The organism is Mycobacterium sp. FW102-FHT13B02 (genome assembly GCF_058790275.1).
The window spans coordinates 1-55,450 of the sequence record NZ_JBYTCM010000006.1 but is presented as its reverse complement, the minus strand read 5'-3'; the positions used below and the strand labels follow the sequence as shown (position 1 = coordinate 55,450).

The window sequence follows — 55,450 nt, the reverse complement described above, 5'->3', positions numbered from 1 at the left end:
CGTTCGACGACGTCATCGTCGGTTGCGTCGACGCCATCGGTGGACAGGCCGGCAACATCGGCCGGCTGACCTGGCTGGCCGCCGGATACGACGAGGCCGTTCCCGGCACCACCGTCGACCGGCAGTGTGGTTCCTCGCAGCAGGCCATTTCCTTTGGCGCGCAGGCCATTATGTCCGGTACCGCGGACCTGATCCTGGCTGCCGGTATCCAGAACATGAGCCAGATTCCGATCAGCTCGGCCATGATCGTCGGCGAGCAGTTCGGCTTCACCTCGCCGACCAACGAGTCGAAGCGCTGGGTGGAGCGCTATGGCGACCAGGAGATTTCGCAGTTCCGCGGCGCCGAGATGATCGCCGAACAGTGGGACATCTCCCGCGAGGAGATGGAAGAGTTCGCTTTCAATAGCCACCAGCGCGCGTTCACCGCGATCCGCGAGGGCCGCTTCGACAACGAGATCATCCCCGTTGGTGACTTCAAGGTCGACGAGGGTCCGCGCGAGAGCACCATGGAGAAGCTGGCCTCGCTGAAGCCGCTGGTCGAGGGTGGCCGGCTGACCGCCGCGCTGGCGAGCCAGATCTCGGACGCGGCGTCGGCGACCCTGCTGGCCTCCGAGGCTGCCGTCAAGACCCACGGCCTCAAGCCGCGTGCCCGCATCCACCACATCAGCTGCCGCGGCGATGACCCGGTGAAGATGCTGACCGGCCCCATCCCGGCGACCAAGTACGCGCTGGAGAAGACCGGGCTGAGCATCGACGACATCGACGTCATCGAGATCAACGAGGCGTTCGCGCCGGTTGTCCTGGCCTGGGCCAAGGACCTGAAGGCCGACCTGGCCAAGGTGAACCCGAACGGTGGCGGCATCGCGCTGGGCCACCCGCTCGGCGCTACCGGTGCCAAGCTGTTCGCCACCATGCTCAACGAGTTGGAGCGTACGGGCGGTCGCTACGGCCTGCAGACGATGTGCGAGGGCGGCGGCACCGCCAACGTCACCATTATCGAGCGCCTCTGACAGCGCGCGGACAAAAGCTGCCCCTTTCCCGTTGGGAGAGGGGCAGTTTTGTGCCGGGGTCCAGGTTTATGGGTTCGAACCACCGGGCATTCGGCAATCATGTTGAAGTCCGTTGTCGTCATGGCCGTGGCCGCAGCTGCCCTCGGTGCCAGTGCTTGTTCGAATGAATCGCCGCCACCGCCGACGTCCACCTCCAGCTCCACCTCGACGACGGTGACCTCGACGGAGATCATCCCTGGAGTTCCGGTAGGTCCGTCGACGCCGCCGACGACGCCTTCGACGCGTGCCAGCACCAGCACCGTCACGGTGACGGTGCCGCCGTCCTCCGTGACGATCCCCAATCCGGTGCCGATCGTCCCTGCCCCTCCGGGTGGGGGCGGCATGGGACCTGGTCGGTAGCGGACCACCCAGGTCGGTGACCCGGGAGTCGCAGTCCGCCGCACCACGCCGCGGACCGGACCGCATGGCGTAGCCCGGCGACGGGTACTGACGGGCCCTAGTGTTGAGGGGATGAGTGGTCCGGGCGACGAGAGCTTCCTGACCGTCGTCGTCGCGCTCAGTGCCAACGCCCTGATCGCGGTGGCCAAGACCATGGCCGCAGTGGTCACCGGCAGCGCCTCGATGCTCGCCGAATCTGCACATTCCTGGGCAGACACGGGCAATGAGGTGTTCCTGCTGATCGGCACCCGCCAGTCGGACAAGCCTGCGGATGCCCAACATCGACTTGGTTACGGCCGGGCCGGCTACATCTGGTCGATGTTCGCAGCCTTCGGGTTGTTCACCGTCGGTGCCGTGGTGTCGATCTGGCACGGCATCCAATCGCTGAACGGCGAGGCCGAGGCGACGTCCTATGGCTGGGCCTATGCCGTACTCGCGGTGTCCTTCGTCCTGGAAGGGTCGTCGTTCCTGCAGGCGTTGTCGCAGACCAAGTCTGGCGCGCTGGAGCGACGGATCCATCCGCTGCGCTACATCCGCGTCACGTCGAACCCCATGCTGCGCGCGGTCTTCGCCGAGGACCTCTCGGCCCTCATCGGCATCGTGATCGCCACATGCGGCATCCTGGCGCATGAACTCACCGGGAACGCGGTCTGGGATGCCATCGGCTCGATCCTGGTCGGTCTGCTGCTCGGTGCCGTCGCGCTGTTCCTCATCGGACGCAACATGGATTTCCTGACGGGGGAGAGCGTCACCCCGCTCGCACGCAACAACGTCCTGCTGGCGCTGCTCGACCACGAGGACATCGAGCGGGTCAGCTATCTGCACATGGAATGGGTTGGCGCGAACCGGATTTATCTCGTCGCGGCCGTCGACCTCGTCGGCGACGCGGCCGAATCGAACGTCGCCTTGCGGCTCAACACCATCGCCGACGCATTGGCGGCCCGCCCTGAGATCGTGCGGGCGGTGCTGACGCTGACCCGGCCGGGTGACACCACCGATCTGCGGCCCGTCGAGCTCCCCGACTGGTACCGCTAGTCGGGGCTGATCGGCGAGCGGTGCGCGGTCGCAACCAATGCGCGCGCCAGCACCGAGCCAGGTTCGGCAGCACCGGTGACCAGCGCGACCGTCGCCGTCACCTGTGGGTCCTCCAGTGGCACCATCCGCACTCCGTCCTGCGGTCGCAACGTGTGCAGCCACGTCTGCGGGACGATGCTCGCCCAGCGGCCACCGCTGACGTGGGCCAATAGGGACACCACCGAATCGGCTTCGAGCCGCGGTGTCGCGGTCAGTCCGTGCGCGGCCAGTGCGTCGTCGAGCAGCTGCCGCCCCCGCATCCCGGTGTTCAACAGACACAACGGCAGTTCCAGGGCGTCGGCCCAGGTGATCGGATTCGCCTGGCTGGCAAGCAGTTCGGTGCCGACGATGAGGACTTGCCGCTCCTCGTACAGCGGCGTGACCGTCAAGCCCGTGGTATCGACGCCGTCGGGGTAGATGATTCCCGCGTCGAGTTCGAACCGGCGGATCCGCTCGACGATGCCGGCCGAACGCAGACTACTCTCCAATTGCACTCGTACCAAAGGATGTTCGAGACAGAACGGATCGGTCAACAGTGCCACGGTGCCGGACGCGGCCGGGATGACGCCGAGCCGCAGCTCGCCGGTGAGACCCGTCTGCAATGCGGCAACCTCGTGGATGAGCGCGTCGTGATCGGCCAGAATCCGGCGCGCCCACATCACCAGCCGTTCACCTTCGGGCGTCAGACCCTCATAGTTCTGTCCCCTCCGCACCAACGGAACCTTGAGCTCGTTCTCGAGCTTGCGGATCGCCTCGGACAGCGCCGGCTGCGAGACGTAACAGGCCGCGGCCGCGCGCGCGAAGTGCTTCTCGCGAGCGAGTGCCACGAAGTATTCGAGCTGGCGGAAGAGCATGGACTATTCGATCACGGCTGATAGGTGACGCCTATCAGACTGTCGAAAATTGCCCTTGGACTCAGGCGTCGTTCACCGAGCAGACTTGTCCCGTGACCGACCGGAGCACTGAGCAGCGAGTCGGCATCGAGGGCCAAACGTCGATATCGTCGCGACCGCGCGGGACGGCAGCGTCCGCTCGCTGCGGAGGTCCCGGTCTCGCGTCGGCCGCATCCTCAGCGTCGAAAAATTGTCGGACCCTTCTGCTTTGATGGTGTTATGTCCACCACCGCAACACCTTTGGATGTTGAGGAGTCGTCGCCGTGTGAGCGTTTCGATGCGTTGTTGGCCGAAGCGTCGGAGCTGACTGGTCAGCGGAACGTGATCGACGGCCGTCTGGTGGAGATCGTGGCCGAGATCGACCGTGACGGGTTGTGGGGTGCGACGGGGGCGCGGTCGATCACGTCGTTGGTGGCATGGAAAACCGGTGTGTCGCCGCGTAATGCGGAGGTGATGGTGGCGGTCGCGCACCGGATCGAGGAGTTCCCGCGCTGTGCCGAGGCGATGCGTGAGGGGCGGCTGTCGCTCGATCAGGTCGGCGTCGTGGCCGAGCATGCGGCCGAGGGTTCGGATGCGCATTATGCGCAGTTCGCGGAAAGCGCGACGGTCACCCAGCTGCGCACTGCCGTGAGCCTGGAGCCCCGCCCGGACCCCGAGCCGAAGCCCGAAACCCAGCGGTCGATCAGCAAGACCACGCACGACGACGGGTCCACAACCTACAAGATTCGCCTGCCGAAGCTGGAGGCCGCCAAGCTCGACGCCGCCATGGCATCGCATCAGGACGCGCTGGTCGCGGACTGGAAACGCGACCACGATGCCAAAGACAGCGGGGAGCACGTGCCGCCGTTCCCGAACGGTGTGGACGCGTTCATGAGCGTGGTCGAGGCTGGCTGGGACAGCGATGCGCAGCGCCGTCCGCATGGTCAGCACACCACCGTCGTAGTGCATGTGGATCTCGACCATGACAGTGCCGCATTGCATTTAGGTTCGGTGCTCACCGATGAGGAACGCGGACTGTTGTTGTGCGACGCCACCTGCGAGGTGTGGCTGGAGCGGCACGGGCAGGCGATCGGCGCCGGGCGGACGACCCGCACCATCAGCCGTCGGTTGCGCCGCGCGTTGGAGCACCGCGACCGATGCTGCCGCGTACCGGGGTGCGGGGCCACCCGAGGATTGCACGCGCATCACATCATCCATTGGGAGAACGGTGGCGTCACCGAACTGCACAACCTGGTCCTGGTGTGCCCGTATCACCACCGGTTGCACCACATAGGCGGCATCACCATCACCGGTCCCGCCGACCGGTTGGTCGTCGCCGACGCCGCGGGTCGACAGCTCAGCGGTGGATCACTCGCGCGACCACCCACCACACCCCGCCCTGATGTGCCGCCCTGTCCCGGACCGACCGGGGAACGCGCCCAATGGTGGTGGTACCAACCCTTCCAACCACCACCCACACCGTCGACCAACTAGGCGGGGCGCCCAACAGAGCGGGTGTCCCGGTCTCTACTCGTGGCTGCCCGACAACAGCATCGACGCCGCGATCGCCAGCACGTGCTCGCTGGGCTCCGCCGTCAAGGTGGAAATTCCGAGTAGGTGATCGGCAGCGCCTATCAGGCGCTAGACCCCTCGGGAGCTAGGAGGGTTCGCCACTACTCGCGCAGCAGCTAGCAGCAGCTAAACGATGTAGCTGGTAGCAGCCTGTAGGTGCGCGATGGCCTCGTCGGCGATCCGCGGCACCAGCTCGGCGCACGACGGCAGACTGTCGATGATGCCGGCCACCTGACCTGACGCCAGCACACCCGCTTCTGTGTTGCCTTCCACCAGACCGGCTTTCAGCAGCATCGGGGTGTTGGCCGCCATGACGACCTGGGACCAGGTCAGATCTTTGCCGTGGCGCATGGCCAGGCCGTCCTTGACCATGGACCGCCACGTCATGCCCGACATCTTCTTGAACTTCTGGGCGTTTCCGACGGCGGCGACGAAACCGCGTACCGGGGAACCACTTTCGAGCTTCTCCACCAGCCCGGTACGCAGCACTCGGTGCGGCATGCCGTCGACGCGGGTCGACACCACGGTGCCGTCCAACGCGGCTCCCAGATAGCGCTGCTTGACGGCATCGGGCACGGTCGAGTCCGAGGTCAGCAGGAACCGTGTGCCCATCGCGACGCCGGCGGCGCCGTAGGACAGCGCGGCGGCCAGTCCACGTCCGTCAAAGAACCCACCCGCGGCGATCACCGGCATGCCGGTGCCGGCGACCGCATCGAGCACCGACGGCAGCAGCAGCGTGGTGGCGATCGGGCCGGTATGGCCACCGCCCTCGCCGCCCTGCACGATCACCGCGTCGGCGCCCCAGCTCGCCACCTTCTTGGCGTGCTTGGCCAGGCCGACCGACGGGATCACCACGACCCCGGCATCTTTCAGCTTGGCGATCAGCTCGGGCTTGGGAGCTAGGGCGAAGGAGGCGACTTTGACTCCTTCGCGGATCAGGAGGTCGCAGCGGGCGTCCGCGTCGCCGGCGTCGGCACGCATGTTGATGCCGAACGGCTTGTCGGTGGTCGCCTTGACCTTGGTGACGGCGGTCTGCAGCTCTTCCAGCGTCATCGTCGCCGACGCCAGGATGCCGAGCCCGCCGGCGTTGGAGGTGGCCGCGACCAGTCGCGCGCCGGCCACCCAGCCCATGCCGGTCTGCACGACCGGGTATTCGATGCCGACCAGTTCGGTCAGCGGCGTCTTGAGTTTGGACATGCCTAGGCCTTAACCTCTTTGTCCCGCAGCGACTTCGGATCGATGACCCCGCGCAGCAGCTGGAGTTCGTCGGCGGTCGGCAGGCGGGTCTCGCCGGCGGCGTCCAGGCCGTGCAGCTCGAACGAGGTGTTGTCGGCGACCTCTTCGGCCGTCACACCCGGGTGCAGCGACACCGCGCGCATCTGGTGCTCGGGGCCGTTGAAGTCGAACACACCCAGGTTGGAGACGACCTGGTAGACGTTCAGGAAGCGGTATGCCGGGTTGGCGGGATCAACCTTGTCCCAGCCGACTCCGGAGACGATGTCGACCGACTCGGCGAACACCCGCTTGGTGTGGTTGCCCACGAAGTAACTGGTGGCGTGGTTGATGCTGTTGCCGGGCGCGCCGCGGACACCGAACATCTGGCGCGTCGGGTGCTGGATCGGACCGAAGGCCGACAGGTTCTGGTTGCCGTAGCGGTCAATCTGGTTGGCGCCCATGACAACATGGCGACGGCCCCAGGCCAGGGTCTCGAAGACGCGGTTGAACGGCATCCAGCCCTCGACGGCGAACGGAGCGCCGATCGCCGGGGTATCGGCCAGCATGCGGGCCTCACCGTCGGTGATCACGATGTCGGGGGAGAAGGTGAGCCGGGCCAGGCGGGCACCGATCTGCACGACGGTCGTCATGGGGCTGGCCATGATTTCGCCTGCCTCACGGAACAATTCGGCACAGGCGACGGCGCAGACCTCGGCGCGAGTAGCGTCACTCATTTGGCGGCCTCCTTCTGGGCTGCTTGGGCCTCAGCAAACTTGCGGACCGCGGCCTGATAGTCGGCCTCGGTTCCGGACAGGTAGGTCTTGACGAAGTCGGCCCACGTCTCCTCCGAGCCGGCGGCTTCGGCGTAGTGGCGCTGGAACTTCTCGTCCCGCCGGTAGTCCGGCTCGTTGGTGGTGAAGTGGGCGCCGTTCGGAGCCTCGACCACGGTGTCGACCATCATTCGGTTGATGATCTGCTGCTGCGGCACAACAGACTTCACGAGTTCCTCGGTGGAGACGATCTTCTCGACCGACAGGTGCCGGCGCTTGGCCGACATCAGGAACAGGTCGTCGAAGTAGGGGTCGATGCCGGTGTAGGCGGCATTGCCCTTCACATCACCCAGGTTCATGTGCACGAATGCGGCGTCGAGGTTCAGCGCCGGCATGGCGATGAGCTCCTCGTAGCCGTCGCCGGTCGGGTACGGCGACGTGACGGTCTTGAGCTCGTCGCCCCAGAAGGTGCGGACGTCGCTACCGAGGCCGGCGCGGATGGGCAGGAACGGAAGCCGCCCGGCGGCAGCCTGCAGGCCGCAGCGCAGCATGCCCTCGTCCATTTCGCGCGCCTCGATGGCGCCCGAGGTACGGGCCTTGGCGAACCACGGGTCGTAGAACGGCGGCGAGTCCAGCGACACGAAGCCGTAGTAGACGCGCTTGACCTTGCCTGCGGCACACAGCAATCCGAGGTCCGGACCGCCGTAGGTGACGACGGTCAGGTCGGTGACGTCGGTGCGAAGGAGCGCACGGATGAATGCCATCGGCTTGCGCCGGGAGCCCCAGCCGCCGATGCCGATGGTCATGCCGCTTTCAATCTCAGCGACGGCGGCTTCGAGAGTTGTTGTCTTGTCCATTATTTGGCCCCGTCTCGCTTCGCTCGTACCCGCCGAATCATTATTTCGCAGCTCCCTTCTGGGTCCCCGCGAACTCGTCGCGGTGTTCGTCGGACACGCCGGACAGGTTGAGTTCGAAGGTGAAGCCCTGCTCCATTCGATAGCGCGCGTTGACGGGCTGCACGTCGATGAAGTTCAGCGCCTCCTTGGCGGCGCGGATGACGCGGGTGTCCTTGCTGGCGATGTCGCGGGCGACGCGCAGCGCGGCCTCGTCGAGCTCTTCGCGCGGGACGACCTCGTGCACCGAACCGAAGTGCTGAAGTGTGGAGGCGGGCACGGTGGCGGCGGTGAAGAACATCCGGCGCATCATGTGCTGCGGGACCAGGCGGGACAGGTGGGTGGCCGCGCCCAGGGCACCGCGCTCGACCTCGGGCAGGCCGAACTTCGCGTCGTCGGAAGCGACGATGACGTCGGCATTGCCGACCAGGCCGATGCCGCCACCGACGCAGAAGCCGTTGACCGCCGCGATGACGGGGACCTGGCATTCGTACACCGCGCGGAACGCCTCGTAGCAGCCGCGGTTGGCGTCGATCAGCGCGCCGAAGCCCTCGGTGTTCTGCATTTCCTTGATGTCGACGCCGGCGTTGAAGCCCCGTCCCTCGGCACGCAGGATCACCACGTGGGTGCTCTTGTCGCGCCCGGCCGCGGTGATCTGATCGGCCAGCTCGAACCACCCTGCCGACGGGATGGCGTTGACCGGCGGGTAGTTCACGGTGACCGAGACGATGCCCGGTTCGACTGTCTTGGTGGTGATGGTCATCAGTCACTTCCTGGGGGACGGGTACCTAAGCAAGCACTTGCTTGGTACGCTATCACAGTGACTGCTGGAATCAATCTGCAACTGACCGGTCGCGTGGTGCTGGTCACCGGCGGTGTGCGAGGCGTCGGCGCCGGCATCAGCGCGGTGTTCGCTGAGCAGGGTGCCACCGTGATCACCTGCGCACGGCGCGAGGTCGAGGGGTTGCCCTACGAGTTCCACGCCTGCGACGTTCGTGACGACGCCGCGGTCAAGACCATGATCGACGCCATCGTCGCCAAGCACGGCCGGTTGGACGTCGTGGTCAACAACGCCGGTGGCTCGCCGTTCGCGCTGGCTGCTGATGCGTCGGCCAAGTTCAGCACCAAGATCATCGAACTGAACCTCATTGCGCCGCTGCTGGTTTCGACCCACGCCAACGCCGTGATGCAGCGGCAGGACTCCGGCGGGGTGATCGTCAACATTTCCAGCGTCAGCGCGCACCGCCCGACCCCGGGCACCGGCGCCTACGGTGCCGCCAAGGCCGGCGTCGACAGCCTGACCACGACGCTCGCGGTCGAATGGTCGCCCAAGGTCCGGGTCAACTCGATCATCGTCGGCATGGTCGAGACCGAGCAGTCCGAACTGTTCTACGGTGACGCCGAGTCGGTCGCCGCGGTCGCCGCGACGGTGCCGCTCAAGCGGTTGGCCAAGCCGGCCGACATCGGTTGGGCCGCAGCATTCTTGGCCTCCGAGGCCGCGTCGTACGTCAGCGGTGCGTCCCTCGAAGTGCATGGTGGCGGCGAGCCGCCGCAGTATCTCGAAGCGTCAAGCGCCAACAAGTAAAGGGAGATAGCAAATGGGATTGCTCGACGGCCGCGTGGTCATCGTGACGGGTGCCGGTGGCGGAATCGGGCGCGAGCACGCGCTCGCGTTCGCTGCCGAAGGTGCCCGCGTCGTGGTCAACGACATCGGCGTCGGCCTGGACGGTTCGCCCGCCGGCGGCGGTAGCGCCGCGCAGAACGTCGTCGACGAGATCGTCGCGGCCGGTGGCGAGGCCGTGGCCAATGGCTCGAACGTCGCCGACTGGGGCCAGGCCGCGGCCTTGATCCAGCAGGCCATTGATACATATGGCGACCTACACGTTCTCGTGAACAACGCCGGCATCGTGCGCGACCGCATGTTCGCCAACGCCACCGAAGAGGAATTCGACGCTGTCACCGCGGTCCACCTCAAGGGCCACTTCGCCACCATGAAGCACGCGGCCGCGTACTGGCGCGGGAAGGTAAAAGCCGGCGAGGCTTCTGCTGATTCGCTGGACGCGCGCATCATCAACACCAGCTCCGGCGCCGGCCTGCAGGGCAGCGTCGGCCAGGCCACCTACAGCGCTTCCAAGGCCGGCATCGCCGCGCTGACCCTGGTTGCCGCGGCCGAGATGGGCCGCTACGGCGTCACGGCCAATGCCATTGCGCCGTCGGCACGTACCCGCATGACCGAGACGGTCTTCGCGGACATGATGGCCACGCAGGACCAGGCCTTCGATGCCATGGCGCCCGAGAACATCTCGCCGCTGGTGGTGTGGCTGGGCAGCGTCGAGTCGCGCGATGTCACCGGCAAGGTGTTCGAGCTCGAGGGCGGCAAGATCCGCATCGCCGAGGGCTGGGCGCACGGCCCCGAGATCGACAAGGGCGCCAAGTGGGACCCGGCCGAGCTGGGCCCCGTCGTCGCCGATCTGCTCAAGAAGGAGCGTCCGCCTGTGCCGGTCTACGGCTCGTAAACCGACCGATCGCGAAAGCGTCCCCACAACGAATCACGTTGTGGGGACGCTTTTTCGGCTCCGGTCACAATGCCGCGGCAACCTCCCAGATCGGTTCCAGCGCCGCGATGCCCGTGCGTACGAGAGGGCTGAGCACAATGTCCGTCGCACCTGCCGCGAGGTAGCGGCGCAGTTGTGCGGTCACCTGCGCCGCGGTGCCGACCGCCGCGAGGTCGATGATCGAGTCCACGCCTTCGCGTTCGATCACCCGCGCGTACGACGGGATGGTCGCGTAGAACTCGAGAGCCTCGGCGGCGCGGGTCCGGCCCTCGTCGACGTCGTCGGTCACCAGAACGGGTACCGCGGCAATGACCTTCGGTGCGCGCCGGCTGGCCGCGGTGGCTGCTGCGGTGATGGTCGGCACGATGAATTCCTCGATGGCGCGCGGCCCTGCGAGATACGGCAGCGTGCCGTCCGCCAGTTCCCCCGCCACGCGTAATGCCTTGGGCCCCATGGCCGCGACGTAGACCGGCAGGGGAGTGCCGCCGGCGACCGTTACCGGCCATTGCGGGGCGGCGGTGAATTCTTCGCCGTGGAAGTCGACGCTGCCGGTATCCAGGATCGATCGGAGTATCTGCAGGTGTTCGCGCAGCCGGCCGATGGTGTTCGGCCACGCGGTCCCGAAGGCCGCCTGCTCGGGAGCATGCGCTCCCAAGCCCAGGCCGAGGCTGAAGTTCCCACCGGTGGCGGCTTGAGCGGTCAGCGCTTGGGAGGCGAGAGTCAGCGGGTGTCGTGGGTTGATGGGTACGACGAAGGTGCCGACGGCAAGGCCTGGCACCGCGGCACCGATGTACCCGGCCAGTGAGATGGCGTCGTGGTCGAATTGCTGGGCTATCCACAGCTGGCGCACGCCTGCGTTGTAGGCGCGGCGGGCCTGGTCGATCGCGGCAGCGACGTGGTTGGCGGAACTACGGTCGGGGTCAAGCACAACTCCGGTTGGCATACCAACGTCAACGACCTGGGCACGGCTGCTGATTCCGTTCAGCTCCCCCAGAACAAATGTCGTACACCCATGAATCTGCCTCGTCGGGCACAAAAAAGCTCCCCTGGCACGACGCGCGTTCCAGGGGAGCTTTTCGGGCTGTGATCAGGCCGGATCGAGGAAAATGATCGGAATCTTCCGGTCGGTGTACGAGCGGTAGTCGACGAAGTCGGGATACATGGCGTCCAGCTTCGGCCAGTACTCGTCGCGTTCGGCGTCGGTAGCCTCACGGGCGGTCAACTGCAGCGTCTCGCCGCGAACCTGGAACTTCACCTGCGGGTTGGCGACCAGGTTGAGGTACCACATCGGGTGGGTGCTGCGGCCGCCCTGCGAGGCGACGACGACGATGCGGTCGTCTTCGCGCAGGTACAGCAGCGGGCTGTCGCGGGGCTCGCCCGACTTGCGTCCGATGGTCGTCAGGATGCCGACCGGAGGCGGGGTGGCGACCGGCTTGGAGCCGAGCCGCCACTTGGCGCCGAGCCGGCCGTCGGTGGCGCGGAACGCCCAGGTGTTGATCCGTGACATCCACTTGAAGCCGACGAGCATCGCGTTCGAGTTGAGTGCCTTGATCTGCCTGGCGTTCAGCTGCCCTTCGGCCATATTTGCGACCCCGCTCCTAGATCCGCTCGATGATGGTGCCGGTGGACAGCGCGCCGCCGGCGCACATCGTGATCAGCGCGGTCGACTTGCCGGTCCGTTCCAGCTCGTGCAGCGCAGTCGTGATGAGCCGCGAGCCGGTGGAACCGACCGGGTGGCCCAGCGCGATGGCGCCGCCGTTGACGTTGACCTTATCCATGTCGGCCTTGTGCACCTGAGCCCAGGACAGCACAACCGACGCGAACGCCTCGTTGATCTCGACCAGGTCGATGTCGGCCATCGACATACGCGCCTTCTCGAGCACCTTGGCAGTGGACTGCACGGGGCCGTCCAGGTGGTAGTAGGTTTCGGCACCGACGTTGGCCTGCGCGATGATCCGCGCACGGGGCTTGAAGCCGAGGGCCTTGGCCTTGTCCTCGTCCATCCACAGCACCGCGGCGGCACCGTCGGAAATCTGCGACGAGGTGCCGGCGGTGTGGATGCCGCCCTCGATCACCGGCTTCAGCGCGGCCAGGCCTTCCAGGGTGGTGTCGCGCAGGCCCTGGTCACGGCTGACCAGGTTCAGCTCGGCGGTCGGCTGCTTGTTCTCGTCGATGACCGGCGCCTCGATGGGCGAGATTTCACGGACGAAGCGACCCTCGGCCCAGGCCTGCTTGGCCTTGGCCTGCGAGGCGAAGCCCAGAGCGTCGATGTCGGCGCGGGTGATGCCCCGGCGGCCCGCAATGCGCTCGGCTGCGTCGAACTGGTTGGGCAGGTCGATGTCCCACGACGCGGCGCGGGCACCACCGCCGTTGGAGCCCAGGGGCACGCGGCTCATGGCCTCGACGCCGCAGGCGATGCCGATGTCGATGGCGCCCGTGGCGATGAGGCCGGCGATCAGGTGGTTGGCCTGCTGGGCGCTGCCGCACTGGCAGTCGATGGTGGTGGCGCCGACATGCTCGGGCAATCCGGCGACCAACCACGACTGCCGGGTGACGTTGTTGCCCTGCTCGCCGTACTGCGTCACGCAGCCGCCGATGAGCTGCTCGATCTCGCCGGCGTCCAGGCCGGCCTTCTCGACGAGAGCTTTCTGCGTGGCGCCCAGAAGTTCGGTCGCGTGCAGGCCGGACAGCCAGCCACCTCGCTTGCCGATGGGGCTGCGAGTGGCTTCAACGATGACAGGATTACCCATGGGCTCAGGCTAGAACACGTTTCATTACTCTGACAAGCAACGATCGGGACATGCCTTTTATCTGCGGTGAAGGCGTGTTTCAATGGTCGCAACGCTGAACTAGAAGGATTTGTCTCGGAACCTGGTTCTGAGGCGTTGGATTCCCCGAGGAGACACCATGCCCTGCCCGATCCCGTCCGACTTCGACTTGCTGGACGCGAACCTGAACCTCCAAGGCCTGCCCATTGAAGAGTTGGCGGAGCTTCGTCGTTCCGAGCCGGTGCACTGGGTGGACGTGCCAGGTGGCACCGGTGGCTTCGGTGACAAGGGGTACTGGATCGTCACCCGCTACGAGGACGTCAAAGAGGTCTCGAAGCGCAACGACATCTTCGGCAGCGCACCCGACGGTGCCATTCCGGTGTGGCCGCAGGCCATGACCCGCGAGGCCGTCGACGTGCAGCGCGCGGTGCTGCTCAACATGGACGCCCCGCAGCACACTCGGCTGCGCAAGATCATCTCGCGAGGCTTCACCCCGCGTGCCATCGGCCGGCTGCAGGCGGAGCTGAGCGAGCGCGCCCAGAAGATCGCCGAGACCGCGGCCGCTTCCGGTACCGGCGACTTCGTCGAGCAGGTCTCGTGTGAGCTGCCGCTGCAGGCCATCGCCGGTCTGCTGGGTGTGCCGCAGGAAGACCGCGACAAGCTGTTCAACTGGTCCAACGAAATGACGGCCGGTGAAGACCCGGAGTACGCGCACATCGACCCGGCCGCATCGTCGTTCGAGCTCATTGCCTACGCGATGGGCATGGCCGCCGAGCGCTCGAAGAACCCGACCGAAGACATCGTCACCCAGCTGGTGCAGGCAGACATCGATGGCGAGAAGCTGTCCGATGACGAGTTCGGCTTCTTCGTGGTGATGCTCGCGGTGGCCGGTAACGAGACCACCCGTAACTCGATCACGCACGGCATGATCGCCTTCGCGCAGAACCCCGAACAGTGGGAGCTGTACAAGAAGGAACGCCCGGAGAGTGCCGCGGACGAGATCGTCCGTTGGGCCACACCGGTTTCCGCGTTCCAGCGCACTGCGCTCGAGGACGTGGAACTCGGTGGCGTGAAGATCAAGAAGGGCGAGCGGGTCGTCATGTCCTACCGCTCGGCCAACTTCGACGACGAGGTGTTCGAGGACCCGCACTCCTTCAACATCATGCGGACGCCGAACCAGCATGTCGGTTTCGGTGGCACCGGTGCGCACTACTGCATCGGCGCCAACCTGGCGCGCATGACCATCAACCTGATGTTCAATGCGATCGCCGACCACATGCCGGATCTGGCCTCGATCGGCGAGCCCGAGCGCCTGATGTCGGGCTGGCTCAACGGCATCAAGCACTGGCAGGTTGACTACACGGGCAAGTGCCCCGTTCAGCACTGACGGCAACTGAGCGAGTACCCCGGTAACACGAATCAAGGAGGATTCGGGTGGATTTCACACCGAGCCCGGAGCAGCAGGCTGTCGCCGACGTGGTGACGTCCGTGCTGGAGCGGGAAAACACTTGGGACGCACTGGTTTCCGGTGGCGTCGTGACGCTTGCGGTACCGGACCGGCTGGGCGGTGACGGGCTGGGACTGCTGGAGGCGGCCACCGCGCTGACCGAGATCGGCCGGCGTGGGACCACCGGACCGGCGCTGGCCACCATCGGGCTCGGTCTGGTTCCGCTGGTCGACCTGGCCACCGACGCACAGCAGGACCGGTACCTGGCGGGTATCGCGGCGGGCGCGGTGCTCTCCGCCGCCCTCAACGAAACCGGCAACCAGCTGCCCGAGAAGCCGTCGACCAGCTTCGCCGGCGGCAAGCTGAACGGCACCAAAATCGGTGTGCCGTATGCCGAGACGGCGCAGTGGCTGCTGGTCACCACCGACAGCGGTGTGGTCGTCGTATCGCCCAAGGCTGCCGGTGTGACGGTCGAGAAGACCCCGACCGCCAACGGCTCGGACGAATACGTCGTCACCTTCGCCGACGTCGCGGTGGCCGATGACGACGTGCTGGCCGGTGCCACCGTGGCTCGCGTGAACGACTTGGCGCTGGCCATGATCGGTGCCTTCGGTGCCGGTCTGGTGGCCGGCGCGCTGCGACTGACCGCCGACTACACCGCGACCCGCGAGCAGTTCAACCGTCCGCTGTCCACCTTCCAGACCGTGGCAGCGCAGCTGTCCGAGGTCTACATCGCCTCGCGGACAATCGGTCTGGTGTCCACCTCCGTGGTGTGGCGGCTCGCCGAAGGGCTCGACGCATCCGAGGACCTGGCGATCCTGGGCTACTGGCTGACGTCACAGGCGCCGCCGGCCATGCGGCTGTGCCATCACCTGCACGGCGGTATGGGCATGGACATCACCTACCCGATGGACCGCTACTACTCCTCGATCAAGGACCTGACTCGGTTGCTCGGCGGTCCGTCGCATCGTCTCGATCTGGTGGGAGCCTGAGATGTACATCGAACTGACCCCGGAACAGCGGGCGCTGCAATCCGAACTGCGGGAGTACTTTTCGACGCTGATCACGCCCGAAGAGGCGGCGGCGATGGAGACCGACCGGCACAACGAGGCCTACCGTGCCGTCATCAAGCGCATGGGCAGGGACGGCAAGCTCGGTGTGGGCTGGCCCAAGGAGTACGGCGGTCTGGGCTTCGGTCCGATCGAGCAGCAGATTTTCATCAACGAGGCCAACCGCGCCGACATCCCGCTGCCGATGGTGACCCTGCAGACCGTGGGACCCACCCTTCAGCTGCTGGGCACCGAGGAACAGAAGAAGAAGTTCCTGCCCGGAATCCTCGCCGGTGAAGTGCATTTCGCCATCGGCTACTCCGAGCCCGAGGCCGGCACCGACCTGGCGTCACTGCGGACCACCGCGGTGCGTCATGGCGACGAGTACATCGTCAACGGTCAGAAGATGTGGACCACCGGTGCGCATGACGCCGACTATGTGTGGCTGGCCTGCCGCACCGATCCGACCGCCGCGAAACACAAGGGCATCTCGATCCTGATCGTCGACACCAAGGACCCGGGCTACTCCTGGACCCCGATCATCCTGTCCGACGGTGCCCACCACACCAATACGACGTACTACAACGACGTGCGGGTGCCCGCCGACATGCTGGTCGGTGAGGAGAATGGCGGCTGGAAGCTGATCACCACGCAGCTCAACCACGAGCGTGTCGGCCTGGGTCCGGCGGGACGAGTGGCCGGCATCTACGAGCAGGTGCACGCGTGGGCGTCCGAGGCGGGCTCCGATGGTGTTGTCCCGCTGGACAACCCGGAGGCCAAGCGGCTGCTGGGGCAGATCAAGTCGATCTGGCGGCTCAACGAGCTGCTCAACTGGCAGGTCGCCTCGTCGGGCGAGAACATCGCCGTCGCCGACGCGGCAGCGACGAAAGTCTTTTCCACCGAGCGCATTCAGGAAGTCAACCGGCTGGCCGAAGAAGTGGTCGGACGGTTCGGTAACCCGGCCGACGCGCACACCGCCAAGGTGCTGCAGTGGCTGGACACCATTGCCAAGCGCAACTTGGTCATCACCTTCGGTGGCGGGGTCAACGAGGTCATGCGAGAGATGATCGCCGCGTCCGGCCTCAAGGTGCCGCGGGTTTCCCGATGAGCGCGTGCGCGAATCGCAACGACTTGGGCAAGGGAGGCCGCAATGTCTGATCTTCAGGCCGGCATCGACGCGATCGTCGCCGCCGGGCGCAGCAAGCCGACGCTGAGCCGGGATCCGGTGAACCAGCCCATGATTCACCACTGGACCGACGCGATCGGCGACAAGAACCCGATCTACGTCGACGAGGAGGCCGCCAAGGCTGCCGGGCACCCCGGCATCGTGGCGCCGCCGGCCATGATTCAGGTGTGGACCATGATGGGCCTGGGCCGCACCCGGTCCGACGACGATCCACTGGCCCGGATCATGAAGTTGTTCGATGACGCCGGGTATGTCGGCGTCGTCGCCACCAACTGCGACCAGAACTACCACCGCTATCTGCAGCCGGGGGAGCGGGTCAGCATCAGCGCAGAGGTGACCGACGTGGTCGGCCCCAAGCAGACCGCGCTGGGCGAGGGTTACTTCGTCAACCAGAAGATCCGTTGGCACGTCGGTGACGAGGAAGTCGCCGACATGGACTGGCGCATCATGAAGTTCCTGCCCGCGGGCAAGCAGGGCCTAGAGGTAGCTGAGAGCGGCTCGCTCCCAGCTGATCTCGACCCGGACAAGCTGATGCGCCCGTCGTCCTCGCGCGACACCCAGTTCTTCTGGGACGGCGTCAACGCGCATGAACTGCGGATTCAGAAGCGGCCCGACGGCTCGCTGCAGCACCCGCCGGTGCCGGCGATCTGGCAGGACAAAGATGCTCCGATCGACTACGTCGTCTCGTCGGGCAGGGGCACGGTGTTCAGCTACGTCGTGCACCACGCGCCGAAGGTGCCGGGCCGCAGCCTGCCGTTCGTCATCGCGCTCGTCGAACTGGAAGAGGGTGTGCGCATGCTCGGTGAGCTGCGCGGCGTCGAGCACGACGACGTGAAGATCGGAATGCCGGTCAGCGCAACATTCCTGGACTTCCCGGACAGCGACGTCAGTCCGGCGTGGACCCTCTACGCATGGGAGGCCGCAAAGTGACTGCCACTGTGAGCACCGCCGTGGGCACCAAGCTGCCCGAGCTCTCCATTTACGGCGACCCGACGTTCATCGTGTCGACGGCTATCGCCACCCGGGACTACCAGGATGTGCACCACGACCGGGACAAGGCGCAGGCCAAGGGCTCCAAGGACATTTTCGTCAACATCCTGACCGACACCGGCCTGGTGGGGCGTTATGTCACCGACTGGGCGGGCCCCAACGCCATCATCAAGTCGATCAAGCTGCGTCTCGGCGTGCCGTGGTACGCCTACGACACCATCACCTTCCGCGGTGAAGTCACTGCGGTCGAAGGCGACCTGGTGACGTTGAAAGTGGTGGGCAGCAACAGCCTTGGCGACCACGTCATCGCCACCTCGACTCTCACGATGGGAGGAGCCCAGTGAGCATCTCCGGTAAGGCGGCCATCGCCGGTATCGGCGCCACCGACTTCTCTAAGAACTCCGGACGCAGCGAAATCCGGCTGGCGGCCGAGGCCGTCACCGATGCGCTGAACGACGCGGGCCTCTCGCCCACGGACGTCGACGGTCTGGTGACCTTCACCATGGACTCCAATCTGGAGACCGCGGTGGCCCGCTCCACCGGTATCGGTGAGCTGAAGTTCTTCAGCCAGATCGGCTACGGCGGCGGCGCCGCGGCGGCGACAGTCCAGCAGGCCGTGCTGGCGGTGGCGACCGGCATCGCGGAATGCGTTGTGGCCTACCGGGCGTTCAATGAGCGCTCGGAGCACCGCTTCGGCCAGGTGATGACCGGTCTGACCGTCAACGCCGATTCGCGTGGTGTCGAGTACAGCTGGTCCTACCCGCACGGGCTGAGCACCCCGGCGGCCTCGGTCGCCATGGTCGCGCAGCGCTACATGCACGAATACGGCGCCACCAGTGCGGATTTCGGTGTCGTGTCGGTGGCCGACCGCAAGCACGCCGCCACCAACCCGAAGGCGCATTTCTACGGCAAGCCGATCACCATCGAGGATCACCAGAATTCGCGCTTCATCGCCGATCCGCTGCGGCTGCTGGACTGCTGCCAGGAGACCGACGGCGGCGTCGCGATCGTCGTCACCACGCCGGAACGGGCCAAGGACCTCAAGCAGCGTCCGGTGATCGTGGAGGCGGCCGCACAGGGTGCCGGCGAGGACCAGTTCACCATGTACTCGTACTACCGCGACGAGCTCGGCCTGCCCGAGATGGGTCTGGTCGGCCGGCAACTGTGGGGCCAGAGCGGCTTGACGCCCAATGACATTCAGACCGCGATCCTGTACGACCACTTCACGCCGTACACGCTGCTGCAGCTCGAAGAGCTCGGCTTCTGCGGCAAGGGCGAGGCGAAGGACTTCATCGCGAACGGTGCGATCGAGCTGGGCGGCAAGCTGCCGATCAATACCCACGGCGGCCAGCTCGGTGAGGCGTACATCCACGGCATGAACGGCATCGCCGAGGGAGTGCGCCAGCTGCGCGGGACGTCCGTCAACCAGGTGCCCGATGTCGAGCACGTGCTGGTCACCGCCGGCACCGGCGTCCCGACATCGGGTCTGATTCTGGGCTGACTCTCGTCGTGAGGTAGTCGGGTAGTCCTACTCATCCGGACGCGGGTCGTTCGGCGCGATGATGACGGCATGACCGAACCGCAGCGGGCGATGGTGGCCCGGCTCTCACAGGATGTCGCGGCGATATCCCACCACCTGGCCTGGGTGTCGGCCTGCCTCACCGAACTCGATCGGTCCTTGGCGCCACCGCAGCCGATGCCGCAGGCGGCCGCCTACGTTGCGCCGCAGCAATATTGGCAGCAGGCTCAGACTGCCCCGGCCGCGGTGACGCAGGCTCCACCAACGGCAGCGCCGTACCCGCAGCCGCAACAGGCACCGCAGCCGCAACCGCAGCCCGAGCGCTCGGACGGCTGGATCGGCAAGGCGCTGGCCGCGGCCGGTGTCGCGGTGACGCTCATCGGCGTCGTCCTGCTGTTGGTGCTGGCTGCGCAGGCCGGTCTGTTGCGCCCGGAGTTCCGCGTCGGCGCGGGGGCGGTTCTGGCGGCGGTTCTGGTGGCCGGGGCGACCCGACTCAAGACGCGTCCCGGCGGGACGGTCGGAGCGGTTGCCCTGGCGGCCACCGGCATCGCGGCGGCGTACATCGACGTTGTCGCGGCCACCACGATCTATGAATGGCTCTCTGCGCCAGTCGGTTTGGTGCTGGCCGCCGTGATCGGCGGCGGCGCTCTGACGCTGGCCCGGCGCTGGGATTCCCAACAACTCGCGCTCTTGGTGCTGGTGCCGTTGGCTGTGCTGGCCCCGGTGGTGGCCGACGGCGTCTCGCTGTTGCTCATCGGGTTCATGCTGGCCCTGTCCGCGGCGTCGCTGCCGGTGCAACTCGGCAAGGACTGGGTCTGGATGTACGTGGCCCGGACGGTGGTCTGCACATTTCCGTTGCTGGTGGCGCTGGCCGCGGCGTCCTTCGGCACCAACCGGAATCCGGCACTCGCTGCCGCCTGTGCGGCGGCCGCCGTCCTGGCCGTCGCCGGCGCGCTGATGTTGTTGTCCAAGACGACCAACCGTTCGCTGCTCGCGGCGGCGACCGCGGGCGGTGCGCTGCCGGTGTTGTTCGTCTCGGCGGTGGTCCGGTCGGCGGTCGCTGGGGCGATCATTGCCGCGGTGGCGGCGCTGTTCCTCGCGGTCGTGCTGCTCGGCGATCGGCTGCCGGGGGTGGTCGGTGCGGTGCAACGGATCTGGTCGGCCGTCTCCGCGGTGTGCGCGCTGTTCGCGGTGCTGGTGGCCTTCGACGGCAGGATCGGCGGCGCGATGCTGCTCGCCATGTCCGTCGTGGTGGCCGTGGCCGGCCGCCACGACCCGATCGCCCGGTGGGTGAGCGCCGGATTCGGAGCCGTCGGCGGTGCCGTCTATCTCAGCTACTCGCCGCCGGATCTGCTGTTCCGTGCTGTGGAACTCAGTACCCGCAGTGCCATCTCGACCATCGTGTCCAGCATCTTGGCGGTGGCGAGCGTGGTGGCCATTGTGCGGGCATGGACCGAACGACGCGACGATGAGGAAGTTCGGCTGATGTGGGCAGGCACGGTCGTCGCCGCCGCCTATGCATCCACGATGCTGACCGTCACGGCAGGGGTGCTGATCGGTGGCGTCAAAGCAGGATTCTTCGCCGGCCACATGGTTGCGACGATCGGCTGGATTGCCGTGGCGGCCGCGCTGTTCGGGTACGCGGCGCGCCGGCCGAAGGCCCAGCGGTCGTTGCCCATCGGCGGTGGCCTGGCGCTGGTGGCCGCCGCGATGGCCAAGCTGTTCCTGTTCGATCTCGGGACCCTGAACGGCATGTTCCGCGTGGCGGTGTTCATCGTCGTCGGCCTGGTGCTGCTGGCGATGGGAACTGGGTATGCCCGGATGCTGGCCCGGCAGGATCAGCCGAATCCGTAGCGGGCCGTGCCGATGACCGTCCGTCAGTTTGCGTCGGGTGCCTACCTCTCGGGGCGGTAGGCTCGAAGCGACGCGGTATGTCTGGGGAAGGGGGCCGTGTCTATGGGGATTCAGCCGGACAGCAGTCCGTTCGGTTCGCAGACCGTGACGGGGCCTGGGTGGCCGAACGTCAATGAGGAACAGCTCGAAGAAGCGGCTGCGCACTATACGAAGCTGGCCACGAAGATCACCGGTCACGTGGTGCCGCAGCAGACCAGTCAGTTGATGAACTTGACCGGTCAGTGGACCGGTGCTGGTTCGGTTGCCGCCGCCGGTGAGGCGACCACCATCATCGGGGGCCATGAGGCCAACGGCGCGCAGGCAGCGGCGATCGCCGCCAAGCTGCAGTCCATGGTGGCCGCGGTGATCAAGACCAAGAACCTGGTCAATGCTACCGCCGAGGAAGTGCAGCAGGAGTGCATGGCCCTGTCGGCGGCGCCGTTTCCGAACGTGCAGGAGCTGATTCAGAGCCGGATCAAGATGGGCCTGTCCCAGAACATCGCCGCGGTGACGGCCAGCGCCACCGAGGTGGCCAACTTCGTCGGCGCACCTCCGAGCATCCCGACTGCCGGCGTGCCGCCGCAGGTGGCCCAGACCGCGCAGAAGACAGCGGAGTCGGCGGGCAAGGGCGGCGATCAGATGGGCCAGATGATGGGCCAGATGATGCAGATGGCCGGCCAGCTCCCGCAGATGCTCGGGCAGTTGCCGCAGCAGGCAATGCAACCGCTGCAACAACTTTCGCAGCCGCTGCAGCAGTTGACCTCCCTGTTCTCCGGCGGCGGCCAGGGCAAGGCCGGTCTCGGCGCCTCACCGTTCGGCGCGTTCTCGAACCATCCGCTGGCCGGCGGTTCCGGGGCCGCCCACGGCGCGGGGTTGATGAAGGGCGGCATGCCCGGCGGCGGTGGCGGCGTGGGCGCGGCTTCCGTGCAGACGCCGTTACTGGCCAAGATGGTCGGCCCCGGTCCGGCTGGACCCGGGGTGATGCCGGCGAGCGCCGCGAGCGGTATGGGAGCAGGCGGTTTGGCTCCGGTCGCCGCCGCTGCCGGCGCGGGTGGCGCGATGGGTGCCATGGGTGGCATGGGGCACCGCGAAGGTGGCGGCGGGGGCCGCATCACCCAGCTGGCCGTGCCCGAAGCGCTGGACCACGGCTCATATGACGAAGACGTCGACGACGACTGGTGAGTTGAGTAGGGGGTAACTGATGAGTTCACCGTTGCAGACACCGGACAACATCAGCTGGAATGCAGCCTCGGTCGAGCTGCCCGAGATGCCGATGATCCAGCCTGGCGAGGACGCCATGAGCGCGACCATCGCCGCGGTGCTGCCGGCCATGGCCGCCGATATGACCGCCAACGTGGCCTCGTTGCAGGCCAAGGAGGGCATGTTCTCGGGCAAGGTCGGCATGGCCCAGTCGGCGTACGACAACGCCGACAGCAAGGGCGGGGAGGGCGTCGGCCAGATGGGCCAGATGCTCGGCCAGCTCGGTCAGATGGGTCAGCAAGCCGGTCAGATGGCCGGCCAGGGCGGTGGTCTGGGGCAGATGGGTCAGCAGGCGGGCCAGTTCGGCCAGATGATCCAGCAGGCCATGGGCAAGGGCGGCGGCAAGGAAGGCGGCATGCCGGGCGGCGAACCCGCGGCCGGCCAGCCCGGTGGGCCGGCCGGCGGCGGCGGTGCGCCCATGTCGCCGGAGCAGCGCCAGGCGCAGCAGGACGCCCGGGAGAACCAGCAGAACGACCGGCAGTCCCAGCAGGACGCGCGTCAGCAGCAGCAGGACAACCGGCAGTCCCAGCAGGACAACCGGCAGTCCCAGCAGGATGCCCGCGACTCCCGCCGGCATCCGTCCGCTCCGGCGCAGGCGGCACCTCCGGCGGCCGGACCCAGTGCCGGCTCGCACAACGCCGGTCCGGCGCCCGTCGCTCCGGTGTCCCCGCCGCCGCAGCGTGGCGGTGACGTCGGCCGTCAGATGTAGTTACGAAAGAACAAGCCAGACAAAGAAATTGGGGCCAGTCGCGATGATCGCGACTGGCCCCAATTCGTTGTTTCCTAAGAAGCCGGCGCCGGGGTCGGGGTGACCGGGGCGGCCAGAGCAGCCTGCTGGTTACCGGCCGGGGCGGCGGTGCCCTGACCCGCGCTGGACGCCGGCTGGCCGGCGATGGCCTGGCTCGGAGCCGGAGCCGGGGTCAGCGGAGCCTGCGAGACGGCGCCACCGGCGGTGGCAGCGGTGCCCGGGCCGCTTTCGGCGGCGGTCGGAACCGGAGCAGCTTCCGGAGCCTGGCCGGCGACCGGAGCGGTGGCCGGGGTGCCCGCCGGAACCTGGGCGCCGGCCGGGGCCGGAGCATCAGCGGCCGGGATGCCGGCCGGGGCCGGAGCAACCGCCGGGGTGCCCGCCGGGACCGGAGCATCAGCGGCCGGGGTGCCGGCCGGGGCCGGAGCAACCCCCGGAGTGCCGGCCGGGGCCGGAGTGCCGGCCGGGGTCTCACCGTTCGGGGCCGTGGCCGGGGTGCCCGCCGGAACCTGGGTGCCCGCCGGAGGCTGCGCACCCGTCGCGGCCGGAACAGTGCCCGCCGGGGTGGCGCCGGGCACGGCGCTGCCGAGACCGGCCGGCGCGGCTGCCGGGGCGGCAGCAGGAGCGGCGGCGGGCGCGGCAGCCGGGGCCGGGGACGGAGTCGCGGCCGGGGCAGCACCGCGGGCCGGAGCCGCGGCGGGAGCGGTCCCGGTGGTGGCTTCAGTGCCCTGCCACTTGATCAGGTCGCGGTCACCGTCGGCGTACACGACGCTGGTCGGAGCGGCACCCGTCACGTCGAAGTAGACCTTGCCCTTGGACTCTTGTCCTTCGGCGAGGCCGGCAGGGTTGATGCCCTGCGGGGTGGCGGCGCCCCACAGCACGCGGTAGTTCTCTCCGTCGGCCGCACGGGCATTCAGGTTCGGCACGAACGGCTGCGAGCTACCGCGCTCAGCCGAGTATCCGGCCGTCGCTTCCCAGAGCGTGCCGTTGATGTGCTCCGACAGCACGTCGGTGCTGGGCTTGAGGTTGCTGATTTCCCATTCCGCGACGGTGTTCCCGTTGACGAGCTTGCCGTCCTTGCCGAAGGCCACGGTGGTGGGAGCGGGCGCGACACCCGCAGGCTGGGTCGAGTCAGCCAGCGCGAATGGCGTGGCGATCAGGCCGAATGCGGCGGCTGCGCCGATCGCGATGGTGATCTTGCGGGTACTCATGATGAAGTGGCTCCTTTGTCTCCAAGTCGTCCGACGGGCGGCTTCCCCCACGGAAGTTGAGTCACGCGTAATTGGATAATTACTGACTACTACGAAAGCTAGCAGGTTAAGCGTCCGCTGTGGATAGAGACAGACGCCGCAGCGGCGACCCGACCGCTGGTCCTGGGTTGCCGGAATCGGCCGCTGAGAAAGCGGCCGATTCCGGATAAGTCCTGGTCAGGACGCGGTGAGCTCGATTCCGGCAAGCACGACGACGTTGTCCCGGCTTGGTGCCGTCAGCACGCCGGTGATTCGTTCACCGTCACGCCAAAGGTTGGCCTGCAAGGTTTCACCCGGAATGACGGTGCCCGCGAAGCGTGCGCCGTAGGACCGGACCCGTCCGGCGTCGCCGTCGAGCACGTTGTCCACGATGGCCTTGCAGCCGATGCCGTAGGTGCACAGGCCGTGCAGAATCGGGCGGTCGAAGCCCGCGGCCTTGGCGAACGCCGGGTCCGAGTGCAGCGGGTTGCGGTCGCCGCAGAGTCGGTACAGCAGTGCCTGCTGCGGCAGGGTGGGCAGCGCGATCTGCAGGTCCGGTGCACGGTCGGGCTCGGCTGCCGAGGCCGACGGGCCCCGGTCGCCGCCGAAGCCCCCCTCGCCGCGGGCGAAGATGGACCGCTTCTGCTTCCACAGGGGCGCGCCGTCCGTGGTGGTCACCGTGGTCTCCGACCAGATGACCGCGGCCTTGCCTTTGTCCCAGATTTCCGTGAACTTGGTGACGGCCCGGCCGGTGCCCGACGGCGGGATCGGCGCGGCGGGGTAGATGGCTTCGCTGGCGTGCAGCACGCGGCTCAGCTCGATGTCGATGCCTGGGAACTTGACCGTTGGCGCCTTGGTCTCGTGGAAGCTCTGCGCCACGTTGCCGAACGTCGGCAGGACCTGTGGCTTGTCGTCGATCAGATAGCGCAGCTCGCGCTCGCTCATCGGGTCGGCGCCGGCGCCCAGTCCCAGGTGGTAGAGCTGCACATCGCTGCTGGTCCAAGAAAAATCGACCGGCGGCAGCTCCGCCCCCAAGGCCTCATCGAGATTGATCGGCATGTCAGCCCTTTCCTGCCACGTGGAGTGCCGCCAGGTATCCGAACGTCATGGCGGGGCCGATGGTCCCGCCGGGGCCGGGGTAGGTGTGGCCCATCACCGGTCCGCTGGCGTTGCCCGACGCGTACAGGCCCGCGATCACCGAGCCGTCCTCGCGCAGTGCGCGGCCGTGGATGTCGGTGACGATGCCGCCCTTGGTGCCCAGGTCACCGGGCACCATCTTGGCCGCGTAGAACGGGCCGTGCTTGATCTCGCCCAGGTTGGGGTTCGGCTTGTTGGTCGGGTCGCCGTAGTACCGGTCGTAGGCGCTGTTGCCGCGGCCGAAGTCCTCGTCGACGCCACTGCGGGCGAAGCCGTTGAAGCGCTCGATGGTCTGGGTCAACGCGTCAGCCGGCAGATTGGTCAATTCCGCCAGTTCTTCCAGGGTGTCGGCCTTGACCACTACGCCGGCCTCGGTCCACTTCTTCGGAATGCGTTGTCCCGGTTGCAGACCCGCGAAGATGTAGCGGTTGCGGTACTGCTGGTCGAACAGCAGCCAGGCCGGCACGTTCTCGCCCGGTCCGTCGCCCTGGCCGTACTTGCCGCCGTACATGTGGTGGCAGGCCTCGACGTACGGCATGGATTCGTTCATGAACCGCTTGCCGTTCATGTTGACGATGATCGAGCCGGGGGAGTTGCGCTCGGACAGCGCGAACCACGGGCTGTCGGGCAGCGGCACCGTCGGGCCCCACCACGCGTCTTCCATGATCTCCATTGCGGCGCCCAGCTTTTCGGCGGCCAGGATGCCGTCGCCGGTGTTGGCCTTGGCGCCCACGGTCCAGTCGGTGGTGATCGGCTGGCGCTGGTACTTGGTGCGCATCTCCTGGTTGTGCTCGAAGCCGCCGCTACCGAGGATCACTGCGCGGCGGGCCCGGATCAGTTGCGGCTCAGCGCTTTCCGGTGCATTCATATCGCGGACATAGATGCCGCGGACGGCGCCGTCCTCATAGTAGAGGTCGGTCAGCGCGGTGTTCAGCTGCACCGGCACGCCGGCCTTCTGCAGGCCGATGCGCAGCGGTGCGATGAGGGCGCGCCCCATGCCGACCAGGTTCTTGCCGGTGGCGCCGGCCCAGGTGGCGCGGATGCCGACCTTGAGGCTGCGCAGCACGCCGCGCGGATGGCGCTTGAGCTGGTTGAGCCGGACGTAATCCTGTTGCATCACAACCATGTTCAGCGGCACCTTGCCGTACGCCGGCTCCAGACCGGCCTCATCGGCGCCGAGCTTCTTGGCGTTGAACGGCTTGGGCTCGACGGACCGTCCGCCGGCGCGGCCGCCCTCGGCCTCCGGGTAGTAGTCGGAGTAGTTGGGCACCCAGCACAGCTTCAGCGGCGAGTTCTTCAGCACGAACGACAGCATCTCGGGACCGCGCTGCAGATAGGTGTCGATCTTCTCTGCGGGGACCACGTCGCCGATGATCTTGTGCAGGTAGGTGCGGGCCGCTTCCGGGGTGTCCTTGACCCCCGCACGCTGCAGAATCTCATTGTTCGGGATCCAGACGCCGCCGCCTGACCGCGCAGTGGAACCTCCATAGTGTGGGGCCTTTTCAACGACTACTGTCGAAAGGCCCTGATGGGCTGCGGTGAGGGCGGCGACCATGCCGGCTGCGCCGCTGCCGACGACGACAACGTCGTACTCCTGTCCAGTCATGTAGAACACGTTATAGAATTGCCCGGCCTGTGGACAACTGCGCCGGTCCATGAAGTTAGGGGAATTCACGAATGCTGTCCGACAACGTGCGTGCCGAGCTCGCTGCCGCGCTGGCCCAAGCCGAGCGCAGCCGGGTCGCGATGTCGCCGATGACCGACACCTACGCCGACATCGACGTCGTTGACGCGTACGAGATTCAGCTGCTCAACATTCGTCAGCGTGTCGCAGAAGGTGCCCGCGTGGTAGGACACAAGGTTGGTCTGTCCAGTGAGGCCATGCAGAAAATGATGGATGTGGACGAACCCGACTACGGGCATCTCCTCGACGACATGGAGGTATTCGAGGACAAGCCCGTGCTGACCTCGAAGTACCTGTTGCCGCGGGTCGAGGTCGAGGTCGGGTTCGTGCTGGCCGACGATCTCCCCGGCGCCGGCTGCACCGAGGACGACGTGCTGGCCGCCACCGCGGCGTTCGCGCCGGCCATCGAGCTGATCGACAGCCGCATCGCCAACTGGCAGATCAAGTTGTGCGACACCATCGCCGACAACGCGTCCTCGGCCGGCTGGGTGCTGGGCAAGGAGCGTGTTTCGCCGAAAGACATCGACATCCGCGGCATCGATGCCGTGCTCAAGCGCAACGGCGAGGTGCTCGGTAAGGGCCGCAGCGACGCCGTGCTCGGCAACCCGGTGACCGCAGTGGCGTGGCTGGCCCGCAAGGTCGACCAGTTCGGCGTTCGGCTCAAGGCCGGTGACGTGGTGCTGCCCGGCGCCTGCATGCGGGCGTTCGATGCCACGCCGGGTGACGACTTCGTCGCCGAGTTCGCCGGACTGGGTTCCGTCCACCTGTCTTTCGCGTAGTGGCCGAAGTTTCTACAGATATTCGTCAATAGGAGTGAGCATGCCGTCCAAAGCGAGCGTCGCGATCGTCGGCTCGGGAAATATCAGTACTGACCTGCTGTACAAGCTGCTGCGGTCGGACTGGCTCGAGCCCCGCTGGATGATCGGTATCGACCCGGAGAGCGAGGGCCTGGCCCGCGCCCGCAAGCTCGGGCTGGAGACCAGCCATGAGGGCGCGGACTGGCTGCTGGCCCAGAGCGAGAAGCCGGACTTCATCTTCGAGGCCACCAGCGCCTACGTGCACAAGGCCTACGCGCCGCGGTACGAGGAAGCCGGCATCCGGGCCATCGACCTGACCCCGGCCGCAGTCGGCCCCGGCGTGATCCCGCCGGCCAACCTGCGGGCGCACCTGGATTCGATGAACGTCAACATGGTCACCTGCGGTGGCCAGGCCACCATCCCGATGGTCTACGCGGTGTCCCGCGTCGTCGACGTGCCCTACGCGGAGATCGTGGCGTCGGTGTCGTCGGCGTCGGCCGGCCCCGGCACGCGCGCCAACATCGACGAGTTCACCAAGACCACCAGCGCCGGCGTGCGCGACATCGGTGGGGCCAAGGACGGCAAGGCCATCATCATCCTGAACCCGGCCGACCCGCCGATGATCATGCGCGACACCATCTTCTGCGCCATCCCCGAAGATGCCGATCACGCCGCCATCACACAGTCCGTCAAGGACGTGGTCGCCGAGGTGCAGACCTACGTGCCCGGCTACCGGCTGCTCAACGAGCCGCAGTTCGACGAGCCGTCGATGGTCAACGGTGGCCAGCACGTCGTCAGCATCTTCGTCGAGGTGGAGGGTGCGGGCGACTACCTGCCGCCCTACGCTGGAAATCTGGACATCATGACGGCTGCGGCCACCAAGGTGGGCGAAGAGATCGCCAAGCAACTCGTGGAGGTTAAGGCATGAGCACCGCACTCGAACCCGGAGACATCTTCTTCGATGCCGCGTGGGACGTCCGGCTGACGGACACCTCGCTGCGCGACGGCTCGCACCACAAGCGTCACCAGTTCACCGGCGACGAGGTTCGCGCGATCGTCGGCGCGCTCGACAACGCCGGCGTCCCCGTCATCGAGGTCACGCACGGCGACGGCCTCGGTGGCTCGAGCTTCAACTACGGGTTCTCGAAGACCCCGGAGCAGGAACTCATCAAGATCGCGGCCGACACCGCGAAGAACGCCAAGATCGCGTTCCTGATGCTCCCTGGAGTGGGGACCAAGGAGGACATCAAGGAAGCCCAGGGCAACGGCGGCTCGATCTGCCGCATCGCCACCCACTGCACCGAGGCCGACGTCTCGATCCAGCACTTCGGTCTGGCCCGCGAACTGGGCCTGGAGACCGTCGGCTTCCTGATGATGAGCCACACCATCTCCCCGGAGAAGCTGGCCGCGCAGGCCCGCATCATGGCCGACGCCGGCTGCCAGTGCATCTACGTCGTGGACTCCGCGGGTGCGTTGGTGCTCGAGGGCGTCGCCGACCGGGTCTCGGCGCTGGTCGCCGAATTGGGATCGGATGCTCAAGTTGGATTTCACGGACACGAGAATCTCGGTCTGGGCGTTGCCAATTCGGTCGAGGCCGTACGCGCGGGTGCCAAGCAGATCGACGGCTCGTGCCGCCGGTTCGGTGCCGGTGCGGGCAACGCGCCGGTCGAGGCGCTGGTCGGGGTGTTCGACAAGATCGGCGTCAAGACCGGCATCGACTTCTTCGACATCGCGGATGCCGCGGAAGAGGTTGTCGCCCCGGCGATGCCGGCCGAGTGCCTGCTGGACCGCAATGCGCTGGTGATGGGCTACGCGGGCGTGTACTCCAGCTTCCTCAAGCACGCGGTGCGACAGGGCGAACGCTATGGCGTGCCGGCACACGAGCTGTTGCTCCGCGTCGGCCAGCGCAAGCTGATCGGTGGCCAGGAAGACCAGCTGATCGACATCGCGCTGGAGATCCAGCGGGAGCGGGCCGAGGGCAAGGCCTGACCAAGGAGCAAGAACGCCGGCCGTCCCGCAAGGGGCGGCCGGCGTTTTGGTAGCCGGGTCAGCTGGTGACGGCGTCCGCCGCGGTCGCGCAGCGTGCCACCAGTTCGGCCAGCGCAGCCGGCAGCCGGTCGGCGATGGCCTGCGGATCCTTGACCTGGTCGGTGCAGGTGAGCACACAGATCTGCATGCCGCCCTGGTAGCTCCAGCCGGTGATGTTCATGCCCATCGGGAAGACCAGCGGGCCGCTCGAGATCAGCTTCTCGACCGGGGCGCCGCCGAAGTACAGCGGGTGCTGCGGGCCACGCATGTTCGACGCGATCATGCTGAACATCGGCCGCTTCTTGACCTGTGCGCCGATGGTCGGCAGCACCCGGGAGTACACCTTGAAAAGCGGCCAGTACTCCATCCAGTCGTGCTGCAGCCAGGCATCGCGCTCGCTCTGCACCTCACGGGCGGTGGCGGTGTTCGCCGAGATGGTCTTCAACCGCTCCGCCGGATCGGCGATGTTGGTGGCGAGCTCGACGTTCCACCGGGCCACCTTGTTGCCCCAGCGGTCGCCGTCCTGCGGGCGCATCGACACCGGCACTACGGCGGTCATGGTGTCGTCGCCGACGGGCCCGCGCGCGGCCTGGTATTCGCGAAGGGCGGCGCTGCACAGCGCCAGGAAGACATCGTTGGCGCTCACCCCGAACGCCTTCGACACCCGCTTGATCTGGTCCATCTCGACGTCGACGAAAGCGAAGCCGCGGTGCGCGGTCAACGGCTCGTTGAACGGCAGGGCCGGCGCGATGAAGGCCTCGGCATAGCCGGGCTTGCCCGCCTTCTGCCGGTGCCGGATGGTGCGGGTCACCTTGGCCGTGCGGGCCAGGACTTTCGGGAACTTGATGAGCGACCTGACCTGCTGACGCGCCACCATCGGGAACCATTGCGCGGCCGGCGGGCGGTGCTCGTCGGGCGCCGGGTGGCTCGAGGGTTCGGGTAGCCGGTCGGCAGGGTCCTGGCTGTAGAACTGCTCGAGCAGGTTCAGCGACGCCACGCCGTCGGCCACCGCGTGGTGGATCTTGAGCACGAGAGCGACGCGGCCGTCGGCCAGGCCGTCGATGTACCACAGCTGCCAGGCTGGGCGGTCCCGATCGAGTGGCTCTTCGAAGAGTTTGGCGATCTCCGCGCCCAGCTCGCGGTCAGTGCCGGGAGCGGCGGCCGTCGCGCGCTTCATGTGGTAGTTCAGATCGCCCCGGGCGCGGGTGATCCACCATGGCCGGCCGGCGCCGAATCGCGGGGACAACAGCTGCCACTGCAGGGGCTCGACGCGATCGACGAGGCCGGGCAGCGCGGCCCGCACGGCGTTGAAGGTGATGGTTTCGTGGCCCTGGGCCGGATCGAGCACGACGGCCTTGATGGTGTGCTGCGGTTGGACGGCGCTCTCCCATGCCAGGAAGCTGTTGTCCTCGCCCGATAAACGTCGCATACCTCACTATGAAGCCGAAACTGTGAGCCGGCGGAGTTGTTGTCTCGTTGATCGGGAACTACCTCTGAATTTCGGGTGGTACCCCGTTTAGCGTGCTCACCATGCGCTGAGTCGGCGTCGCGACGCGGAGCTCGAGGGGCTCCGCCGGATCCGGGTCAGCACGATGGGGAACGGAGTAGGGACATGCAACTGAGGAACAGCCGGGTCCTGGTCACCGGCGCCAGCCGCGGTCTGGGCAGGAACATCGCGCAGGCGATGGCCCGGCGCGGAGCCGAGGTCGCGCTCGTCGCCCGTAACGCCGAGCAGCTCGAAGAGCTGGCAAAAGAGCTGGGCGGCAAGGCATATCCCGCCGACCTGATGGATCCGGCAGCGGTCGAAGCGCTGATCGGCCGGGTGGAGGCCGACGGGCCCGTCGACGTCATCGTCAACAACGCCGGTGTGGACTGCGTCGGCCGCTTCTACCAGGCGTCGTCCCAGGACGTGCGAGACCTGTTGCAGGTCAACCTGATTGCCCCCATGGAGTTGTGCCGCCAGGTGATGCCGCTGATGATGAAGCGCGGTCGAGGCCACATCGTCAACGTCTCCTCGATGGGTGCCATCTCCACAGGCCCGGGCGTCACCCTCTATGGCGCGTCCAAGGCCGGGCTCAGCCATTTCACCGCGGGCATCCGTTCTGAGCTGCGGGGCAAGCCGGTGCACACCACGCTGGTGCAGATCGGTGAGGTCAAGACCGACATGATCGACCACATCCGGTCGTTCGGGCCGGCGCGCCGCACCATCGAGCGGTCGCTGAAGTTCCGGATGATCCCGCAGGAGCCGCTGGACGCCGACACGGTCGCCGAGGCCATCGCCGACGCCATCGAGAAAGCGAAGAAGCACGTCATCCTACCCAAGCGCATTGCGGCCATGGCCTACCTCACCGAGACTCCGCGCCGGGTCTCGGAGCTCATGCTCACGGGCATCGACCAGGACGGCGACTAGTCATGGGTGGGCGGGCGGGAGGCACAGTGGATCTGACGGGCAAGGTCGCGATCATCACGGGCGCGGCTCGTGGTCAGGGTGAGGCCGAGGCGCGGCTGTTTGCCGCCCGCGGCGCGAAAGTGGTGCTCACCGACGTCCTGGTCGAAGAAGGGGAGGCGGTCGCCGCGTCCATCGGCGCCGCCGCCCGCTTCCAGCGCCACGACGTCGGTAACGAAAGTGATTGGCGGACAACGATCGAACTGGCGTTGAGCGAGTTCGGCCGGATCGACGCGCTGGTCAACAACGCGGCGATCTGCACCGTCGAACCCCTGATGGACCACACCGCCGAGTCGTGGGAACGGCAGTTGCGGGTCAACCTGATCGGGCCGTTCCTCGGTACTCGCGTTGTCGTCGAACCGATGCGCGCGAACGGCGGTGGCTCGATCATCAACATCTCGTCGCAGGCCGGCCTGCAGGGGCTGGCCGGGTACAGCGCGTACGGCGCCTCCAAGTGGGGCCTGCGCGGCTTCTCGAAGGTGGCCGCAATCGAGTTGGGGCCCATGGGTATTCGGGTCAACACCGTCTACCCCGGCATGATCGACACCCCGATGGTGGCGCACCTGCCGATCGAACGTGGCCTCGGCGGTCACCCGGGCGCACCGCTGACGCGCGTCGGGTTGCCCGACGAAGTCGCCGAGGTGGTGGCATTCCTGGCGTCGGACGCGTCGTCGTACATGACGGGCGCGGATCTCGCGGTCGACGGCGGCGCGAGCGCGGGCCGGATTCCGGTCGTCCCCGCCGAGCCGCAGTAGACGCAACGAGCGACTTGTCAGACTTCCCGGGCAAGATGGGCGCATGGTCGGGGACGAATCCACGCTGGCGCCGGATCGGCGGCGCCGGGCCGGGTCGATGGAGCTGTTGCTCGTCGGCCTGATCGGCCTGGCGCTGTCAGGTTCGTGGGTCAGCGGTCTGCTGACCGACCACGCGCGCCTGGCGACGGCGGCCACGGTGTTCTGTGGGGTGTTCGTGCAGGCCTTGCCCTTCCTGGTGCTGGGCGTCATCGTCAGTGGCCTGGTGGCTGCGTATCTCACCCCGGAACGGCTCGCCCGCTGGTTGCCGCGCCGCCCGGCGCTCGCAGTGGCGGTGGCGGGCATCGGCGGTGCCGCGCTGCCCGGGTGCGAGTGCGGGTCGGTGCCGGTGGCGCGTCGGCTGTTCAGCCGAGCGACGGCCGGGGCGGCCCTGACCTTCATGCTGTCGGCGCCGGCGATCAACCCCGTGGTGCTGGTGGCGACGGCGGTTGCGTTCCCCGGGCAACCGCAGATGGTGGTGGCACGCTGCGCGGCCTCGCTGCTCACCGCGGTGGTGATGGGCCTGCTGTGGCAGCGCTGGGGCCGCACCGAATGGGTGACGCGGTCGCTGCCCGCGCATCACGACGAGGACGCGTCCCGGTTCACCGTGTTCACCGAGGCGGCCCGGCATGACTTCCTACAGTCCGCGGCCTATCTGGTGATCGGCGCCGGCGCGGCGGCCGTACTGCGCGCCGCCGTCCCGCCGTGGGTGTTCGAGCACGTCGCCGGCAACCTGGTGGTGGGCGTCGTCACCATGGCGTTGCTGGCTGTGGTGCTGGCGCTGTGCTCGGAGGCCGACGCGTTCGTCGCGGCCAGCCTGACCATGGTCCCGCTGGTGCCGCGACTGGTGTTCCTGGTGGTCGGTCCGGCAGTGGACGTCAAATTGTTCGCGATGCAGGCCGGGGTGTTCGGCCGGCCGTTCGCGGTGCGTTTCGCGCCGGTGACTCTGGTGGTGGCGACCGCCTGCGCGACGGCCGTCGGACTGCTGCTGCTCGGGGGCGCGCAATGAGTCGGGAAACGCAGAACATCCTGGTGCTGCTGATCGGGCTGAGCACGGGGCTGATCGCGGTGAAGGGCACCTACCTGAACTTCGTGAAACCGGCGCTGCTCCCATGGCTGCTCGTGGCGGCCGTCCTGCTGGTGGTGCTGGCCGCGGTGTGCCTGGTGCGCGACCTGCGCCGCGGACCGCCGAGTGGCCATCACCACCGGGGGTCGCTGGCGTGGCTGCTGCTCATCCCGGTGGCGCTGACCGCGTTCGTCACCGTGCCGCCGATGAGCGCCGTCGGCGCCGAGACGGTCACCGCGGCGATCGCGCCGCCGAAACGGGCTTTCCCGCCGCTGCCGGCCGACGGCGCGGTGTCGTTGCCGGAGGTGGTGTTGCGGGCGGCCGCGGATTCCACGAAAAGCCTTGAGGGACGGACCATCACCGTCACCGGATTCACCATGGGTGACGATCTGGCCCGAGTCGTCATCGTGTGTTGCGCCGCCGACGCGCAACTGGCGCGCATGCACCTCACCGGCGCGGTCGGTCCGCACCCGAATGACACCTGGCTGAAGGTGCGGGGCAAGGTGATACCCGGGTCGTCCAGCCCGTCCACGAATTTCGTCCCAACCATGGAAGTGACAAGTGCCGACCCGATTCCCAAGCCCCGCAACACCTACGCGTACTGACGCGCAGGCCCTGCTCGAACAGCTCGCCGGCCCGGAGGCCGTCCTGCGCGATGACCAGTGGGTGGCCATCGAGGCGCTCGTGGTGCAGGGCCGGCGGGCGCTGGTGGTGCAGCGCACCGGGTGGGGCAAGTCCGCGGTGTACTTCATCGCGGCCAAGCTGCTGCGGGCTGCCGGTCGCGGTCCGACGGTCATCGTCTCGCCGCTACTGGCGTTGATGCGCAACCAGGTGGCTGCTGCCGAACGTGCGGGCGTCCGAGCTGCCACGATCAACTCGAGCAACGTCACCGAATGGGACGACGTGCACCAGCGCGTCTCCGCCGGCGACCTCGATGTGTTGCTGGTCAGCCCGGAACGATTGAACAATCCCGACTTTCGCGATGCCGTATTGCCGGCACTGGCCGCCGACGCCGGGCTGGTCGTGGTCGACGAGGCACACTGCGTCTCCGACTGGGGCCACGACTTCCGTCCGGACTACCGCCGCATCCGTACGCTGATCGGCGAGTTGGGTTCAGGCATACCGGTGCTCGCGACCACCGCGACCGCCAACGACCGCGTGGTGCAGGACGTCGCCGCGCAATTAGGCGTCGGCGGTGCCGACAATGGGCCGGGTGGCGGTGGGGGCACTCTGGTGCTCCGCGGCGGACTGGACCGGGAGTCGCTGCGTCTGTCGGTGGTGCAGGCCGGGGGGCCCGCGCAACGTGCGGCATGGCTTGCGGCGCATCTGGATTCGCTGCCCGGCTCCGGCATCGTCTACACCTTGACGGTGTCGCAGGCCCACGACATCGCCGCGTTGCTGCGCGAGCAAGGGCACACCGTCGCGTCGTACACCGGCTCCACCGAGGCCGCCGAACGCGAACAGTTGGAAGCCGACCTGCTGAGCAACCGGGTCAAGGCGCTCATCGCGACCTCGGCCCTGGGCATGGGGTTCGACAAACCGGACCTGGGCTTCGTCGTGCACCTGGGTGCGCCGTCATCACCCATCGCGTACTACCAGCAGGTCGGCCGCGCCGGTCGCGCCACGTCCAGCGCCGAGGTGATCCTGCTGCCAGGCAAGGAGGACGCCGACATCTGGCGGTACTTCGCGTCCGTGGCCTTCCCGTCGGAAGCCTTGGTGCGCAAGGTGATCGGTGAGCTCGAACCGGACCGGGCGCTGTCGACCGCGGCGCTGGAACCGCTGGTCGACCTGAACCGCTCCCGGTTGGAGATGGTGCTCAAGGTGCTCGACGTCGACGGCGCGGTACGCCGGGTCAAGGGCGGGTGGATCAGTACCGGCGAACCGTGGTCGTACGACGAGGAGCGCTACCGGAACCTGGACGCCGCGCGGCAACGCGAGCAACAGGCGATGTTGGACTACCAGTCGACGACCGAGTGCCGAATGGTGTTCCTGCGCAGCCAACTCGATGACCCAGAACTCGACGGCAATGGCTGCGGCCGGTGTGACAACTGTGCCGGTGCGCGCTACACCGCCGATGTCGACGCGGGGGCGGCTTCAGCGGTGCGAGACCAGCTGATGCGACCCGGCGTGGAGATCACCGCACGCAAGCAATGGCCAACGGGTTTGGGTTCCTTGGGGATTGGGCTCTCGGGCCGGATTTCCGGCGGGGCCGAGCCGGGCCGCGTCATCGGGCGGCTGACCGACCTCGGCTGGGGTGCGCGCCTGCGTCAACTGCTCGACAGCCCTGACGGCGAGGTGCCCGACGCCGTGGTGCAGGCTGCCGTCGCGGTCCTGAAGGCCTGGGACTGGGATACGCGTCCCGTGGCGGTGATCGGCCTGGATTCCGAGGGCCACCCGCAGCTCATCGGCTCGTTGGTCAACCGGCTGGCGGAACTGGGTCGGCTGCAGAACTTGGGCACGCTGCACTACCGGCCGCAGCGACGGCGGGTGACGGCCGCCAACTCCGCGTATCGAGTTGCGGCGCTGGTGGATTCGTGGGAGGCGCCCGCGTTGGACGTCACCGGACCGGTGCTGCTGGTGGACGATCTGGTGGACACCGGCTGGACCATGACGATGGCGACCCAGGCGCTGCGCGGCGCCGGGGCACCCGCGGTGCTGCCCTTCGCGATCGCAGCGGTCAGCTGAGCCGCCCGGGCCGGTGCCGACGGAGTGCCAGTTGGTCGACCACCCCGTCGACAGCCCGTAGTTGGATATCGCCGCGGCGCACTGTGTCCCACTGGGCACGGGTCATGGTGAACTCCAGCATGGTGTCGAGGACACCGCGCCGCGACTGCCGCGACGATCCGGCCTGCGTATAGGGCAGCGACCGCGTAACCCCGAGCGACGCCGCGTTGTCGTGCCACGCGGCGGTGCGCGCCAGGTCGGCGTCGAATCCGGTGAAGATCAGGTGCAGCGCGGCCGCGCGCATCTCCCTGCCGAGGCCCTGTCCCTGATAGCGACGCCCCAGCCAGGAGCCGGTGGACGCGATCCGTCGAGCCGGAAAACCGTCGGCGGTCACTGCGCACACGCCGACGGGATCGCCGTCGACCATCACGGCCATCGGTATGTCCCAATGCTCCGTCGACACCTCGGCGCGGGTCTGCCGGAAGTACTTGACGGTGTTGCGCTCCAGCTCGGGGGAGACCGCGTCGGTCCACGGGACCGCGAACGGCATGGTGGCCGGGTCGTGGATGCCCTCGGCTGCCAGCTGGGCCAACTGGTCGGCGTGGTTGTCGGTCACGTGACACAGTCGCAGGCTCGGAGTGATCACCTCCAGTTCGGCCAGCGGCCACCGCGAATGCTGCATGCCCAATACCAACACACTCGCGTCAATCCGGGAAACGAATATCCTCCGGCCTCAAGTGCCCTGACCAGTGGCTTTGACGGGCTTCTCCGGTGTGGTTGGCGTCAATTCGGCCGGGTGCCGGTGGTCTGGTAGATGATGCGGTCCGCGATCTCGACCACGTGGTCGGCAAAGCGTTCGAAGTAACGGCTGAGCAGCGTGACCTCCACCGCAGCGGCCGTGCCGTGGCGCCAGTCCGGGTGCATCACAATGGCGAACAGGCGCTTGTGAATGGCGTCCATCGCTTCGTCCTCGGTGCCGAGCTGTGCCGCTCTTTCCGAATCTTCTTCGAGCACAATATGTTTCGCCTCAAAAGCCAATTCCGCGGCGATGCGGCCCATCTCGGTGAAGTGGCCGCGCACTTCGGCGGGTACGGCAGCCTCAGGGTGGTGACGGCGCCCGATCTGGGCGATGTGCGCTGCCAAGGCCCCCATGCGCTGGAGATCGGCCACGGTTCGCAACGTGCTCACGACGGCGCGCAGGTCACGGGCCACCGGAGCCTGGCGGGCCAGGATCGTGAAGGCCTCCGCTTCCAGGGCAGCGGCACCGTGATCGATCTCGTGCTGGCGATCGAGAACCTGTTCGGCCGCTTCCACGTCAGCGTGCAGTAATGCGCCGGTGGCCAGCTGCATCGTTGTCGCAGCGAGTTCGCACAATCCGGCGATACGGTCGTTGAGAGCGTCGAGTTGCTCGTGGAAAGCTGTCCGCACGGGCCATCAGCATAGAACGTCGACGGCGATTTTCATGACGGCTGTATTAACTATCAGCAAACTCGACTCGCAAGGCCTGGCGGATGGGCTGGGGATGCGGCGGCTGTGGTGGCTGTTCCCGCGGGCTGTGTGGAGCTAAGACGACGGGGCTGCCATTGCCCTCGGCGAGTCCTGATGAACTGCAATTTTGTCCGCTTGCGTAACACCAGCACCGTAGTGAGCGAAGTACCTCCAGAGGCCGGGGTAGATCGATGCGGCCGGAACCAAGGAGGACTCCATGACTCGTGCCGTTACTTTCGGCCGTTCCACTCTCGGCTTCATTGCCCTGGGAGCCGCCTGCGCAGCGCTGGCCACCCCCCAGGTGCACGCTGATCCCGTGAGCCCGACGTCCCCGACCACCACGACCACTGTGGCCCCGGCCGCCACCGTCGCCGACTGCAGCACCGCGACGCTGGCCAAGACCATCAGCTCGGTCACCCTGCAGCTGTCGGACTACTTCGCCGCGCACCCGGATGCCGACAGCTCGCTGCTCGATGCCACCCGCCAGCCGGCGTTCACCGCCATGAACCAGTTCGACAGTTACTTCAAGGAGCACCCGGACCAGGCCGACGCGCTGCGCGGCATCCAGGCTCCGCTGGCCGCGTTCAAGGACCGCTGCGGCCTGCAGGTCGCGCCGACCGACGCGCTGGCCGTCCTCAACGGGGTTTAGTGATCACCCGCCGAACGTGAGCGAATGTGTCAATCCGGCAATGGATTTCGCACACAAGCTCACGTTCGGCCGGGCTGGGAGCCACCGAGCTGCGCCGTGAGCGTCGCAGCCGCGGCTACCAGCCCACGAGCCCGTTTACCGATCTCGGCGTCGGTCAGCGCACGACCGATCTGCAGCGACAGCACCATGGCCTGTCGTTGGTGATGGTCGAACACCGGCGCGGCGATGACGCTGATGTCGTGCTTGGTCCGCCCACTGGCCTCGCTCGGCAGGTACACCCGTTCGCCGATGTCGGAGACGAGTTCGCCCAGCAGCACCCGTAGTTCGTCGGGCAGGTTGCTCGACATGCCGGCCATCATGGCGTACAGCCGCCGCCCGCCCGGTGTCAGTCGTTCCACGAGATAGCCCGATTCGCGGCACTCGGCGATCACCCGCTCCAGCCGCGCGCTGTCGGTGCGCAGCGGAATCGTCGGCTCCTTGGCCAACCAGTCGCGCACCGCGCGTTCGTCCCACAGCACGAACATGAGGCCGACCGGTGGGGCGAACGGATAGCTCTGCCCGACCTGCACCGGCTCCGGACTGCCGTGCGGTGCAACGAGTTCCAGCAGCGTGATGCGGTCGTCGACCACTGCCGACAGTGCCGCTGTGGCATTGAACGCCTCGGAGAGCCGGCGCAGCTCTGCCCGTGCGGCCGGACTGATCCGCATGGACTCCTGCGCGGTGTGGCCAAGAGTGATCAACCGCGGCCCCAGCCGGTAGGTCTTCTCGGCCGCATCGCGCACCAGATAGCCGGCGTCGGCGAGTGTGGTGACGATGCCCAGACAGGTGGGCTTGCTGAGGTTGAGCCGGCGCGCCAGCTCGGACAGCCCGAACTGTTCCTGGGGGTGACTGGCCAGGAAGTCCAGCACCGCCACGACGCGGGCGGTGGGCGGCGACGCGCGACCGGTGTCAGTCATGGCAAGGAATGTACGACATCGGTCCAAATATGGACCGTGACGGCGGGCTGCTCTCCGCAGGCCGGCGCGTCTTCCACACCGTCGCGCGAAAAAGTGTCCCATCCCCGCCGAGCGCGCCTCTTACCTGTGCGGGTTCAGATCGGCCCGCTTCGACAGAGGAGCAACAATGACCACTTCGACCAATTGGTACCAGCTGCCTGCCGCAGTGCGCATCGGCGCGAACGCCGCCCTCGGTCTGGCCGTGGCCGCGCTGGTGGCGGCGATCTATTACCCGGCCGGACCGTCGTCGCATGTCGTACTGACGACGGCCGCCGTCGTGTCTGTGGCGATGGTGTTCGCGGCGTTCTGGGGTGAACACCTGCTGCGCCGGGATTATGGCTCGGCCGCGCAGTACGGCGAGTTCGCGGCTGCGCTGAGGTCCGGCCGGCTACCGGCGCGCATCGAACCGGCGGCGTGGCGCGGGTGGCTGGCACGCAGTCGCACGCTGAACCTTCAGCGCATCGGTGCCGTGGCGCCGCTGGTGGTTTTCGGGCTGGTGCCGGCGCTGCGGGTGCCGACGACGGCGCATCTGGTGATCGCCGCTGTACTGGCCGCGCTCGCGGTGTGGTCGGTCGTGAAGTGGCACGTCGAGCGGCGGCACATCGCCGTGCTGACTGCGGCGGTTGAAGAGCGCGCGGCCGGTCGGTGACGGCCTGCGGTGGGCGTCCTGCGGCATTGACGGCGACTGCAACACGTTCTACTCTTCAGTCGGAATATCTACCGATGCGTTCCAATATTGGAACGGAAGGGTGCGCCGTATGTTCTCGCAGTCGTTCGTCGATGCCGTCGCCGAGGCCGAGCGCCTCGTTGCCGCGGCGCCGTTCATCGAAACCGAGGCCGACCTGCTCGAAGGCCTGCAGTACCTCGCCGGCTGTATCGCGTCGTGCACGCACGTCGCGTTCGACTTCGACAAGGACCACCCGTTCCTGCACAGTGGCACCGGCCCGTTCGAGAAGATGGGCCTGGACAATCCCGACACCATGTACTTCGGCACCCGCGTGCAGGCCGGCCATGAATACGTCGTCACCGGGCGGCGCGGCACCACCACCGACGTCAGCTTCCAGCTGCTCGGAGGCGAGTACACCGACGCCAACGTGCCGGACAGCGAGACCGCGTTCGACGATCGCAAGCTCGACATCGCCGAGGACGGCACATTCGAGTGGCGGTTCACACCGGCCACGCCGGCACAGTTGGTAATCCGCGAGGTCTACAACGACTGGTCGGCGCAGCGTGGTTGCTTCGCCATCTCCCGCACCGACACCGCGGGCACCGCGCCGGAGCCGCTGACCCGTGAGCTCATCGAAAAGCGGTACGCCGTCGCCGGGAAGCAGCTGGTGCAGCGCGTCAAGACCTGGCTGCAGTTCCCGAAGTGGTTCTACGACAACCTGCCGGTCAACACCCTGACCGCGCCGCGGCTGACCCCGGGTGGGCTGGCCACGCAGTACTCCGCCGTCGGGCACTATGAGATGACGCCGGACCAGGCCATGGTCATCACCCTGCCGGTGTCGGACGCGCCGTACCTGGGCTTCCAGCTGGGCAGCCTCTGGTACATCTCGCTGGACTACATCAACCACCAGACGTCGCTGAACGGCACTCAGGCGCAGGCGGATCCGGACGGCAAGATCCGGATCGTGGTGTCCGAGAACAACCCTGGCGTGGCCAACTGGTGCGAGACGTTGGGCCACGCCAAGGGCTACCTACAGTTCCGCTGGCAGCGGGTGTCCCGCGAGCTGACGGCCGAGGACGGGCCGACGTGCGAGGTCGTCGACCTCGATGAGGTGGCGTCGAAGCTGCCGTTCTATGAGAGCAACAAGATTTCGGACGAGGACTGGCGCGCGCGGATTGCGCTGCGGCAAAAGCTGATTGGCGAAAGGATGGTGGGCTGACCGTGAGCGGGCTGCTGACAAGCAAGGTAGTGGTGATCAGCGGTGTCGGACCTGGACTCGGGAAGACGCTGGCCCGCCGATGTGCCGAGAACGGCGCGGACGTGGTCCTGGCCGCCCGCACGGTGGAGCGTCTCGAGGACGTCGCCAAAGAGGTGACGGCGCTCGGCCGCCGCGCACTGGCGGTGGGCACCGACATTACCGACGAGCAGCAGGTCGCCAATGTGGTGGCCCGCACCTTGGAGGAGTTCGGCAAGGCTGACGTGCTGATCAACAACGCGTTTCGGGTGCCGTCCATGAAGCCGTTCGCCAACACCACTTTTGAGCACATGCGCGATGCGATCGAGCTGACGGTGTTCGGCGCGCTGCGCATGACGCAGGGCTTCACCCCGGCGCTGGAAGCCGCCAAAGGTGCTGTGGTGAACGTGAACTCGATGGTCGTGCGGCACTCGCAGGCCAAGTACGGCGCCTACAAGATGGCGAAGTCGGCCCTGCTGGCCATGTCCCAGACCCTCTCGACCGAGCTGGGCGAGAAGGGCATTCGGGTGAACTCCGTGATGCCCGGCTACATTTGGGGCGAAACCCTGGAAGGCTACTTCAGCCACCAGGCGCAGAAGTACGGCACCACCGTCGAGCAGATCTACGCGGCATCGGCCGCCGGCTCCGATCTCAAGCGACTGCCGACCGAGGATGAGGTGGCCTCGGCCATCCTGTTCCTGTCCAGCGACTTGTCCAGCGGCATCACCGGCCAGTCGCTGGACGTGAACTGCGGGGAGTACAAGGCATGAGCCCGCGAAGGCGACGACAAGTGAGGATCGCAGCGAGGGACGAGCGAGGACCGGAGCGAGGAGGAGTCGAGCAATGAGCACGGCGCGCACCAACGTAGGCACCATCGAGGATCTGCACGCCTCGGCCGTCAAGGCCTGCGGCCTCGACGACTTCGGTGGGGACGACGACAACTACCTGGAAGCCCTTGGCGTGCTGCTGGATTCGTACCAGCGCGAGGCCGACCTGACCGAGCTCGGCAGCAAGATGCAGCGGTTCTTCACCCGCAACGCGCTGGTGGCCCGGCTGGTGTCCAACGCCGCGTTCAAGCAGTACCCGCAGCACGCCGACGTGCCGATCGAGCGGCCCATCTTCGTCACCGGCCTGCCGCGCACCGGCACCACGGTGATCCACCGGCTGCTGACGGCAGACCCCGCGCATCAGGGCCTGGAGATGTGGCTGGCCGAGTTCCCGCAGCCGCGGCCGCCACGCGAAACCTGGGCCGACAACCCGGTTTTCTCCGCGCTCGATGCCCGTTTCAAGCAGGCGCATGAAGAGAACCCGGACTACACCGGGCTGCATTTCATGACTGCTGACGAGGTCGAGGAATGCTGGCAGCTGTTGCGTCAATCCCTGCACTCGGTGTCCTACGAGACGCTGGCGCACGTCCCGTCATACGCCCAGTGGCTGGCTCGGCAGGACTGGACCAAGTCCTATCAGCGGCACCGGCAGAATCTGCAGCTGATCGGGTTGAATGAGCCCGAAAAGCGTTGGGTGCTCAAGAATCCGAGCCACCTGTTCGCGCTGGAGGCGCTGTTGAAGGTCTATCCGGATGCGCTCGTCGTGCAGTGCCACCGGCCGGCGGAGACCATCATGGCGTCGATGTGCTCGCTCGCGCAGCACACCACGGCCGGCTGGTCGAACACGTTCACCGGCAAGGTGATCGGCGACGACTCGATGGAAACGTGGTCGCGGGGCCTGGAGCTGTTCAACGCCGAGCGGGCCAAGCATGACCCGAAGCAGTTCTGCGACGTCGACTACTTCGAGTTCATCAAGGACCCGGTCGGTGCCGTCGAGGGCATCTACCGCACGTTCGGCATCGAGTTCACCGATGCCGCACGGCAGGCCATGACCGAGAGCCACGCCCAGACCCAGAAGGGCCCGCGGGCGCCGAAGCACACCTACTCGCTGTCCGACTACGGGCTGACCGAGGAACAGGTCAAGGAGCGCTTCGCCAACCTGTAACTGCCGATCAGTCGCGAAAGCCCCCTAAATCAACCGATTTAGGGGGCTTTCGCTGTGGGTGGCCTAGCCGTCGCCGGGGGAGGGGGCGGTGGAGAACTCCTCCAGGCACCCCTCGGCGACCGCATGCTTGATGCTGTCGGACATCTTCGGGCACGAGCGGCTGCGGCTGGGGTCGCCGCCCCCGGCGCGAATCTCGCTGAAGTAGGCGCACCGCTCCGTTGCCGCCGAATTCCACTGCACCGCAGTGTGTTCCGGGCCGAGCTTCTTGACCGACACCGTCGAGTGACAGAACCGGCAGTCCACCGAGACCAGTCCGGAGGTCAGGTACCGCTCACGATCAGCCGCGGTGGCCTCGCGAACCGCGGCCAGCCGCGCCGGATCGCCGGCGAAATCCGGTGCCTTGGACCAAGATCCGCTCGCCGGCGCGCCAGACGGTGGATGCGCGTGGTCATCGTGTTCTTCACCATGACCCATCAGCTGCAGCATCGAACGGGCCAGGCGCTCTGCGTCGGGCGCCTGGGTCCGTTCGTCGTGCTGGGACATCAGCTGGACTGCTCCGCGGATTCCTTGGCCTCGGCCTGCTGACGCAGATTCTCGGCGACCTCGCCCTGCCACTTCTCGTTGGCAACCGTGGTGTCGATCTCCAGCTCGAAGCGATCCGTCATGTCCGGCGTGATGTCGGCGACGTCGACGTAGAACTGCTGGTACCAACGACGCATCTGGTAGACGGCGCCGTCTTCCTCGACCAGGAGCGGGTTGTCGATCCGGGTCTTGTGCTTCCAGATCTCGACGTCCTGCAGGAAGCCCTTGCTGACACCGTCGGTCATCGCGTCGGCCAGCTTCTGGGTGGTCTTCTCGTCCATGCCCTTGGGCTTTTCGACGATGACGCCCCACTGCAGCACGAACGCGTCCTGGCTGACCGGGTAGTGGCAGTTGATCAGGATCGACTCGGCCTTGTAGCCGCCGTAGTTGTTGTGCAGCCAGTTGATCATGAACGACGGCCCGAAGTACGAGGCCTCCGAGTCGAGGTGCGCCTCGCCGTACTGGGTGCCCATGCCGCCGATGTCCGGCCGGCCCACGTTGTGCAGGTACTGGCTGGCGATGTGGCCCTCGAAGACGTTCTTGAAATACGTCGGCAGGCCGTAGTGGATGTAGAAGAAGTGCGCCATGTCAGTGACGTTGTCGATGATCTCGCGGCAGTTGCTGCCCTCGATCAGCATCGAGTTCCACTGCCAGTCCGTCCAGTTGTCACTGTGGAATTCGGGGATCTCGGGGATCCGCACCTCTTCGGTCGGCGCGTTGCCTTCGTGGTCGTGCCACACGAAGAGCAGGCCGCCGCGGACGTCGGTCTGCCAGGCACGGGTGCGGGCCAGTCGCGGGGTGCGCTTGGCGTAGGGCACCAGCTGGCACTTGCCGTCGCCGCCCCAGCGCCAGTCGTGGAACGGGCACGCGACGGCGTCACCCTTGATGGTGCCCTGGGACAGGTCCCCGCCCATGTGGCGGCAGTAGCCGTCCAGGATCTTCAGGTCACCTTTCGAGTCCGCGAACACCACCAGCTTGGTGCCGAATGCCTCGAACGAGTGCGGCTTGCCGTCCAGGAAGTTCTTCACAGGACCCACGCAGTGCCACCCACGGGCAAAGCGGTCCGGCAGCGCGCCGGTATCGATCTCGCGAACCCCCGCGGTTTCGGTGCTCACCTTGGCCTCCCAATCTGTGCCTAGTAACTAGAACACGTTACAGTTTTTCCTCGGTGCAGCGCAATGCAAGCGTCCCCACCTGCGGTGTATCGCGAGGCCGAGCGAAGCGACGGGGTAGGTTTTGACCATGCCGCTTTACTCCTTCGAGGGCCGAAGCCCGGCCGTCGACCCCACGGCCTTCATCGCACCCACCGCCGTCCTGATCGGCGATGTCCGTGTCGAGGCCGGTGCGTCGGTGTGGTTCAACGCGGTTCTGCGTGCGGATTACGCGCCCGTCGTCATCCGCAACGGCGCAAACGTGCAGGACGGGTCCGTGCTGCACGCCCCTCCCGGCATCCCGGTCGATATCGGGCCCGGCGCGACCATCGCCCACCTGTGCGTCGTGCACGGTGCACACGTCGGTGCCGAAGCGCTGATCGCCAACAACAGCACCATCCTCGACGGCGCGGTGATCGGTCGGCGGAGCCTGGTCGCAGCCCACTCGCTGGTGGTCGCCGGCACCAAGATCCCCGACGAGGTACTGGTCGTTGGCTCGCCGGCCAAGATTCGCGGCCCGATCGCCGGGACCGGCGCCGAGACGTGGGTCAACACAAACCCGCAGGCCTACCGCGAGTTGGCCGAGCGCTATCTGGCGGGGCTGGAAGAGGTTTAGGGCTTTCAGTCCGGATTTCGCGGAAATCTGACATCGGCGCCGGCGTTCGGCCAAGACTGGGCGCATGAAGCTGCCGTTCTTCGTCCTGGCTGGTATTTCGGTGATGCTCGCGGCCCCGCTCGCGCACGCCGCGCCACCACCCAATTTTCCGGATTTCGCGGGCTTCGACGTCGTCACCGCCACCCATCTGGCGACCTATCAGCGCACAGATCAGCAGGTGGTGAAGTTCTCCACGCCCGACGGGCTGGCGTGCCTCGTGAGCGCGCTGGGCGGGGTGGCGCCGATGGTGCGGTGCTACGGGCCAGTGCCGGGAACGGCAGGTCTGGCCGTCACCGCCGATCCCAATGCCAAGGCGCCCCGAGAATTCGGGATCGCACAGGTGCATGCGGCCAACGAGGGCACGATCAGCAAGTACCGGGGCGACTACCCGACCGATCTCGCCGGCGCCGCGTTACTGGCGCCAGGCGAGAAAGTGACGCTCACGACGATCACGTGCGGGGTCGCGCCGGGTGGCGTCACCGCCTGCATCGATACCACCGACGGCGGCCACGGCTTCGTCCTGCAGCCCACCGGCTCCTGGACGTTCTAGAAAATTACGACGAACGCGGCGCTTCCCAGAAGGCACGTAGCGCCGACATCTGGCCGGCCTCGTTCACCCGGTAGGTGAAGACGCCTTCGGTGGTGAAGTCGTGCCCGGCGATGGTGGTCACGATGCTGCCGACGTTGGCTTCCTCGTCACCGCACTGGTACGTGGTCAGGAAGTTGAACACGAGCTTGTCGGTGGGCGCGATCGCCTTGTCCCAGAAGGCCGAGATGGCTTCCTTGCCGCGGTGTCCCTTGCCCTCGGGATCGAGGAACGACGGTCCGATCGGGTCCTGCACGATGGCGTCGTCGGCGAAGTTCGCCAGCCAGGCTTCCTTGTCGCGGGCGGCCACCGCATCGCGCGAGCGCTTGCCGGCCAGGTGCGCGGGGTGATTCGGGTCGGAAACTGTCATGTCAGTCCTGCCAGCCGGAGTGGATATGGATATCGGCGTACCGCTTCCGAGAATCCTTGTTCTTTTCGATCGGCGCGTCAAAGGTCGCGCCGAACCCGACTTCGTCGATCGGGTCCGGCGCGACGCTCACGGCGGAGGCCCAGGCAGCTACTTGGCCGGCTTGTCGCTCGAAACCACCCACATCGAGTAGTACTGCGCGCCACCGCCATAGGCGTGTCCCAGCGCCTTACGGGCGCCCTCGACCTGGTGGTCGCCGGCCTTGCCCATGACCTGGATGGCCGACTCGGCGAACCGGATCATGCCCGACGCACCAATGGGATTGGAGCTCAGCACACCGCCGGAGGCGTTGAACGGAATCTTGCCGCCGATGGCCGTCTCGCCGGCCTCGGTCAGCTTCCAGCCTTCGCCTTCGGCGGCAAACCCCAAGTTCTCCAACCACATCGGCTCGAACCACGAGAACGGCACGTAGACCTCGGCGCAGTCGATCTCGTCGATCGGGCTGGTGATGCCGGCATCCCGCCACAGGGCGGCGGCGGCGTCGCGGCCGGCCTGCGGGTTCACCTGGTCGCGACCCGAGTAGGCCAGCGGTTCGGTGCGCAGTGCCGTGGCGTGAATCCAGGCCACCGGATGTCCCTCGGCGACGCGGGCATCGGAGATTTCCTCATTGCCGATCACCATGGCGGCCGCGCCATCCGATGACGGGCAGGTCTCATCGAAACGGATTGGGTCCCAAAGCATCTGGGAGGCCATCACCTTCTCGACGGTGATGTCGGGCTGGTGCAGGTGGGCGAGCGGGTTCTTGGCGCCGTTGAGCCGGTCCTTGACCGCCACGATGGCACCGATGTTCTCCGGCGCACCCGAGCGGCGGATGTAGGCCCGCACGTGCGGAGCGAAGTAGCCACCGGCGCCCGCACCCACGGGCTTGGTGAACGGCACCGGAATCGAGAGCGCCCACATGGCGTTCGACTCCGACTGCTTCTCCCAGGCCATGGTCAGCACCCGGCGGTACTTACCGGACTTGACCAGGCTGGCGGCGACGATCGCGGTCGAGCCACCCACCGAACCAGCGGTGTGCACGCGGATCAGCGGCTTGTTGGTGGCGCCGGTGGCGTCGGCCATGAACAGCTCGGGCATCATGACGCCTTCGAAGAAGTCCGGTGCCTTACCGACCACGACGGCGTCGATGTCGGCCATGGTGCACCCGGCATCGGCCAGCGCACGGTCGATCGCTTCACGCACAAGGCCGTTCATCGAGACGTCCAGACGCTTGGCGACGTACTTGGTCTGTCCGGTGCCCAGGACGGCGGCGAGATTCTTGGCCATTAGCAAGTTCCTTTGTTCTTCGCGCAAGCGCTCATCACGAGCCCGCCAGGACGCATATCAGGTTTTGTTGCAGCGCGGGTCCGCTGGTGGCGTGGGCCAGCACGCGGTTCGCCGACCCGTTGAAGATGTGCTCGGCCGCGAAGCCGATGCGTTCCAGGCCGGCCGAGAACATCGGGTTGGCGGCCAATGCGCCACCCGACGGGTTGATCTTGGTAGACGCCCCGAGACCGATCGCCTCGGCGAGGATCAACTGCTGGTGGCTGAACGGCGCGTGCAGCTCGGCGATCTCGATCGAGCCGGCGTCCCCGCCGGTGGCGGCGTGCGCCGATGCGGCGGTCGAGGACGAGGTCGTCAGATCCCTCGCGCCGAGGATCGGGGTCTCGATGCGGTGCTCGAAACCGGTTATCCACGCCGGGTTTTCGCGCAGTTCCCGGGCCTTGTCGGCCGAGGCCAGCACGATCGCGGAGGCGCCGTCGGTGATCGGGGCGATGTCATGGCGACGTAGCGGGTCGGCGAAGAACGGCCGAGACAACAGGTCGTCGATGCTGCCCGTGACAACTTCGCGGTCGGTGCGGCCGCCGGCGGCGAAGGAGTCCAGCGCCACCTGAGCCATCTGCTCGGCGGTCCACTTTCCGGCGTCCAGGCCGAAGCGGGCCTGCAGGCCCGCCATCGACACGGCGTCCGGCCACAGCGGCGCGACGGTGTAGGGGTCGGTCTGCAGGGCCAGCACCCGGCGCAGAGTGCCGGCGCTGCCCTTGCCGAAGCCGTAGACCAGGGCGGTGTCGACCTCGCCGGTCAGGATCTTGAGGTAGGCCTCGTACAGCGCCCAGGCCGCGTCCATCTCCACGTGCGATTCGTTGATCGGCGGGATGGCGCCGATCGAGTCGATCGCCGAGATGAACGAAAACGCCCGGCCGGCAAGGTAATCCGACGATCCGGAGCACCAGAAGCCGATGTCGGTCTGCTTCAGACCCAACTCGGCGTACAGCTTTGCGAAACACGGCATCAGCATCTCGACGCCGTTGGTGGTGCCGTCGGTGCGGCGCACATGCGGGGCATGCGCGAACCCGACGACCGCTACTTCACTGGAAGTCATTGTTGCCCTTTACAGGTGGTGCTTGTACGAGTCGTAGTCGGCGTCGGGTTCGCCGGATGGCTTGAAGTGCGAGATGTTGTCGATGCCCAGGCCCCACTCCTCGCGAGGCTTCCACACCGCTTCCACCCGCATACCCATCCGGACGTCGGCCGCGTCGATCTCGGTGACCAGGTGCAGGAACGGGATGTCGGCGCCGTCTAGCAGCACATAGGCGGCCACGTACGGCGGCTTGATGCGCTGTCCGGCGAACGGGATGTTGATGATCGCGAACGTCGTCACAGTGCCGCGGTCGACCAGCTCGACGAACTCGTCGAGTTCCAGGCCGGTGGCCGGGTCGGCCTCCTTGGGCGGGAACAGCACCGCGCCCGGCTTGCCGTCACGGCCGATCTTGCTACGCGCACCGAGCAGCTTGCCCTCCTGCAGGCCGCGCAGGAACGTGGTCTCGGGATGTGAAGCGGTGTGCTGGATTTCGATCGAGGTCGGCACGACCAGCATGGTCACCGGGTCACGATCGTCCGCCGGCAGCGGTTCAACTTCATCCTCGCCGGGCACGAAGTACGCGATGTCGGTGATGGCGCCGACGGGCTCGTCGATCCAGTGCGCACGGACGCGGTCGCCGGCCTTCAAAGAAGCAGCGGGCGCACCTTCGCCCAGATCAACGGCGTGCAACAGCGGGGTGTCGGCGCCGTCGAGCTTGATCAGTGCCCAGGCGAACGGGCGCTGCAGCGGCTGGCCTTCGAGGGGCTGGGGCTGCCAGGTCCACGACACCACGGTGCCGACACTGGCGACCGGAACCACCTCGGTCAGGGCCTCGTACGTGACAGGGTCATACTCGGCGGGAGGTACGTGTACCCGGCCGTCCGACCCGCGGGTGCCGACGACGCGTCGTCCGCGCAGCGCGGTGAAGAACTGGCTCAGGACCGGACCTACTGAACGGGTGTAGTCGAATGACAGTTTCAGCGGGGCCGAAAGAGGCGGCTCATGGCCTGCCATCTGGGCTGGGCTGCTTTGGCTAGCGCTCACAGCATCGAGTAGAACAGGTTCTAACAATCGTGGCAAGCACGTTCGGAAAGGCGACCTCATGAAACTCGGTTTGCAGCTCGGATACTGGGGTGCCAAGCCGCCCACCGATCACGCGACACTCGTCGCCGCGGCGGAGGAAGCGGCGTTCGACACCGTCTTCACCGCCGAAGCCTGGGGCTCGGACGCGTACACACCGCTGGCCTGGTGGGGCCGGGAAACCAGCCGGATGCGCCTGGGCACCTCGGTGATCCAGATGTCGGCCCGCACACCCACGGCGTGTGCCATGGCGGCGCTGACCCTCGATCACCTGTCCGGCGGGCGCCACATCCTGGGCCTGGGCGTTTCGGGGCCGCAGGTCGTCGAGGGCTGGTACGGGCAGAAATTCCCCAAGCCGCTGGCCCGCACCCGCGAGTACATCGACATCCTGCGCAAGGTCTGGGCCCGCGAAGCCCCGGTCACCAGCGATGGCCCGCACTACCCGTTGCCGCTGTCCGGTGAGGGCACGACGGGTCTGGGCAAGCCGCTCAAGCCCATCACCCACCCGCTGCGCGCGGACATCCCGATCATGCTCGGCGCCGAAGGCCCCAAGAACGTGGCGCTGGCCGCCGAGATCGCCGACGGCTGGCTGCCGATCTTCTACTCGCCGCGCATCGCGGGCATGTACAACGAGTGGCTCGATGAGGGCTTCGCCCGGCCGGGGGCGCGGCGCACCCGGGAGACGTTCGAGATCTGCGCGACGGCTCAGGTGGTGGTCACCGACGACCGGCCCGCCGTCATGGAGATGATGAAGCCGTACCTGGCGCTCTACATGGGCGGGATGGGTGCTGAGGACACCAACTTCCATGCCGACGTCTACCGCCGGATGGGCTATGCGGAGGTCGTCGACGACGTCACCAAGCTGTTCCGCAGCGACCGCAAGGACGAGGCGGCCAAGGTCATTCCGGACGAGTTGGTCGACGACTCGGCGATCGTCGGGAACCTCGACTATGTCAAGGAACAGATCAAGGCCTGGGAGGCCTCCGGCGTCACCATGATGGTCGTCGGAGCCAAGTCGGTCGAGCAGATCAAGCAGTTGGCTGAATTGGTCTAGTTTCCCGGGCGAACAGGCGTAAGACTGTCGGTTTGGCGCTTCAACGTGCAGTTTTGCGCCTGTTCGCAAATGCGTCAGTAGACACTTATTGCGGAGTGTCTACAACGTGTTCTAGATTCGTGCTGTGACAGACGCCACCGAGTCCGCACCCTCGCAGCACACCATCGCGGGCACCGTGCTCACCATGCCGGTCCGCGTCCGCAGGGCCACGCAGCACATGGCCATGTTCTCGGTCGACGCAGACGCCGCACAACGCATGATCGACTACAGCGGCCTGCAGGTCTGCCGGTATCGCCCGCGGCGCGCGGTGGCCGTCCTGATGCTGATGCACTACGTCGACAGCGACCTGGGCGAGTACCACGAGTACGGCACCAACATCATGGTGAACCCGCCCGGCTCGACCGCCTCGGGCTTGCGCGCGCTGCAGTCGGCAGGCGCCTTCATTCATCACCTGCCCGTCGACCAGGCCTTCACGCTGGAGGCCGGCCGCAACATCTGGGGCTACCCGAAGGTCATGGCGGACTTCACCATCAGCGACGCCAAGCAGTTCTCCTTCGACGTCACCATCGACGGCCAGTTCGCCGTCGGGATGGACTTCCGGCCGGGCTTCCCGGTGCCCGCGCCGTCCAAACCGCAGGCGCCCCCGACCTATTCGCACCTCGACGGCGTCACCCGCGAGACCGTCGGCGTGATGAGGCCGTCGGGCGTGCGCTACCGGCCCGGGGGAGTGACGGTGCGACTGGGCGACCACCCGTACGCCCGGGAACTGGCCGCCCTCGGCCTGCCGAAACGCGCCATGCTCTCGGGCTCCGCTGACAACGTAGACATGACCTTCGCCGACGCTCAGGAGATCAAGTGACAAGTGTTATCACCCGCCCCGACGTCGACCTGGCCGACGGCCGGTTCTACGCCGACCGCGAGGCCGCGCATGAGGCCTATCGCTGGATGCGGGCCAACGAGCCGGTGTTCCGGGACCGCACCGGACAGGCCGCGGTGACGACCTACCAGTCCCTGCTCGACGCCGAGCGCAACGCCGAGCTGTTCTCCAGCGCCGGCGGCATCCGCCCCGACCAGCCGGGCATGCCGTACATGATCGACATGGACGATCCGGCGCACCTGGTGCGGCGCAAGCTGGTCAACGCCGGCTTCACCCGCAAGCGCGTCATGGACAAGGTGCCCTCCATCGGGCGGCTGTGCGACGCCCTGATCGACAACGTCTGTGAGAAAGGCGAGGCCGACTTCGTCCGGGATATCGCCGCTCCGCTGCCGATGGCAGTCATCGGCGACATGCTCGGGGTGCTGCCCACCGAGCGCGAGATGCTGCTCAAGTGGTCCGACGACCTGGTGTGCGGGCTGTCGTCGCACCTGGATGAGTCGTCGATCCAGATGCTGATGGAAACCTTTGCGGCATATACCGCTTTCACCATGGACGTGATCGCGGACCGGCGCGCCAACCCCACCGACGATCTGTTCTCCGTGCTGGTCAACTCCGAGGTCGAAGGCCAGCGGATGGACGACAACGAGATCGTCATGGAGACCCTGCTCATCTTGATCGGCGGTGACGAGACCACCCGGCACACGCTGTCCGGCGGCGTCGAACAGCTGTTGCGCCACCGCGATCAGTGGGACCGGCTCGTGGTGGATGAGCGCTCGCGCGAAGACCAGAGTGGGGAGCCCCGTCTCCTCTCCGGCGCGATCGAGGAGATGCTGCGCTGGACTTCCCCGGTGAAGAACATGTGCCGCACCCTGACTGCGGACACCGTCTTCTACGGCACCGAGCTGAAGAAGGACGAGAAGGTCATGCTGATGTTCGAGTCGGCGAACTTCGACGGCGAACAGTTCGAGAACCCGAACGAGTTCCACATCGACCGAACTCCCAACAGCCACTTGGCTTTCGGCTTCGGCACCCACTTCTGTATGGGCAACCAGCTGGCCCGGCTCGAGCTGCGCCTGATGACCGAGCGGCTGTTGCAGCGTCTGCCCGACCTGCGCTTGGCGGAGGGAGCGGATGTGCCACTGCGTGCCGCCAACTTCGTCAGCGGCCCCGAGGCCATGCCGGTGGTGTTCACCCCGACCGCCCGCGTGCTCTAGCCCCAGCTGCGTGGTCCTCTCGTGATCAGGCAACCGATTGCCGGCCGGCGGTCCTGGTCGGCACCGCGATCGAGATGACGGTCCCGGCTGAACCCGTGACCGCGAATTCGCCGCCGGTGGCGAGCACCTTGGTGCAGATCGAGGCGAACCCGATGTGACCGTCCTCGACGCTCTGCGCGAGCCGGTCCGCGGGGATGCCGACGCCGTCGTCGGCGATGCGCAGCTCGGCCCGGCTTCCGTTGTGCGCCAGCGTGAATCGCAGGTTGTCGGCTTGGGCGTGTTTGATCGTGTTGGTCGAGAACTCCCGGGCCGCGCTGTAGAGCAGATGATCGGCATCGGTGCGCAGGTTGTCGGGCCAGCCGTCGGCATCCAGATGGACCGCGATGCTGGTGCGGGCGGCGATGCTGTCGGCCAGTGAGGTGATCGCGGCCTTGAGGCCGGCGCGGGCCAGCACCTCGGGGTGCAGTTCACGCACCACGTCGCGCAGCAGCCGGGAGGACTCGGCCAGGGCGAAGTCGACGCGGTCCATGCCCTCGACCGACCCGTCGCGGACGTCCTCCATGTCGTGGCGGGCCACCAGGACGTATTGCAGTGCACCGTCGTGCAGGCGTTCGGAGAGCGATTGACGCTCCCGCTTCTCGAGGCTGATGACTTCTTCGAGCAGGCGGGTGCGCTCGAGCGCCAGGCCCGTGATGGTTCTGGTCTTCGATTGCTGGATCCACGACAGCGCGACCGACCCGGCCGCCAGGCCGAACACGATCGCCGTCCGCAACAAGATGGAGCCCCAGGGCTCCTGGCCGTTGGCCTCGCGGTCGATCCAGTTGACGACGAAGAACGTGCCGACGGTCGGGATCGCGATCATGGCACTGACAACGGGATCGAGCTGGGCTGCTGCGATCAACGGGATCAGGAACAGGCCGTGCTGCAACACATCGGATGTCCAGGTCTCCGGCGAGCTCAGCCCGGTATCCACCGAGATGACGGCCACCACCGTCAGATCCGCGCACAGCATGAGCAGGGAAACCGCGCGTTGGGTGCGCTGGTCCGGGCGATCGGCGGAGCGCTGCGCCCACCACCCCCATAGCGTGACCGCCGCAACGTAGCCCGCCAAGATGCCCCAGTGCAGCCAGCGGTTGGCGTTCGGTGGTTGTAGCAGCAGGCCCGCCCCGATGAATACCGCCAGGAGGGTGCGGAGCGCGAACTGCAGCAGCAGGCCCCGCAGCAGCGAGGTGTCTTTGTGCATGCCCGGCTCCTTTGTGATTTGTGCACGATTTTCCGCGATGGGTGGCTGTTGCGTTTTGTGTTGCGTGGTTGATGCACTCGGGTTTTGAGTGGGGTCGCGGCGTGTCATCTTCGGTTA

At 67.1% G+C, this 55,450-nt stretch carries 56 protein-coding genes (1 of these 56 cut by a window edge); 32 read left to right on the top strand and 24 right to left on the bottom strand.

What is annotated here, in order from left to right; genetic code table 11:
* Positions 1-1,010, top strand: partial view of a steroid 3-ketoacyl-CoA thiolase FadA6 gene (gene fadA6 / locus AC3WTE_RS12420; RefSeq protein WP_492437826.1) — the 3' portion only. 145 nt of this gene lie to the left of the window's left edge; the window shows 1,010 of its 1,155 coding nt (coding positions 146-1,155); the start codon falls outside the window, past its left edge; the stop codon is at positions 1,008-1,010.
* Here the strand turns inward: fadA6 and AC3WTE_RS12415 are convergent.
* Positions 944-1,393: a hypothetical protein gene (locus AC3WTE_RS12415; RefSeq protein ID WP_492437825.1), complete on the bottom strand. Its 450-nt coding sequence runs from the start codon at positions 1,391-1,393 to the stop codon at positions 944-946. The genes fadA6 and AC3WTE_RS12415 overlap by 67 nt on opposite strands.
* Before the next feature lie 127 nt (positions 1,394-1,520).
* Between AC3WTE_RS12415 and AC3WTE_RS12410 the strand changes: the two genes are divergently transcribed.
* Entirely contained in the window at positions 1,521-2,483 is a 963-nt protein-coding gene (locus AC3WTE_RS12410; RefSeq protein ID WP_492437824.1) for a cation diffusion facilitator family transporter, read from the top strand.
* On the opposite strand, the gene AC3WTE_RS12405 is transcribed toward AC3WTE_RS12410, so the two are convergent.
* On the bottom strand, positions 2,480-3,376 hold the full coding sequence (locus AC3WTE_RS12405; RefSeq protein ID WP_492437823.1) for a LysR family transcriptional regulator: 897 nt from the start codon (positions 3,374-3,376) through the stop codon (positions 2,480-2,482). The two genes, AC3WTE_RS12410 and AC3WTE_RS12405, sit on opposite strands and share 4 nt — an antisense overlap.
* Positions 3,377-3,634: 258 nt before the next feature.
* Between AC3WTE_RS12405 and AC3WTE_RS12400 the strand changes: the two genes are divergently transcribed.
* Positions 3,635-4,888 (top strand): HNH endonuclease signature motif containing protein, encoded by a 1,254-nt coding sequence (locus tag AC3WTE_RS12400; RefSeq protein ID WP_492437821.1) that lies wholly within the window; start codon positions 3,635-3,637, stop codon positions 4,886-4,888.
* Between the two features lie 204 nt (positions 4,889-5,092).
* Here the strand turns inward: AC3WTE_RS12400 and ipdC are convergent, their stop codons facing one another.
* The 4 genes from ipdC to echA20 are packed head-to-tail and all read right to left on the bottom strand — an operon-like array spanning position 5,093 to position 8,607.
* Positions 5,093-6,163 carry a (3aS,4S,5R,7aS)-5-hydroxy-7a-methyl-1-oxo-octahydro-1H-indene-4-carboxyl-CoA dehydrogenase gene (ipdC, locus tag AC3WTE_RS12395; RefSeq protein WP_492437820.1) on the bottom strand — a complete coding sequence of 357 codons (1,071 nt, stop codon included), beginning with the start codon at positions 6,161-6,163 and terminating at the stop codon, positions 5,093-5,095.
* Between the two features lie 2 nt (positions 6,164-6,165).
* Positions 6,166-6,915, bottom strand: coding sequence for a cholesterol ring-cleaving hydrolase subunit IpdB (ipdB, locus tag AC3WTE_RS12390; RefSeq protein WP_492437818.1), 750 nt, complete (start codon positions 6,913-6,915; stop codon positions 6,166-6,168).
* Positions 6,912-7,811, bottom strand: coding sequence for a cholesterol ring-cleaving hydrolase subunit IpdA (gene ipdA / locus AC3WTE_RS12385; RefSeq protein WP_492438254.1), 900 nt, complete (start codon positions 7,809-7,811; stop codon positions 6,912-6,914). The genes ipdB and ipdA overlap by 4 nt, the downstream gene beginning before the upstream one ends.
* A 37-nt stretch (positions 7,812-7,848) precedes the next feature.
* A complete protein-coding gene (gene echA20 / locus AC3WTE_RS12380; protein WP_459367083.1) occupies positions 7,849-8,607 on the bottom strand; it encodes a (7aS)-7a-methyl-1,5-dioxo-2,3,5,6,7,7a-hexahydro-1H-indene-carboxyl-CoA hydrolase in 759 nt (252 codons plus the stop codon).
* Positions 8,608-8,658: 51 nt separating this feature from the next.
* Here echA20 and AC3WTE_RS12375 point away from each other — a divergent pair, with 51 nt between their 5' ends.
* Together AC3WTE_RS12375 and AC3WTE_RS12370 are read left to right on the top strand one after the other, a co-directional pair.
* Entirely contained in the window at positions 8,659-9,429 is a 771-nt protein-coding gene (locus AC3WTE_RS12375; protein WP_492438252.1) for an SDR family oxidoreductase, read from the top strand.
* A gap of 13 nt (positions 9,430-9,442) precedes the next feature.
* Positions 9,443-10,360, top strand: coding sequence for an SDR family oxidoreductase (locus AC3WTE_RS12370; RefSeq protein ID WP_492437816.1), 918 nt, complete (start codon positions 9,443-9,445; stop codon positions 10,358-10,360).
* A 64-nt stretch (positions 10,361-10,424) separates the two neighbouring features.
* Here the strand turns inward: AC3WTE_RS12370 and AC3WTE_RS12365 are convergent, their stop codons facing one another.
* The 3 genes from AC3WTE_RS12365 to AC3WTE_RS12355 form a co-directional block, all read right to left on the bottom strand.
* Positions 10,425-11,342, bottom strand: coding sequence for a TIGR03564 family F420-dependent LLM class oxidoreductase (locus AC3WTE_RS12365; protein ID WP_492437814.1), 918 nt, complete (start codon positions 11,340-11,342; stop codon positions 10,425-10,427).
* Between the two features lie 144 nt (positions 11,343-11,486).
* Positions 11,487-11,981, bottom strand: coding sequence for a nitroreductase family deazaflavin-dependent oxidoreductase (locus tag AC3WTE_RS12360; protein WP_492437812.1), 495 nt, complete (start codon positions 11,979-11,981; stop codon positions 11,487-11,489).
* A gap of 16 nt (positions 11,982-11,997) precedes the next feature.
* Positions 11,998-13,149, bottom strand: a complete 1,152-nt coding sequence (locus AC3WTE_RS12355) for a steroid 3-ketoacyl-CoA thiolase (RefSeq protein WP_492437810.1) — start codon at positions 13,147-13,149, stop codon at positions 11,998-12,000.
* Between the two features lie 157 nt (positions 13,150-13,306).
* Here AC3WTE_RS12355 and AC3WTE_RS12350 point away from each other — a divergent pair, with 157 nt between their 5' ends.
* From AC3WTE_RS12350 to AC3WTE_RS12310, 9 genes are all read left to right on the top strand, one after another.
* A complete protein-coding gene (locus tag AC3WTE_RS12350) occupies positions 13,307-14,554 on the top strand; it encodes a cytochrome P450 (protein ID WP_492437808.1) in 1,248 nt (415 codons plus the stop codon).
* A gap of 47 nt (positions 14,555-14,601) precedes the next feature.
* Positions 14,602-15,606, top strand: a complete 1,005-nt coding sequence (locus AC3WTE_RS12345) for an acyl-CoA dehydrogenase family protein (RefSeq protein ID WP_492437806.1) — start codon at positions 14,602-14,604, stop codon at positions 15,604-15,606.
* A 1-nt stretch (position 15,607) separates the two neighbouring features.
* The gene (gene fadE29, locus AC3WTE_RS12340; RefSeq protein ID WP_459367076.1) at positions 15,608-16,771 is read left to right on the top strand and encodes an acyl-CoA dehydrogenase FadE29; all 1,164 of its coding nucleotides are present in this window, start codon (positions 15,608-15,610) and stop codon (positions 16,769-16,771) included.
* A gap of 42 nt (positions 16,772-16,813) precedes the next feature.
* Entirely contained in the window at positions 16,814-17,779 is a 966-nt protein-coding gene (locus tag AC3WTE_RS12335; RefSeq protein WP_492437803.1) for a bifunctional MaoC family dehydratase N-terminal/OB-fold nucleic acid binding domain-containing protein, read from the top strand.
* Between the two features lie 8 nt (positions 17,780-17,787).
* Positions 17,788-18,183, top strand: a complete 396-nt coding sequence (locus AC3WTE_RS12330) for a MaoC family dehydratase (RefSeq protein WP_492438250.1) — start codon at positions 17,788-17,790, stop codon at positions 18,181-18,183.
* Positions 18,184-18,185: 2 nt separating this feature from the next.
* Positions 18,186-19,340, top strand: a complete 1,155-nt coding sequence (ltp2, locus tag AC3WTE_RS12325) for a 17-hydroxy-3-oxo-4-pregnene-20-carboxyl-CoA lyase (RefSeq protein WP_492438248.1) — start codon at positions 18,186-18,188, stop codon at positions 19,338-19,340.
* A gap of 69 nt (positions 19,341-19,409) precedes the next feature.
* Positions 19,410-21,212: a DUF2339 domain-containing protein gene (locus AC3WTE_RS12320; protein WP_492437801.1), complete on the top strand. Its 1,803-nt coding sequence runs from the start codon at positions 19,410-19,412 to the stop codon at positions 21,210-21,212.
* A gap of 102 nt (positions 21,213-21,314) precedes the next feature.
* Positions 21,315-22,433, top strand: a complete 1,119-nt coding sequence (locus tag AC3WTE_RS12315; RefSeq protein ID WP_492437800.1) for a hypothetical protein — start codon at positions 21,315-21,317, stop codon at positions 22,431-22,433.
* Between the two features lie 19 nt (positions 22,434-22,452).
* Positions 22,453-23,220, top strand: a complete 768-nt coding sequence (locus AC3WTE_RS12310) for a hypothetical protein (protein WP_492437798.1) — start codon at positions 22,453-22,455, stop codon at positions 23,218-23,220.
* Between the two features lie 74 nt (positions 23,221-23,294).
* Here AC3WTE_RS12310 and AC3WTE_RS12305 read toward each other — a convergent pair whose 3' ends face one another.
* The 3 genes from AC3WTE_RS12305 to kstD form a co-directional block, all read right to left on the bottom strand.
* A complete protein-coding gene (locus AC3WTE_RS12305) occupies positions 23,295-24,467 on the bottom strand; it encodes a DUF1942 domain-containing protein (protein ID WP_492437796.1) in 1,173 nt (390 codons plus the stop codon).
* 216 nt (positions 24,468-24,683) lie between these two features.
* A complete protein-coding gene (locus tag AC3WTE_RS12300) occupies positions 24,684-25,544 on the bottom strand; it encodes a MaoC family dehydratase (protein WP_492437794.1) in 861 nt (286 codons plus the stop codon).
* 1 nt (position 25,545) lies between these two features.
* Positions 25,546-27,228 carry a 3-oxosteroid 1-dehydrogenase gene (kstD, locus tag AC3WTE_RS12295; RefSeq protein WP_492437792.1) on the bottom strand — a complete coding sequence of 561 codons (1,683 nt, stop codon included), beginning with the start codon at positions 27,226-27,228 and terminating at the stop codon, positions 25,546-25,548.
* A gap of 71 nt (positions 27,229-27,299) precedes the next feature.
* Between kstD and AC3WTE_RS12290 the strand changes: the two genes are divergently transcribed.
* From AC3WTE_RS12290 to dmpG, 3 genes are read left to right on the top strand one after another with little or no spacing between them, the layout of a single operon-like run.
* Positions 27,300-28,085, top strand: a complete 786-nt coding sequence (locus tag AC3WTE_RS12290; RefSeq protein WP_492437790.1) for a 2-keto-4-pentenoate hydratase — start codon at positions 27,300-27,302, stop codon at positions 28,083-28,085.
* 40 nt (positions 28,086-28,125) lie between these two features.
* Positions 28,126-29,031: an acetaldehyde dehydrogenase (acetylating) gene (locus tag AC3WTE_RS12285; RefSeq protein WP_492437788.1), complete on the top strand. Its 906-nt coding sequence runs from the start codon at positions 28,126-28,128 to the stop codon at positions 29,029-29,031.
* Entirely contained in the window at positions 29,028-30,092 is a 1,065-nt protein-coding gene (gene dmpG, locus AC3WTE_RS12280) for a 4-hydroxy-2-oxovalerate aldolase (RefSeq protein WP_492437787.1), read from the top strand. The genes AC3WTE_RS12285 and dmpG overlap by 4 nt, the downstream gene beginning before the upstream one ends.
* Positions 30,093-30,150: 58 nt before the next feature.
* Here dmpG and AC3WTE_RS12275 read toward each other — a convergent pair whose 3' ends face one another.
* Positions 30,151-31,560: a wax ester/triacylglycerol synthase family O-acyltransferase gene (locus AC3WTE_RS12275; RefSeq protein WP_492437785.1), complete on the bottom strand. Its 1,410-nt coding sequence runs from the start codon at positions 31,558-31,560 to the stop codon at positions 30,151-30,153.
* 183 nt (positions 31,561-31,743) lie between these two features.
* Here AC3WTE_RS12275 and AC3WTE_RS12270 point away from each other — a divergent pair, with 183 nt between their 5' ends.
* From AC3WTE_RS12270 to AC3WTE_RS12250, 5 genes are read left to right on the top strand one after another with little or no spacing between them, the layout of a single operon-like run.
* On the top strand, positions 31,744-32,541 hold the full coding sequence (locus AC3WTE_RS12270; protein ID WP_492437783.1) for an SDR family NAD(P)-dependent oxidoreductase: 798 nt from the start codon (positions 31,744-31,746) through the stop codon (positions 32,539-32,541).
* Between the two features lie 2 nt (positions 32,542-32,543).
* Complete coding sequence (locus tag AC3WTE_RS12265; protein ID WP_492437781.1) at positions 32,544-33,332, top strand: glucose 1-dehydrogenase; 789 nt, start codon at positions 32,544-32,546, stop codon at positions 33,330-33,332.
* 43 nt (positions 33,333-33,375) lie between these two features.
* Positions 33,376-34,377 (top strand): permease, encoded by a 1,002-nt coding sequence (locus AC3WTE_RS12260; protein ID WP_492437779.1) that lies wholly within the window; start codon positions 33,376-33,378, stop codon positions 34,375-34,377.
* On the top strand, positions 34,374-35,039 hold the full coding sequence (locus tag AC3WTE_RS12255) for a TIGR03943 family putative permease subunit (protein WP_492437777.1): 666 nt from the start codon (positions 34,374-34,376) through the stop codon (positions 35,037-35,039). Before AC3WTE_RS12260 ends, AC3WTE_RS12255 begins: the two co-directional genes overlap by 4 nt.
* The gene (locus AC3WTE_RS12250) at positions 34,996-37,119 is read left to right on the top strand and encodes a RecQ family ATP-dependent DNA helicase (protein ID WP_492437776.1); all 2,124 of its coding nucleotides are present in this window, start codon (positions 34,996-34,998) and stop codon (positions 37,117-37,119) included. The genes AC3WTE_RS12255 and AC3WTE_RS12250 overlap by 44 nt, the downstream gene beginning before the upstream one ends.
* Here AC3WTE_RS12250 and AC3WTE_RS12245 read toward each other — a convergent pair.
* The gene (locus AC3WTE_RS12245; RefSeq protein WP_492437774.1) at positions 37,112-37,780 is read right to left on the bottom strand and encodes a GNAT family N-acetyltransferase; all 669 of its coding nucleotides are present in this window, start codon (positions 37,778-37,780) and stop codon (positions 37,112-37,114) included. The two genes, AC3WTE_RS12250 and AC3WTE_RS12245, sit on opposite strands and share 8 nt — an antisense overlap.
* Before the next feature lie 101 nt (positions 37,781-37,881).
* A complete protein-coding gene (phoU, locus tag AC3WTE_RS12240; protein ID WP_492437772.1) occupies positions 37,882-38,526 on the bottom strand; it encodes a phosphate signaling complex protein PhoU in 645 nt (214 codons plus the stop codon).
* Positions 38,527-38,803: 277 nt separating this feature from the next.
* Here phoU and AC3WTE_RS12235 point away from each other — a divergent pair, with 277 nt between their 5' ends.
* A complete protein-coding gene (locus AC3WTE_RS12235) occupies positions 38,804-39,235 on the top strand; it encodes a hemophore-related protein (protein WP_492437770.1) in 432 nt (143 codons plus the stop codon).
* 59 nt (positions 39,236-39,294) lie between these two features.
* Here the strand turns inward: AC3WTE_RS12235 and AC3WTE_RS12230 are convergent, their stop codons facing one another.
* Entirely contained in the window at positions 39,295-40,191 is an 897-nt protein-coding gene (locus AC3WTE_RS12230) for an IclR family transcriptional regulator (RefSeq protein ID WP_492437768.1), read from the bottom strand.
* A 166-nt stretch (positions 40,192-40,357) separates the two neighbouring features.
* Here AC3WTE_RS12230 and AC3WTE_RS12225 point away from each other — a divergent pair, with 166 nt between their 5' ends.
* The 4 genes from AC3WTE_RS12225 (at position 40,358) to AC3WTE_RS12210 (ending at position 44,123) form a co-directional block, all read left to right on the top strand.
* Positions 40,358-40,879, top strand: a complete 522-nt coding sequence (locus tag AC3WTE_RS12225; protein WP_492437766.1) for a hypothetical protein — start codon at positions 40,358-40,360, stop codon at positions 40,877-40,879.
* Between the two features lie 109 nt (positions 40,880-40,988).
* Complete coding sequence (locus tag AC3WTE_RS12220) at positions 40,989-42,116, top strand: hypothetical protein (RefSeq protein WP_492437764.1); 1,128 nt, start codon at positions 40,989-40,991, stop codon at positions 42,114-42,116.
* A 2-nt stretch (positions 42,117-42,118) separates the two neighbouring features.
* On the top strand, positions 42,119-42,901 hold the full coding sequence (locus AC3WTE_RS12215) for an SDR family oxidoreductase (RefSeq protein WP_492437763.1): 783 nt from the start codon (positions 42,119-42,121) through the stop codon (positions 42,899-42,901).
* 73 nt (positions 42,902-42,974) lie between these two features.
* Positions 42,975-44,123, top strand: coding sequence for a sulfotransferase family protein (locus AC3WTE_RS12210; RefSeq protein WP_492437761.1), 1,149 nt, complete (start codon positions 42,975-42,977; stop codon positions 44,121-44,123).
* A gap of 63 nt (positions 44,124-44,186) precedes the next feature.
* Here AC3WTE_RS12210 and AC3WTE_RS12205 read toward each other — a convergent pair whose 3' ends face one another.
* Complete coding sequence (locus AC3WTE_RS12205; protein ID WP_492437759.1) at positions 44,187-44,666, bottom strand: hypothetical protein; 480 nt, start codon at positions 44,664-44,666, stop codon at positions 44,187-44,189.
* Entirely contained in the window at positions 44,666-45,820 is a 1,155-nt protein-coding gene (locus AC3WTE_RS12200) for a 3-ketosteroid-9-alpha-monooxygenase, oxygenase component (protein WP_492437757.1), read from the bottom strand. The genes AC3WTE_RS12205 and AC3WTE_RS12200 overlap by 1 nt, the downstream gene beginning before the upstream one ends.
* Before the next feature lie 127 nt (positions 45,821-45,947).
* Here AC3WTE_RS12200 and AC3WTE_RS12195 point away from each other — a divergent pair, with 127 nt between their 5' ends.
* Positions 45,948-46,472: a gamma carbonic anhydrase family protein gene (locus AC3WTE_RS12195; protein WP_492437755.1), complete on the top strand. Its 525-nt coding sequence runs from the start codon at positions 45,948-45,950 to the stop codon at positions 46,470-46,472.
* A 64-nt stretch (positions 46,473-46,536) separates the two neighbouring features.
* Complete coding sequence (locus AC3WTE_RS12190) at positions 46,537-47,061, top strand: hypothetical protein (protein ID WP_492437753.1); 525 nt, start codon at positions 46,537-46,539, stop codon at positions 47,059-47,061.
* Positions 47,062-47,065: 4 nt separating this feature from the next.
* Here the strand turns inward: AC3WTE_RS12190 and AC3WTE_RS12185 are convergent, their stop codons facing one another.
* From AC3WTE_RS12185 to AC3WTE_RS12165, 5 genes are read right to left on the bottom strand one after another with little or no spacing between them, the layout of a single operon-like run.
* Positions 47,066-47,467, bottom strand: coding sequence for a nuclear transport factor 2 family protein (locus AC3WTE_RS12185; protein WP_492437752.1), 402 nt, complete (start codon positions 47,465-47,467; stop codon positions 47,066-47,068).
* Position 47,468: 1 nt separating this feature from the next.
* Positions 47,469-47,597, bottom strand: coding sequence for a hypothetical protein (locus AC3WTE_RS12180; RefSeq protein WP_492437750.1), 129 nt, complete (start codon positions 47,595-47,597; stop codon positions 47,469-47,471).
* A 17-nt stretch (positions 47,598-47,614) separates the two neighbouring features.
* Positions 47,615-48,790 carry a thiolase family protein gene (locus AC3WTE_RS12175; protein WP_459367042.1) on the bottom strand — a complete coding sequence of 392 codons (1,176 nt, stop codon included), beginning with the start codon at positions 48,788-48,790 and terminating at the stop codon, positions 47,615-47,617.
* 34 nt (positions 48,791-48,824) lie between these two features.
* Positions 48,825-49,886, bottom strand: coding sequence for a thiolase family protein (locus AC3WTE_RS12170; RefSeq protein ID WP_492437748.1), 1,062 nt, complete (start codon positions 49,884-49,886; stop codon positions 48,825-48,827).
* A 9-nt stretch (positions 49,887-49,895) separates the two neighbouring features.
* On the bottom strand, positions 49,896-50,909 hold the full coding sequence (locus AC3WTE_RS12165) for a Zn-ribbon domain-containing OB-fold protein (RefSeq protein ID WP_492437746.1): 1,014 nt from the start codon (positions 50,907-50,909) through the stop codon (positions 49,896-49,898).
* Between the two features lie 58 nt (positions 50,910-50,967).
* On the opposite strand from AC3WTE_RS12165, the gene AC3WTE_RS12160 reads away from it, so the two are divergent.
* From AC3WTE_RS12160 to AC3WTE_RS12150, 3 genes are all read left to right on the top strand, one after another.
* Positions 50,968-51,999 (top strand): LLM class F420-dependent oxidoreductase, encoded by a 1,032-nt coding sequence (locus AC3WTE_RS12160; protein ID WP_492437745.1) that lies wholly within the window; start codon positions 50,968-50,970, stop codon positions 51,997-51,999.
* 184 nt (positions 52,000-52,183) lie between these two features.
* The gene (locus AC3WTE_RS12155; RefSeq protein ID WP_492438246.1) at positions 52,184-52,858 is read left to right on the top strand and encodes an acetoacetate decarboxylase family protein; all 675 of its coding nucleotides are present in this window, start codon (positions 52,184-52,186) and stop codon (positions 52,856-52,858) included.
* A complete protein-coding gene (locus AC3WTE_RS12150; RefSeq protein ID WP_492437744.1) occupies positions 52,855-54,090 on the top strand; it encodes a cytochrome P450 in 1,236 nt (411 codons plus the stop codon). Before AC3WTE_RS12155 ends, AC3WTE_RS12150 begins: the two co-directional genes overlap by 4 nt.
* 25 nt (positions 54,091-54,115) lie before the next feature.
* On the opposite strand, the gene AC3WTE_RS12145 is transcribed toward AC3WTE_RS12150, so the two are convergent.
* Positions 54,116-55,333: a sensor histidine kinase gene (locus tag AC3WTE_RS12145; protein WP_492437742.1), complete on the bottom strand. Its 1,218-nt coding sequence runs from the start codon at positions 55,331-55,333 to the stop codon at positions 54,116-54,118.
* Positions 55,334-55,450 lie beyond the last annotated feature (117 nt).

Coding starts and splice junctions, on each gene's coding strand:
- AC3WTE_RS12415 (WP_492437825.1), bottom strand. CDS start 1,393: ATGCCGCCCCCACCCGGAGGGGCAGGGACGATCGGCACCGGATTGGGG.
- AC3WTE_RS12410 (WP_492437824.1), top strand. CDS start 1,521: ATGAGTGGTCCGGGCGACGAGAGCTTCCTGACCGTCGTCGTCGCGCTC.
- AC3WTE_RS12405 (WP_492437823.1), bottom strand. CDS start 3,376: ATGCTCTTCCGCCAGCTCGAATACTTCGTGGCACTCGCTCGCGAGAAG.
- AC3WTE_RS12400 (WP_492437821.1), top strand. CDS start 3,635: ATGTCCACCACCGCAACACCTTTGGATGTTGAGGAGTCGTCGCCGTGT.
- ipdC (WP_492437820.1), bottom strand. CDS start 6,163: ATGTCCAAACTCAAGACGCCGCTGACCGAACTGGTCGGCATCGAATAC.
- ipdB (WP_492437818.1), bottom strand. CDS start 6,915: ATGAGTGACGCTACTCGCGCCGAGGTCTGCGCCGTCGCCTGTGCCGAA.
- echA20 (WP_459367083.1), bottom strand. CDS start 8,607: ATGACCATCACCACCAAGACAGTCGAACCGGGCATCGTCTCGGTCACC.
- AC3WTE_RS12370 (WP_492437816.1), top strand. CDS start 9,443: ATGGGATTGCTCGACGGCCGCGTGGTCATCGTGACGGGTGCCGGTGGC.
- AC3WTE_RS12365 (WP_492437814.1), bottom strand. CDS start 11,342: ATGCCAACCGGAGTTGTGCTTGACCCCGACCGTAGTTCCGCCAACCAC.
- AC3WTE_RS12360 (WP_492437812.1), bottom strand. CDS start 11,981: ATGGCCGAAGGGCAGCTGAACGCCAGGCAGATCAAGGCACTCAACTCG.
- AC3WTE_RS12355 (WP_492437810.1), bottom strand. CDS start 13,149: ATGGGTAATCCTGTCATCGTTGAAGCCACTCGCAGCCCCATCGGCAAG.
- AC3WTE_RS12350 (WP_492437808.1), top strand. CDS start 13,307: ATGCCCTGCCCGATCCCGTCCGACTTCGACTTGCTGGACGCGAACCTG.
- fadE29 (WP_459367076.1), top strand. CDS start 15,608: ATGTACATCGAACTGACCCCGGAACAGCGGGCGCTGCAATCCGAACTG.
- AC3WTE_RS12335 (WP_492437803.1), top strand. CDS start 16,814: ATGTCTGATCTTCAGGCCGGCATCGACGCGATCGTCGCCGCCGGGCGC.
- AC3WTE_RS12320 (WP_492437801.1), top strand. CDS start 19,410: ATGACCGAACCGCAGCGGGCGATGGTGGCCCGGCTCTCACAGGATGTC.
- AC3WTE_RS12315 (WP_492437800.1), top strand. CDS start 21,315: ATGGGGATTCAGCCGGACAGCAGTCCGTTCGGTTCGCAGACCGTGACG.
- AC3WTE_RS12310 (WP_492437798.1), top strand. CDS start 22,453: ATGAGTTCACCGTTGCAGACACCGGACAACATCAGCTGGAATGCAGCC.
- AC3WTE_RS12305 (WP_492437796.1), bottom strand. CDS start 24,467: ATGAGTACCCGCAAGATCACCATCGCGATCGGCGCAGCCGCCGCATTC.
- AC3WTE_RS12300 (WP_492437794.1), bottom strand. CDS start 25,544: ATGCCGATCAATCTCGATGAGGCCTTGGGGGCGGAGCTGCCGCCGGTC.
- kstD (WP_492437792.1), bottom strand. CDS start 27,228: ATGACTGGACAGGAGTACGACGTTGTCGTCGTCGGCAGCGGCGCAGCC.
- AC3WTE_RS12290 (WP_492437790.1), top strand. CDS start 27,300: ATGCTGTCCGACAACGTGCGTGCCGAGCTCGCTGCCGCGCTGGCCCAA.
- AC3WTE_RS12285 (WP_492437788.1), top strand. CDS start 28,126: ATGCCGTCCAAAGCGAGCGTCGCGATCGTCGGCTCGGGAAATATCAGT.
- dmpG (WP_492437787.1), top strand. CDS start 29,028: ATGAGCACCGCACTCGAACCCGGAGACATCTTCTTCGATGCCGCGTGG.
- AC3WTE_RS12275 (WP_492437785.1), bottom strand. CDS start 31,560: ATGCGACGTTTATCGGGCGAGGACAACAGCTTCCTGGCATGGGAGAGC.
- AC3WTE_RS12270 (WP_492437783.1), top strand. CDS start 31,744: ATGCAACTGAGGAACAGCCGGGTCCTGGTCACCGGCGCCAGCCGCGGT.
- AC3WTE_RS12265 (WP_492437781.1), top strand. CDS start 32,544: ATGGGTGGGCGGGCGGGAGGCACAGTGGATCTGACGGGCAAGGTCGCG.
- AC3WTE_RS12260 (WP_492437779.1), top strand. CDS start 33,376: ATGGTCGGGGACGAATCCACGCTGGCGCCGGATCGGCGGCGCCGGGCC.
- AC3WTE_RS12255 (WP_492437777.1), top strand. CDS start 34,374: ATGAGTCGGGAAACGCAGAACATCCTGGTGCTGCTGATCGGGCTGAGC.
- AC3WTE_RS12245 (WP_492437774.1), bottom strand. CDS start 37,780: ATGCAGCATTCGCGGTGGCCGCTGGCCGAACTGGAGGTGATCACTCCG.
- AC3WTE_RS12235 (WP_492437770.1), top strand. CDS start 38,804: ATGACTCGTGCCGTTACTTTCGGCCGTTCCACTCTCGGCTTCATTGCC.
- AC3WTE_RS12230 (WP_492437768.1), bottom strand. CDS start 40,191: ATGACTGACACCGGTCGCGCGTCGCCGCCCACCGCCCGCGTCGTGGCG.
- AC3WTE_RS12225 (WP_492437766.1), top strand. CDS start 40,358: ATGACCACTTCGACCAATTGGTACCAGCTGCCTGCCGCAGTGCGCATC.
- AC3WTE_RS12220 (WP_492437764.1), top strand. CDS start 40,989: ATGTTCTCGCAGTCGTTCGTCGATGCCGTCGCCGAGGCCGAGCGCCTC.
- AC3WTE_RS12210 (WP_492437761.1), top strand. CDS start 42,975: ATGAGCACGGCGCGCACCAACGTAGGCACCATCGAGGATCTGCACGCC.
- AC3WTE_RS12205 (WP_492437759.1), bottom strand. CDS start 44,666: ATGTCCCAGCACGACGAACGGACCCAGGCGCCCGACGCAGAGCGCCTG.
- AC3WTE_RS12195 (WP_492437755.1), top strand. CDS start 45,948: ATGCCGCTTTACTCCTTCGAGGGCCGAAGCCCGGCCGTCGACCCCACG.
- AC3WTE_RS12190 (WP_492437753.1), top strand. CDS start 46,537: ATGAAGCTGCCGTTCTTCGTCCTGGCTGGTATTTCGGTGATGCTCGCG.
- AC3WTE_RS12185 (WP_492437752.1), bottom strand. CDS start 47,467: ATGACAGTTTCCGACCCGAATCACCCCGCGCACCTGGCCGGCAAGCGC.
- AC3WTE_RS12175 (WP_459367042.1), bottom strand. CDS start 48,790: ATGGCCAAGAATCTCGCCGCCGTCCTGGGCACCGGACAGACCAAGTAC.
- AC3WTE_RS12170 (WP_492437748.1), bottom strand. CDS start 49,886: ATGACTTCCAGTGAAGTAGCGGTCGTCGGGTTCGCGCATGCCCCGCAT.
- AC3WTE_RS12160 (WP_492437745.1), top strand. CDS start 50,968: ATGAAACTCGGTTTGCAGCTCGGATACTGGGGTGCCAAGCCGCCCACC.
- AC3WTE_RS12155 (WP_492438246.1), top strand. CDS start 52,184: ATGCCGGTCCGCGTCCGCAGGGCCACGCAGCACATGGCCATGTTCTCG.
- AC3WTE_RS12145 (WP_492437742.1), bottom strand. CDS start 55,333: ATGCACAAAGACACCTCGCTGCTGCGGGGCCTGCTGCTGCAGTTCGCG.